This is a genomic window from Vibrio anguillarum, assembly GCF_003390515.1.
GTDB classification, from domain to species: Bacteria; Pseudomonadota; Gammaproteobacteria; order Enterobacterales; family Vibrionaceae; genus Vibrio; species Vibrio anguillarum.
The window spans coordinates 607,891-665,561 of record NZ_CP031479.1; the positions used below are offsets into that span (position 1 = coordinate 607,891).

General features: G+C 45.2%; 54 protein-coding genes and 5 tRNA genes (1 of these 59 running past the window's edge). 17 read left to right on the plus strand and 42 right to left on the minus strand.

From position 1 onward, the window contains the following. Window positions 1-25 precede the first annotated feature (25 nt). From DD616_RS06875 to DD616_RS06895, 5 genes are all read right to left on the minus strand, one after another. Window positions 26-102, minus strand: a tRNA-Pro gene (locus tag DD616_RS06875). A 56-nt stretch (window positions 103-158) separates the two neighbouring features. After that, window positions 159-234, minus strand: a tRNA-His gene (locus DD616_RS06880). A gap of 75 nt (window positions 235-309) precedes the next feature. Next, window positions 310-386, minus strand: a tRNA-Pro gene (locus DD616_RS06885). Between the two features lie 149 nt (window positions 387-535). After that, a tRNA-His gene (locus DD616_RS06890) sits at window positions 536-611 on the minus strand. A gap of 43 nt (window positions 612-654) precedes the next feature. Next, window positions 655-731, minus strand: a tRNA-Arg gene (locus DD616_RS06895). 298 nt (window positions 732-1,029) lie between these two features. Here DD616_RS06895 and DD616_RS06900 point away from each other — a divergent pair. Then, window positions 1,030-1,437, plus strand: coding sequence for a c-type cytochrome (locus tag DD616_RS06900; RefSeq protein ID WP_088718017.1), 408 nt, complete (start codon window positions 1,030-1,032; stop codon window positions 1,435-1,437). A 69-nt stretch (window positions 1,438-1,506) separates the two neighbouring features. Here DD616_RS06900 and rep read toward each other — a convergent pair whose 3' ends face one another. Continuing rightward, on the minus strand, window positions 1,507-3,525 hold the full coding sequence (gene rep, locus DD616_RS06905) for a DNA helicase Rep (RefSeq protein WP_017048508.1): 2,019 nt from the start codon (window positions 3,523-3,525) through the stop codon (window positions 1,507-1,509). Between the two features lie 139 nt (window positions 3,526-3,664). Here rep and DD616_RS06910 point away from each other — a divergent pair, with 139 nt between their 5' ends. From DD616_RS06910 to ubiK, 4 genes are all read left to right on the plus strand, one after another. Further along, window positions 3,665-4,276, plus strand: a complete 612-nt coding sequence (locus tag DD616_RS06910; RefSeq protein WP_013855653.1) for a TetR/AcrR family transcriptional regulator — start codon at window positions 3,665-3,667, stop codon at window positions 4,274-4,276. A gap of 18 nt (window positions 4,277-4,294) precedes the next feature. Continuing rightward, window positions 4,295-5,401: an efflux RND transporter periplasmic adaptor subunit gene (locus tag DD616_RS06915; RefSeq protein ID WP_013855652.1), complete on the plus strand. Its 1,107-nt coding sequence runs from the start codon at window positions 4,295-4,297 to the stop codon at window positions 5,399-5,401. Between the two features lie 11 nt (window positions 5,402-5,412). Further along, window positions 5,413-8,535, plus strand: a complete 3,123-nt coding sequence (locus tag DD616_RS06920) for a multidrug efflux RND transporter permease subunit (RefSeq protein WP_013855651.1) — start codon at window positions 5,413-5,415, stop codon at window positions 8,533-8,535. 122 nt (window positions 8,536-8,657) lie between these two features. After that, on the plus strand, window positions 8,658-8,909 hold the full coding sequence (gene ubiK / locus DD616_RS06925; protein WP_010319855.1) for a ubiquinone biosynthesis accessory factor UbiK: 252 nt from the start codon (window positions 8,658-8,660) through the stop codon (window positions 8,907-8,909). Window positions 8,910-9,101: 192 nt separating this feature from the next. Here the strand turns inward: ubiK and ilvC are convergent, their stop codons facing one another. Beyond that, on the minus strand, window positions 9,102-10,586 hold the full coding sequence (gene ilvC, locus DD616_RS06930; RefSeq protein WP_013855650.1) for a ketol-acid reductoisomerase: 1,485 nt from the start codon (window positions 10,584-10,586) through the stop codon (window positions 9,102-9,104). Window positions 10,587-10,729: 143 nt separating this feature from the next. Here ilvC and ilvY point away from each other — a divergent pair, with 143 nt between their 5' ends. Then, window positions 10,730-11,620: an HTH-type transcriptional activator IlvY gene (gene ilvY, locus DD616_RS06935; RefSeq protein WP_208872113.1), complete on the plus strand. Its 891-nt coding sequence runs from the start codon at window positions 10,730-10,732 to the stop codon at window positions 11,618-11,620. A 65-nt stretch (window positions 11,621-11,685) separates the two neighbouring features. Here ilvY and hemN read toward each other — a convergent pair whose 3' ends face one another. The 5 genes from hemN to DD616_RS06960 form a co-directional block, all read right to left on the minus strand. Further along, window positions 11,686-13,074: an oxygen-independent coproporphyrinogen III oxidase gene (gene hemN, locus DD616_RS06940; RefSeq protein ID WP_096036752.1), complete on the minus strand. Its 1,389-nt coding sequence runs from the start codon at window positions 13,072-13,074 to the stop codon at window positions 11,686-11,688. Between the two features lie 138 nt (window positions 13,075-13,212). Beyond that, window positions 13,213-13,701: a DUF2489 domain-containing protein gene (locus DD616_RS06945; RefSeq protein WP_017042451.1), complete on the minus strand. Its 489-nt coding sequence runs from the start codon at window positions 13,699-13,701 to the stop codon at window positions 13,213-13,215. An 8-nt stretch (window positions 13,702-13,709) separates the two neighbouring features. After that, window positions 13,710-14,264, minus strand: coding sequence for a Der GTPase-activating protein YihI (gene yihI / locus DD616_RS06950; protein WP_013855646.1), 555 nt, complete (start codon window positions 14,262-14,264; stop codon window positions 13,710-13,712). After that, window positions 14,264-14,902: a class I SAM-dependent methyltransferase gene (locus tag DD616_RS06955; protein WP_013855645.1), complete on the minus strand. Its 639-nt coding sequence runs from the start codon at window positions 14,900-14,902 to the stop codon at window positions 14,264-14,266. The genes yihI and DD616_RS06955 overlap by 1 nt, the downstream gene beginning before the upstream one ends. A 216-nt stretch (window positions 14,903-15,118) precedes the next feature. Beyond that, a complete protein-coding gene (locus DD616_RS06960; RefSeq protein ID WP_013855644.1) occupies window positions 15,119-15,736 on the minus strand; it encodes a c-type cytochrome in 618 nt (205 codons plus the stop codon). A 167-nt stretch (window positions 15,737-15,903) separates the two neighbouring features. Between DD616_RS06960 and yihA the strand changes: the two genes are divergently transcribed. After that, window positions 15,904-16,602 carry a ribosome biogenesis GTP-binding protein YihA/YsxC gene (gene yihA / locus DD616_RS06965; protein ID WP_088733007.1) on the plus strand — a complete coding sequence of 233 codons (699 nt, stop codon included), beginning with the start codon at window positions 15,904-15,906 and terminating at the stop codon, window positions 16,600-16,602. Window positions 16,603-17,112: 510 nt separating this feature from the next. Here the strand turns inward: yihA and spfP are convergent. The 3 genes from spfP to hemB form a co-directional block, all read right to left on the minus strand. Further along, window positions 17,113-17,160, minus strand: a complete 48-nt coding sequence (gene spfP, locus DD616_RS17545) for a small protein SpfP (protein ID WP_438356636.1) — start codon at window positions 17,158-17,160, stop codon at window positions 17,113-17,115. A gap of 194 nt (window positions 17,161-17,354) precedes the next feature. After that, window positions 17,355-20,147 (minus strand): DNA polymerase I, encoded by a 2,793-nt coding sequence (polA, locus tag DD616_RS06970; RefSeq protein ID WP_029189929.1) that lies wholly within the window; start codon window positions 20,145-20,147, stop codon window positions 17,355-17,357. 733 nt (window positions 20,148-20,880) lie between these two features. Next, window positions 20,881-21,927, minus strand: a complete 1,047-nt coding sequence (gene hemB / locus DD616_RS06975) for a porphobilinogen synthase (RefSeq protein WP_026028265.1) — start codon at window positions 21,925-21,927, stop codon at window positions 20,881-20,883. 186 nt (window positions 21,928-22,113) lie between these two features. Here hemB and DD616_RS06980 point away from each other — a divergent pair, with 186 nt between their 5' ends. After that, on the plus strand, window positions 22,114-22,875 hold the full coding sequence (locus DD616_RS06980) for a TatD family hydrolase (RefSeq protein WP_105977175.1): 762 nt from the start codon (window positions 22,114-22,116) through the stop codon (window positions 22,873-22,875). 280 nt (window positions 22,876-23,155) lie between these two features. Here DD616_RS06980 and tatC read toward each other — a convergent pair whose 3' ends face one another. The 7 genes from tatC to rmuC are packed head-to-tail and all read right to left on the minus strand — an operon-like array spanning window position 23,156 to window position 29,290. Beyond that, window positions 23,156-23,908, minus strand: a complete 753-nt coding sequence (gene tatC, locus DD616_RS06985) for a twin-arginine translocase subunit TatC (RefSeq protein ID WP_010319843.1) — start codon at window positions 23,906-23,908, stop codon at window positions 23,156-23,158. A 60-nt stretch (window positions 23,909-23,968) separates the two neighbouring features. Next, window positions 23,969-24,376 (minus strand): Sec-independent protein translocase protein TatB, encoded by a 408-nt coding sequence (tatB, locus tag DD616_RS06990; protein ID WP_013855639.1) that lies wholly within the window; start codon window positions 24,374-24,376, stop codon window positions 23,969-23,971. 3 nt (window positions 24,377-24,379) lie between these two features. Beyond that, complete coding sequence (gene tatA, locus DD616_RS06995) at window positions 24,380-24,616, minus strand: Sec-independent protein translocase subunit TatA (RefSeq protein ID WP_010319841.1); 237 nt, start codon at window positions 24,614-24,616, stop codon at window positions 24,380-24,382. A 51-nt stretch (window positions 24,617-24,667) separates the two neighbouring features. After that, the gene (gene ubiB / locus DD616_RS07000; RefSeq protein ID WP_013855638.1) at window positions 24,668-26,302 is read right to left on the minus strand and encodes a ubiquinone biosynthesis regulatory protein kinase UbiB; all 1,635 of its coding nucleotides are present in this window, start codon (window positions 26,300-26,302) and stop codon (window positions 24,668-24,670) included. After that, window positions 26,299-26,904 (minus strand): ubiquinone biosynthesis accessory factor UbiJ, encoded by a 606-nt coding sequence (locus DD616_RS07005; RefSeq protein WP_069212131.1) that lies wholly within the window; start codon window positions 26,902-26,904, stop codon window positions 26,299-26,301. The genes ubiB and DD616_RS07005 overlap by 4 nt, the downstream gene beginning before the upstream one ends. Before the next feature lie 9 nt (window positions 26,905-26,913). Next, window positions 26,914-27,696, minus strand: a complete 783-nt coding sequence (ubiE, locus tag DD616_RS07010) for a bifunctional demethylmenaquinone methyltransferase/2-methoxy-6-polyprenyl-1,4-benzoquinol methylase UbiE (RefSeq protein ID WP_010319838.1) — start codon at window positions 27,694-27,696, stop codon at window positions 26,914-26,916. Between the two features lie 49 nt (window positions 27,697-27,745). After that, entirely contained in the window at window positions 27,746-29,290 is a 1,545-nt protein-coding gene (gene rmuC, locus DD616_RS07015; protein WP_013855636.1) for a DNA recombination protein RmuC, read from the minus strand. Window positions 29,291-29,430: 140 nt separating this feature from the next. Here rmuC and DD616_RS07020 point away from each other — a divergent pair, with 140 nt between their 5' ends. After that, window positions 29,431-30,324, plus strand: coding sequence for a DMT family transporter (locus DD616_RS07020; RefSeq protein WP_208872114.1), 894 nt, complete (start codon window positions 29,431-29,433; stop codon window positions 30,322-30,324). A gap of 46 nt (window positions 30,325-30,370) precedes the next feature. On the opposite strand, the gene araC is transcribed toward DD616_RS07020, so the two are convergent. Genes araC through DD616_RS07045 form a run of 5 tightly spaced genes read right to left on the minus strand, consistent with a single transcriptional unit; the run spans window position 30,371 to window position 35,822 of the window. Continuing rightward, entirely contained in the window at window positions 30,371-31,210 is an 840-nt protein-coding gene (araC, locus tag DD616_RS07025; protein ID WP_029189931.1) for an arabinose operon transcriptional regulator AraC, read from the minus strand. 48 nt (window positions 31,211-31,258) lie between these two features. Beyond that, window positions 31,259-31,798: a hypothetical protein gene (locus DD616_RS07030; RefSeq protein ID WP_208872115.1), complete on the minus strand. Its 540-nt coding sequence runs from the start codon at window positions 31,796-31,798 to the stop codon at window positions 31,259-31,261. A gap of 54 nt (window positions 31,799-31,852) precedes the next feature. After that, window positions 31,853-33,355 carry an L-arabinose isomerase gene (araA, locus tag DD616_RS07035; RefSeq protein ID WP_208872116.1) on the minus strand — a complete coding sequence of 501 codons (1,503 nt, stop codon included), beginning with the start codon at window positions 33,353-33,355 and terminating at the stop codon, window positions 31,853-31,855. Between the two features lie 9 nt (window positions 33,356-33,364). Beyond that, the gene (locus DD616_RS07040) at window positions 33,365-34,126 is read right to left on the minus strand and encodes an L-ribulose-5-phosphate 4-epimerase (protein ID WP_269148126.1); all 762 of its coding nucleotides are present in this window, start codon (window positions 34,124-34,126) and stop codon (window positions 33,365-33,367) included. Continuing rightward, the gene (locus tag DD616_RS07045) at window positions 34,116-35,822 is read right to left on the minus strand and encodes a ribulokinase (RefSeq protein ID WP_208872117.1); all 1,707 of its coding nucleotides are present in this window, start codon (window positions 35,820-35,822) and stop codon (window positions 34,116-34,118) included. The genes DD616_RS07040 and DD616_RS07045 overlap by 11 nt, the downstream gene beginning before the upstream one ends. A 365-nt stretch (window positions 35,823-36,187) precedes the next feature. Between DD616_RS07045 and DD616_RS07050 the strand changes: the two genes are divergently transcribed. The 3 genes from DD616_RS07050 to araH all read left to right on the plus strand — a co-directional run bounded on the left by DD616_RS07050 (window position 36,188) and on the right by araH (window position 39,780). Next, window positions 36,188-37,189, plus strand: coding sequence for an arabinose ABC transporter substrate-binding protein (locus DD616_RS07050; RefSeq protein ID WP_047690318.1), 1,002 nt, complete (start codon window positions 36,188-36,190; stop codon window positions 37,187-37,189). Between the two features lie 75 nt (window positions 37,190-37,264). Continuing rightward, window positions 37,265-38,776, plus strand: coding sequence for an L-arabinose ABC transporter ATP-binding protein AraG (gene araG, locus DD616_RS07055; protein WP_013855628.1), 1,512 nt, complete (start codon window positions 37,265-37,267; stop codon window positions 38,774-38,776). A gap of 14 nt (window positions 38,777-38,790) precedes the next feature. Next, window positions 38,791-39,780 (plus strand): L-arabinose ABC transporter permease AraH, encoded by a 990-nt coding sequence (gene araH, locus DD616_RS07060; protein WP_013855627.1) that lies wholly within the window; start codon window positions 38,791-38,793, stop codon window positions 39,778-39,780. 227 nt (window positions 39,781-40,007) lie between these two features. Here the strand turns inward: araH and DD616_RS07065 are convergent, their stop codons facing one another. From DD616_RS07065 to ftnA, 5 genes are all read right to left on the minus strand, one after another. Then, window positions 40,008-40,970: a zeta toxin family protein gene (locus tag DD616_RS07065; protein ID WP_208872118.1), complete on the minus strand. Its 963-nt coding sequence runs from the start codon at window positions 40,968-40,970 to the stop codon at window positions 40,008-40,010. Window positions 40,971-41,622: 652 nt separating this feature from the next. Continuing rightward, window positions 41,623-42,810: a BaiN/RdsA family NAD(P)/FAD-dependent oxidoreductase gene (locus tag DD616_RS07070; RefSeq protein ID WP_208872119.1), complete on the minus strand. Its 1,188-nt coding sequence runs from the start codon at window positions 42,808-42,810 to the stop codon at window positions 41,623-41,625. Between the two features lie 142 nt (window positions 42,811-42,952). After that, a complete protein-coding gene (locus DD616_RS07075) occupies window positions 42,953-43,774 on the minus strand; it encodes an HDOD domain-containing protein (protein ID WP_019282127.1) in 822 nt (273 codons plus the stop codon). 145 nt (window positions 43,775-43,919) lie between these two features. After that, window positions 43,920-44,243 (minus strand): universal stress protein UspB, encoded by a 324-nt coding sequence (gene uspB / locus DD616_RS07080; protein WP_010319583.1) that lies wholly within the window; start codon window positions 44,241-44,243, stop codon window positions 43,920-43,922. Between the two features lie 70 nt (window positions 44,244-44,313). After that, the gene (ftnA, locus tag DD616_RS07085) at window positions 44,314-44,841 is read right to left on the minus strand and encodes a non-heme ferritin (protein ID WP_013855622.1); all 528 of its coding nucleotides are present in this window, start codon (window positions 44,839-44,841) and stop codon (window positions 44,314-44,316) included. Window positions 44,842-44,995: 154 nt separating this feature from the next. Here ftnA and DD616_RS07090 point away from each other — a divergent pair, with 154 nt between their 5' ends. Next, the gene (locus tag DD616_RS07090) at window positions 44,996-45,421 is read left to right on the plus strand and encodes a universal stress protein (protein ID WP_010319581.1); all 426 of its coding nucleotides are present in this window, start codon (window positions 44,996-44,998) and stop codon (window positions 45,419-45,421) included. 56 nt (window positions 45,422-45,477) lie between these two features. Next, a complete protein-coding gene (locus tag DD616_RS07095) occupies window positions 45,478-46,353 on the plus strand; it encodes a carboxylate/amino acid/amine transporter (RefSeq protein ID WP_088733018.1) in 876 nt (291 codons plus the stop codon). A 134-nt stretch (window positions 46,354-46,487) separates the two neighbouring features. Here the strand turns inward: DD616_RS07095 and DD616_RS07100 are convergent, their stop codons facing one another. After that, window positions 46,488-46,934, minus strand: a complete 447-nt coding sequence (locus tag DD616_RS07100) for a hypothetical protein (protein ID WP_013855620.1) — start codon at window positions 46,932-46,934, stop codon at window positions 46,488-46,490. A 117-nt stretch (window positions 46,935-47,051) separates the two neighbouring features. After that, a complete protein-coding gene (locus DD616_RS07105) occupies window positions 47,052-47,831 on the minus strand; it encodes a class I SAM-dependent methyltransferase (RefSeq protein ID WP_047690329.1) in 780 nt (259 codons plus the stop codon). Window positions 47,832-47,986: 155 nt separating this feature from the next. On the opposite strand from DD616_RS07105, the gene asnC reads away from it, so the two are divergent. Beyond that, complete coding sequence (gene asnC, locus DD616_RS07110; protein ID WP_010319577.1) at window positions 47,987-48,451, plus strand: transcriptional regulator AsnC; 465 nt, start codon at window positions 47,987-47,989, stop codon at window positions 48,449-48,451. Between the two features lie 77 nt (window positions 48,452-48,528). On the opposite strand, the gene tsrA is transcribed toward asnC, so the two are convergent. Beyond that, window positions 48,529-48,810 (minus strand): H-NS-like global regulator TsrA, encoded by a 282-nt coding sequence (gene tsrA, locus DD616_RS07115; protein ID WP_017044523.1) that lies wholly within the window; start codon window positions 48,808-48,810, stop codon window positions 48,529-48,531. Window positions 48,811-48,900: 90 nt separating this feature from the next. Next, on the minus strand, window positions 48,901-50,100 hold the full coding sequence (locus DD616_RS07120) for a multidrug effflux MFS transporter (protein WP_231140405.1): 1,200 nt from the start codon (window positions 50,098-50,100) through the stop codon (window positions 48,901-48,903). Between the two features lie 116 nt (window positions 50,101-50,216). Between DD616_RS07120 and DD616_RS07125 the strand changes: the two genes are divergently transcribed. Together DD616_RS07125 and DD616_RS07130 are read left to right on the plus strand one after the other, a co-directional pair. After that, entirely contained in the window at window positions 50,217-51,158 is a 942-nt protein-coding gene (locus tag DD616_RS07125; RefSeq protein WP_026027502.1) for a LysR family transcriptional regulator, read from the plus strand. Between the two features lie 158 nt (window positions 51,159-51,316). Then, window positions 51,317-53,107: an aminopeptidase P family protein gene (locus DD616_RS07130; RefSeq protein WP_208872120.1), complete on the plus strand. Its 1,791-nt coding sequence runs from the start codon at window positions 51,317-51,319 to the stop codon at window positions 53,105-53,107. A gap of 194 nt (window positions 53,108-53,301) precedes the next feature. Here DD616_RS07130 and thiH read toward each other — a convergent pair whose 3' ends face one another. The 6 genes in view from thiH to thiC are tightly spaced (at most 4 nt apart) and all read right to left on the minus strand, a layout consistent with a single transcriptional unit that may run on beyond the window. Next, window positions 53,302-54,414, minus strand: coding sequence for a 2-iminoacetate synthase ThiH (thiH, locus tag DD616_RS07135; RefSeq protein WP_017044527.1), 1,113 nt, complete (start codon window positions 54,412-54,414; stop codon window positions 53,302-53,304). A gap of 2 nt (window positions 54,415-54,416) precedes the next feature. Further along, window positions 54,417-55,181 carry a thiazole synthase gene (locus DD616_RS07140; RefSeq protein ID WP_064626096.1) on the minus strand — a complete coding sequence of 255 codons (765 nt, stop codon included), beginning with the start codon at window positions 55,179-55,181 and terminating at the stop codon, window positions 54,417-54,419. Beyond that, on the minus strand, window positions 55,182-55,391 hold the full coding sequence (gene thiS / locus DD616_RS07145) for a sulfur carrier protein ThiS (RefSeq protein ID WP_010319419.1): 210 nt from the start codon (window positions 55,389-55,391) through the stop codon (window positions 55,182-55,184). It abuts the gene before it with no gap. Further along, complete coding sequence (locus tag DD616_RS07150) at window positions 55,379-56,167, minus strand: HesA/MoeB/ThiF family protein (protein ID WP_013855609.1); 789 nt, start codon at window positions 56,165-56,167, stop codon at window positions 55,379-55,381. The genes thiS and DD616_RS07150 overlap by 13 nt, the downstream gene beginning before the upstream one ends. Next, on the minus strand, window positions 56,157-57,452 hold the full coding sequence (thiE, locus tag DD616_RS07155; RefSeq protein WP_208872121.1) for a thiamine phosphate synthase: 1,296 nt from the start codon (window positions 57,450-57,452) through the stop codon (window positions 56,157-56,159). The genes DD616_RS07150 and thiE overlap by 11 nt, the downstream gene beginning before the upstream one ends. A gap of 4 nt (window positions 57,453-57,456) precedes the next feature. Further along, window positions 57,457-57,671, minus strand: partial view of a phosphomethylpyrimidine synthase ThiC gene (thiC, locus tag DD616_RS07160; RefSeq protein WP_026028513.1) — the end only. The gene runs 1,735 nt beyond the window's last position; the window shows 215 of its 1,950 coding nt (coding positions 1,736-1,950); its start codon lies beyond the right edge, outside the window — the gene reads right to left on this strand; its stop codon occupies window positions 57,457-57,459.

Sequence of the window (57,671 nt, forward strand, 5' to 3'; positions counted from 1 at the left end):
GTCTTTCGACTGAGGCTTATTAAGGTGGTCGGTGAAGAGGGATTCGAACCCCCGACCCTCTGGTCCCAAACCAGATGCGCTACCAAGCTGCGCTATTCACCGATATATCTCTTTCTTCTCGATTTTCACCAAGAACGGAAACCGAAGTTACCGAATAATGGGGTGGCTAACGAGACTTGAACTCGCGACAACCGGAATCACAATCCGGGGCTCTACCAACTGAGCTATAGCCACCATCAAACTTTGCAATAACCGCTTGCTTGCCGTTATTTTTCTTTTCATTTTTAACCAATGAGAAGAAAAGAAGAGTGGTCGGTGAAGAGGGATTCGAACCCCCGACCCTCTGGTCCCAAACCAGATGCGCTACCAAGCTGCGCTATTCACCGATACAAATTCATTTTTTGGAATAAACGAGAGAGAACTCTCTGCTACGCTATTCCTAACATCATGATGCACTATCAAACTAGTTTATTCATCGATGTAAATCTTTTTTTCTCGACTTTCACCAAGAAAGGAAACCGAAGTTACCAAATAATGGGGTGGCTAACGAGACTTGAACTCGCGACAACCGGAATCACAATCCGGGGCTCTACCAACTGAGCTATAGCCACCACTGTTTTGCCAATTTGCTACTTATTTACATAAGTATCCGGATGGCGCGCCCGAAAGGATTCGAACCTTCGACCTTTGGCTCCGGAGGCCAACGCTCTATCCAGCTGAGCTACGGGCGCATGCCCTATCGGCGGAGTGGAATAATACGGAGTTCACACTAGGGCGTCTAGTACTTTTTCAACTTTTTTTATCGTTTGACGCCTTTTTCATCAGATAACCATTATTACCTCTATAATAAGGATGTGACTCACCCCTTGAAGATCGCAACTTGTTGTTTATTGCAACAACTTATCGGGATATAATCACCCAATATTTACATTGATTTAACAGCTTGAATGGCTTTTAAATCAGCCACACTCTAAATCTAAGTATAAATAGGTAAGCATGAACTTACCTTTGGAATATAAAGTGAGTTTAATGGATATGTCTCGACGAATCATAAGCGTGTTATTCGCTGCTTTAACCTTTTCTAGTGTTGCATTGGCAACCAGCCAAGCTGAATACGATGCCATTGCTGATCGCATTAAACCTGTAGGTGATGTTTACTTAGCGGGTAGTGAACCCGTTGCGGCAGAGCCGACAGGCCCTCGTGATGGCGCGCAAGTTTATGGTACATTTTGTATCGCTTGCCACTCTACAGGCATCAGTGGCGCACCTAAAATTGGCAATGCCGAAGAGTGGGCTCCACGTATCGCCCAAGGTAAAGATGTATTGAAAAATCATGCACTGCAAGGCTTTAATGCCATGCCAGCTAAAGGAACCTGTATGGATTGCTCTGACGACGAAATCGTTGCCGCCATTGAGCATATGATTGCAGGTCTTTAATACATTAAGTCCTATAAAACAAAGGGTTGGCTTTAATTCCAAACCTTTGTTTTTATTATTTTTTAAGCACTATTTCTTAAACATGGCAGCGCGCAAATTAGCAATATGACTTTGCCCTTTCGCCATGCGCTCTTCTTGACTTACTGGCTTTTTGCTCTGTTCCCACTCAACATCGTCAAAGGGTAATTCATCCAAAAAGCGACTTTGTGTGGGTTTAAGCAGTTCCCCGTATTGACGACGTTCTTTACACATAGTGAAAGTCAGTTCTCGCTGCGCGCGAGTTATCCCGACATACATCAAACGACGTTCTTCTTCGACGTTGTCCTCATCGATACTGGTTTGATGAGGAAGAATACCTTCTTCAGTGCCAATCAAATAAACGTAAGGAAATTCAAGACCTTTCGATGCATGTAGTGTCATCAACTGAACGGCATCACTCTCATCCTCTTCTTCACTTCGCTCCATCATGTCGCGTAGGGTTAAGCGCTGTACAACTTCTTTGAGTGATTTTTCTTGTTGGTCATAGTTGTCACCTTCAAGGTCGGCTACAATCCAAGAATAGAGATCAGAGACGTTTTTCATACGCATTTCGGCCGCTTTGGGGCTGGAAGAGGTTTCATACAGCCAATCTTCATAATGAATATCTCGGACTAACGATCGCACCGCTTCAACGGTATTGCCTCGTTCAGCTTGATCTGAGATAGCCACTAACCATTGCGTAAACTGACGCAAGTTGTCGAGCCCTCTTCCAGACAAATGATGCTCTAAGCCAAGTTCAAAACTAGCCGAAAACAAGCTTTTGCCACGCATATTGGCGTAACTGCCCAATTTCTCTAACGTGACTGGGCCAATTTCTCGTTTTGGCGTGTTCACTATGCGTAAAAAAGCATTGTCATCGTCAGGGTTCACCAACACTTTGAGGTAAGCCATGATGTCTTTAATTTCGGCTCTGGCAAAAAATGACGTTCCACCGGATAACTTATAAGGCACGCGGTTTTGCAGCAGCGATTTTTCAATTAAGCGTGACTGATGATTACCGCGGTACAATATCGCGTAATCACGATATTCGGTGCGATTAAGAAATTTATGCGCAATCAGTTCACCAGTGACCCGCTCCGCTTCATGATCTTCATTTTTCGCCAGCAGAACTTTGAGTTTTTCACCCTCAGGGATCTCAGAAAAAAGCGTTTTCTCATACACGTGTGGGTTGTTGGCAATCAGAATATTGGCCGCTCTCAAAATACGGCTGGTTGAACGGTAGTTCTGCTCAAGCTTAATCAGTTTAAGATTTGGGTAATCTTGCCCCAGCAACACGAGGTTTTGCGGTTTCGCCCCTCGCCAAGAATAGATGGATTGATCATCATCACCCACCACGGTTAAACGGCCACGTTCTCCAACCAACAATTTCACTAACTCGTATTGACTGGTATTGGTATCTTGATATTCATCCACCAGCAAGTAGCGAATGCGGTTTTGCCAACGCTGACGAACTTCGGCGTTGTTTTGCAATAACAGCACCGGCATTAAAATAAGATCATCAAAATCGAGCGCGTTATACGCTTTCATTTGCTTTTGATAAAGATCGAAGCAGTAAGCGAACAGCTGTTGTTGTTCACCTTGAGCAAAACCTTTCGCTTGCTCTGGCGTCAACATGTCGTTCTTCCAGTTGGAGATGGTGCTGAGTAATTGGCGCAGCAGATCTTTATCGCCCTCGAGCTGTTTCTCTGTCAACTCTTTGAGCAGCGCAAGCTGATCTTGGTCGTCAAACAGAGAGAACCCCGCTTTCAAGCCCAAAAATTTATATTCCCGACGGATAATATTGAGGCCTAAAGTATGAAATGTGGAAACGAGCAGCCCTTTTGACTCAGCTTTTCCAAGCGTTTGTGCTACCCGCGCCTTCATTTCTCGAGCGGCTTTGTTAGTAAATGTAACGGCAGCAATGTTGCGCGCTTTATAATCACACTGTTGAACCAAGTAAGCGATCTTGTTGGTAATTACGCGCGTTTTACCCGAGCCAGCCCCCGCCAATACTAGACATGGGCCCGATACATATTTGACGGCTTCGTCTTGTCTTGGATTCAGCTTCATGAGGTACTCGTATCACTTTTATTTGGGCCGTCTATGATAATGCCGCGCTTTACTGATTACTACGTCATTCACCATAAGATTTTTGTCATTTTACTACACTAGTGTATTGCATAAGGGGCTATAGTTTGGTCTATAATGAATGAACGTTCATTCACTGTGGGATGTCAGCATGTCTAACTGTATTCACGTGGATAAGTACCAGCAGATATTGGTGGCTGCTGAAAAGCTGATCGCTGAATCTGGATTTCAAGGCTTATCGATGCACAAATTAGCCAAAGAAGCCGGTGTCGCAACGGGAACAATTTACCGTTACTTTGATGACAAAGATCATCTTCTTGTGACAGTTCGCTTACACGTTTGTCAGCATATTGCTGACGCGGTGCAAGCCAATATTGATGATGAGATGCCTTTGAAAGAACGCTTTAAAATGATGTGGCTTAATATCTGGGAATTAGCACAATCAAGCAGTGCAACACTCAGCAACCGAGTTCAATATGAATCATTGCCAACAACAATCAGTTGCAATGTTAAGGAACTTGAGCGAAAAATGTTTGCCAAAGTGGATTTACTATTTGATCAAGGTAAAGAGCAGGGATTATTCAAGCCGTTGGATAACCAGATTTTGTCTGCTTTAAGCTTCGAAACAACGGTCGCCCTTGCCCGTAAAAAAGCGATGGAATGTTATCAACTGGATGACAGCGCACTCAGTGCCGTGATTGACGCCAGTTGGGATGCAATTACTCAACACTAACTTGGAGTTCTGACTAGAATGAAAAAGTGGACATTCTTTATGTTACTTATCGCCTTCCTACTGTTTGGTAGCGTGATAGGTTTTAATCTGTTTAAACAACAAAAAATTGCCGAATTCATGGCCAACCGTCCTGAACCTGAATTTCCAGTGACAGTGACTGATGTAACTCCTGTTGATTGGATCCCAGTGATTGAAGCGATTGGTTTTATTGAACCCAATCAAGGCGTGACACTGACATCTGAAACAAGTGGCGTGATCGATAAGATTTCATTTGAATCAGGGACACAAGTTGAGGAAGACCAACCTTTAGTTTTGCTTGATTCTGCGGTTGAGAAAGCGAATTTAAAAAGCTCACAAGCTCGCCTACCTGCTGCAAAAGCGAAATACGAACGCTATAAAGGTCTATTCGCTAAAGGGTCGATTTCAAAAGAAGCTTATGATGACGCCGAAGCAAACTACTACTCTTTGTCTGCAGATATTGAAAGTTTAAAAGCTTCCATTGATCGTCGTGAAATCAAAGCTCCCTTTGCTGGTGTGGTGGGTATCCGTAATGTGTATTTAGGCCAATACCTACAGCCAGGCACCGATATTGTTCGCTTGGAAGATACCAGTGTAATGCGTCTGCGCTTTACCGTTCCACAAACGGATATTTCACGTATTTCATTAGGCCAGCAAGTAGATATTTTTATCGATGCTTATCCTAATGCAGCGTTTACAGGCTCCATTACTGCGATTGAGCCTGCCGTTAGCGTTCAAAGTGGTTTAATCCAAGTGCAAGCCGATATTCCAAATAGTGACGGTAAACTACGCAGCGGTATGTTTGCTCGTGCCAACATCATCCTGCCGAAATTAGAAAACCAAGTCACGCTTCCTCAAACCGCCATTACCTTCACCCTGTATGGTGATAATGTTTACGTGTTGAAAGAAGAAGATGGCGTTAAACGAGTAGAGCAGCGCGTTGTAAAAGTAGGTGAACGCAAAGGTGCTGTGGCGCATATTTTAGAGGGTGTACAAGATGGAGACATCGTGGTCACTTCAGGTCAAGTGCGCTTAAGTAACCATTCGAAAGTTCGGGTAGTCGAAAGTAATGCGACTACACCACCTGCTGAAACACCGATGCTGTAATTGGAGGAATCATGCGTTTTACTGATGTTTTTATAAAACGTCCAGTGCTCGCGGTATCGATCAGCTTTTTGATAGCTCTGCTTGGTTTTCAAGCTATTTTCAAAATGCAGGTTCGTGAATACCCTGAAATGACGAATACCGTTGTTACAGTGAGTACAGGCTATTACGGTGCAAGTGCCGACTTAATCCAAGGTTTTATCACTCAACCTTTGGAACAAGCAGTCGCACAAGCCGACAACATTGATTATATGACTTCTTCTTCGGTATTGGGTAAATCAACGATTACCGTAACGATGAAGCTCAATACCGATCCCAACGCTGCACTTTCAGATGTGTTAGCAAAAACGAACTCGGTACGCTCACAGCTTCCTAAAGAGGCCGAAGATCCGACGGTAACTATGTCTACCGGCTCAACCACCGCGGTGCTGTATATTGGTTTCACTAGTGATGAACTTAGTTCAAGCCAAATTACTGACTATCTTGAGCGTGTATTTAACCCTCAAATATTCACCGTCAACGGCGTCTCTAAGATTGACTTGTATGGTGGCATGAAATATGCCCTTCGTATTTGGCTTGATCCAGCAAAAATGGCAGGACTACAGCTCACTGCGGGCGATGTGATGAACGTGCTGAATGCCAACAACTATCAATCAGCAACAGGACAAGCCACTGGCGAATTCGTGCTGTATAACGGTAGTGCCGATACGCAAGTGTCAAATGTCGATGAGCTGAAAAACCTGGTGGTTAAAACGGGCGACGGCAATGTTATTCGCCTAGGTGATATTGCAAACGTCACGCTAGAAAAAAGCCATGATGTTTACCGCGCAAGTGCAAACGGCCGAGAAGCGGTTGTAGCAGCCATCAACGCAGCACCTAGCGCAAACCCAATCAACATTGCTCAAGATGTGCTGGATCTGTTACCGCAGTTAAAGCGTAATCTACCAAGTAACATCGAAATGAACGTGATGTATGACTCCACGGTAGCGATCAATGAATCGATCCACGAGGTCATAAAAACCATCGCTGAAGCCGCCTTGATCGTACTTGTCGTCATTACTCTATTCCTAGGCTCCTTACGTGCCGTTATCATCCCGATTGTTACCATTCCACTATCCTTAGTTGGTGTTGCTATGGTAATGCAGGGAATGGGCTTCTCATGGAACTTGATGACACTGCTAGCGATGGTATTGGCTATCGGCCTTGTGGTGGATGATGCAATCGTTGTACTAGAAAACGTTGACCGCCACATTAAGCTGGGTGAATCACCATTTCGTGCCGCGATTATTGGTACTCGTGAAATCGCCGTTCCGGTAATTGCGATGACGCTGACACTGGGCGCCGTTTATGCACCGATAGCGATGATGGGTGGCATAACAGGCTCACTCTTTAAAGAGTTTGCACTCACGCTGGCTGGTGCTGTATTTGTTTCAGGTATTGTTGCACTGACACTTTCACCCATGATGTGTTCTAAAATGCTTAAAGCGCACGAAGAGCCCAACAAGTTTGAACAAAAAGTGCATGGATTACTTGATTCAATGAGTAACCGCTACGCGAAATTACTCGAGAAAGTAATGCAGCGCCGTCCTGTCGTGATTGCCTTTGCGGTGATCGTGTTTGCCAGCCTGCCTATGCTGTTCAAATTCATTCCAAGTGAGCTTGCCCCTTCTGAAGATAAAGGCGTGGTCATGTTAATTGGTACGGGTTCTTCGAATGCGAACTTGGACTATTTACAAAACACCATGAATGACGTGAATACGATTCTGTCTGAACAGCCAGAAGTCCAGTTTGCTCAAGTCTTTACCGGTGTTCCAAGCTCCAACCAAGCGTTTGGTATTGCCTCAATGGTACCTTGGAGTGAACGCCAGGCAAGCCAAGCTGAGGTTGCCACTCGAGTCGGCACCTTAGTGCAAGATATTCCAGGCATGGCCGTGACGGCCTTCCAAATGCCTGAACTTCCCGGCGCAGGCTCTGGATTGCCAATTCAATTTGTCATCACTACACCCAATAGCTTTGAAAGTTTGTTTGCTATTGCCACTGAAGTGCTAACAGAAGTGAAAGCAAGCCCGATGTTTGTGTACTCCGATTTAGACCTCAATTACGATTCTGCGACGATGAAAATCAATATCGACAAAGATAAAGCTGGGGTTTATGGCATCACGATGAAGGATATTGGCACGACATTAGGGACCATGATGGCGGATGGCTATGTCAACCGCATCGATCTCAATGGCCGCTCTTATGAAGTGATCCCACAGGTTGAACGTAAATATCGCCTCAACCCTGAATCGATGAATCACTACTTTGTGCGTGCCGTTGACGGAAAAATGATCCCATTAGGAAGCCTAATTACCATTGATGTGATTGCAGAGCCGCGCTCACTGCCGCACTTTAACCAGCTAAACTCGGCAACCGTCGGAAGTGTACCGGGCCCAGGAGTTGCAATGGGTGATGCGATTACGTGGTTTGAGGATGTTGCCGCGACTAAACTGCCCGCTGGCTACAACCACGATTATATGGGTGAAGCGCGTCAATACGTGACTGAGGGAAGCGCACTCTACGCGACCTTTGGTTTGGCACTCGCCATCATCTTCTTGGTACTGGCGATTCAATTTGAGTCGTTAAAAGATCCATTGGTTATCATGGTATCTGTTCCTCTCGCCATTTGCGGAGCATTAATTGCACTGGCTTGGGGCGCAGCAACCATGAACATCTACTCGCAAGTAGGGTTGATTACACTGGTTGGTCTTATCACCAAGCACGGTATTCTTATTTGTGAAGTGGCGAAAGAAGAGCAGCTACACCATAACAAGTCTCGCATCGAAGCGGTGATGGAGGCAGCCAAAGTGCGTCTTCGCCCAATTCTAATGACGACAGCAGCGATGATTGCAGGTTTGATCCCGTTGATGTACGCAACGGGTGCAGGTGCAGCTCAGCGCTTTAGTATTGGTATTGTGATTGTGGCAGGTCTTGCGATTGGTACACTATTTACGCTATTCGTACTGCCTGTAATTTACAGCTATCTAGCCGAAAAACATAAGCCACTGCCTGTGTTTGTTGAGGATAAAGACCTCGAAAAGCTAGCCAGAGTTGACGAGGCCAAAGCAGCACAACGCCGACTCGCTGAAAATAAATAACACCATATAATTAAGACTGCTTCAAAAAAGGCCACCTCAGTGGCCTTTTTCTTACCTTGAATAACGACATTCTCAGCTCAATTGCTTAGAATGGAGACAAACTGACAGGAGTGTAAGCCGCTATGTTTGACCCTAAAAAACTTGAGCAAATTGCCAAACAAATTCACGATTCAATGCCTCAACCCGTAAAAGATTTGGGTGCCGACGTTGATCAAAAAATTCGCCAAGTGATCCAAGGCCAATTAAATAAATTGGACGTGGTGAGCCGTGAAGAATTTGATGTACAGACTCAAGTATTGATGCGTACTCGCCAAAAGCTCACTGAAATGGAGCAAAAATTGGCCGAGCTAGAAGCGAAAATCACCGCCAAATAATATTGCCCGGTTGAGATAAAAATTTCCCAGTAAAAAAGGCTTGGTCAACGGCGACCAAGCCTTTTGTTTTATATTGTGTTTGCTTTTGTATTTATTCTCTCCAGTTAGTCTGGAGCTTTACGTCATCATTCTCGTCATTCAAAAGGGGCGAACTCTCGGCCCCTTCTTAACCACCGGAAGGTGAATTAGCCTTTAGCCACCGACGGCAATGCGTTTCATATCTGTCATGTAACCGCGCAACTCTTCACCGATGTACTCAACCGGATGGTTGCGAAGAATTTCGTTAACTTCAATCAAGGTCGCGTTATCAACGAAATTCGAGCTTTCACCAAGGCCTTTACCAATCACATCAGTAGATACTTTTGGCATGAACTTTTCGCGCAGTAACGGTGTTGCGACATTGGCAAACAGGTAATTACCATACTCTGCCGTATCAGAAATAACCACGTTCATTTCATACAAACGCTTACGTGCTACTGTGTTGGCAATCAGTGGCAGCTCATGCAGGGATTCATAGTAAGCTGACTCTTCAACAATACCGGAAGCCGTCATAGCTTCAAATGCCAGCTCAACCCCAGCGCGAACCATGGCAATCATCAAAATACCTTTGTCGAAGTACTCTTGCTCAGTGATCTGTACATCAGACTGTGGGTAGTTTTCAAACGCAGTTTCACCGGTTTCAGCACGCCAACCCAGTAAATCAGCATCATCGTTAGCCCAGTCAGCCATCATAGTGCTAGAGAAATGACCAGAAATAATGTCATCCATATGTTTGTTGTACAGTGGGCGCATCAAGTCTTTAAGCTCTTCAGACAGCTCAAACGCTTTGATTTTTGCTGGGTTTGATAGGCGATCCATCATGTGAGTGATGCCACCAAATTTCAGCGCTTCGGTTACCGTTTCCCAACCGTATTGCAGCAGTTTACCTGCGTAACCTGGGTCAATACCTTCTGCTACCATCTTCTCATAGCACACAATCGAACCCGCTTGTAGCATGCCACACAAGATGGTTTGCTCGCCCATAAGGTCCGATTTTACTTCGGCAACGAAAGAGGATTCCAAACAGCCAGCACGATGACCGCCCGTTCCCGCCGCCCAAGCTTTTGCGATATCCCAACCTTCACCTTGAGGGTCATTTTCTGGGTGAACAGCAAGCAAAGTCGGCACGCCGAAACCACGCTTATACTCTTCACGCACTTCGGTTCCCGGGCACTTAGGCGCCACCATCACAACCGTGATGTCTTTACGGATCTGCATCCCCTCTTCAACCACGTTGAAGCCGTGAGAATACCCCAATGCTGCACCTTTTTTCATCAGCGGCATGATGGTTTCGACAACATTGCTGTGCTGTTTATCTGGCGTTAGGTTAATGACCAAGTCTGCTTGAGGGATGAGCGTTTCATAGCTACCCACTTCAAAACCGTTCTCTTTAGCATTTTTATAGGACTGACGCTGTTCGTCGATCGCCGCTTGACGCAATGCATAAGAGACATCAAGGCCAGAGTCTCGTAAATTTAGACCTTGGTTTAAACCTTGTGCACCACAACCGACAATCACCACTTTCTTACCTTTGAGGTACTCGGCTTCGCTTTCAAACTCAGAGCGATCCATAAAGCGGCAACGACCAAGTTGGTCAAGTTGTTGGCGTAGATTTAGGGTATTGAAATAGTTAGCCATGTTAGCGCTCTCCTTTAAAGATTCTTTCCATCAGGTCGGTTTCTAGAACCGAATAAACTGATACTAAAGCAGACATCAAGTTGCTTAAAGTGATATATTCACAATTAGTTATTGCAATTTATGCAACGTGATGTGATTAACTTATGAACATTAAAAACCTGCAGATGTTTATCCATCTGTGTGAGAGTAAAAACTTCAGTAAGACCGCCGCCGCGATGCACATCAGCCCATCCGCGCTCAGCCGGCAGATCCAGAAGCTGGAAGAAGAAACTAGCCAAAGCTTATTTGTGCGTGATAATCGTAGCGTTGAGCTAACGCCAGCAGGCAGTAAACTGGTTCCTGTTGCACTCAAAATCATTACAGAGTGGCAGCAATATAACGTACAAATGAAAAACCAAAACAGCGTATTACAAGGGGAAATTCGCTTGTTTTGCTCAGTCACCGCCAGCTACAGCCACCTGCCTCAGTTACTGTCCGATTTTCGAGTTCGCCATCCGTATATTGAGTTCAAACTCTTGACTGGCGATCCTGCTCAAGCGATTGATAAGATTTTGAATGATGAAGCGGATATTGCCATTTCAGCCATGCCCGAACAGCTACCAGCTCGCGTTGAATTTGAAACGATTGGTGAAATACCCTTATCGGTGATCGCGCCGCTCGGGATCAGTAGCTTTATCGAACAACTGCAAAATGACACACCCGATTGGTCAGTTGTCCCTTTTATTGTTCCTGAAGCGGGAACGGCAAGAGATAGAGCCAATGCATGGTTTAAAAAAATGAAGATCAAACCCAATATTTACGCGCAGAGCTCAGGGCATGAAGCGATTGTCAGCATGGTCGCGCTCGGTTGTGGTATCGGCATTGCGCCAGATGTGGTGATCAACAATAGCCCGGTGAGAGATAAGATCCAGCGCCTTAAATTAGCCCCCGTAAAACCATTTCAGCTCGGTGTGTGCTGCAAACGCTCACAGCTTGATAACCCATTAATCAAAGCATTGTGGGATGTTGCAGCGCATAAATACCTGACACCATAGCTCATCCCTCTTTTCAAAGAAAAAGCCACTGACGAGCAGTGGCTTTTTGATTCATGGTAAGGGCGTTAAATTACCCGCGAAAATTGTTGCTGACGAGCACGAACACGCAAGTATTTATCAAAGCACATGCAGATGTTGCGGATCAACAACCGCCCGCGCAAAGTCACGCGGATCTCTTTTTCATCGACTTCCACTAACTCATCATCAATAAAAGTTTGTAGTAACTCAAGATCTTGCTTGAAGTAGTGATTAAACGTCACGTTAAACTGTGCTTCAATTTGGCTTTTATCCAATTTGAAATTGCAGATAAGCTGCTTGATCACTTCGCGACGAAGTAAGTCATCACTATCCAGTGCCACCCCTTTCCAGAGTGCATGACGTAACTCATTGACTTGCTCATAGTATTTTTTCAGCTCTTTTTGGTTCTGCGCATACGCATCCCCAATCATTGAAATGGCTGAGACACCAAAGCCAACTAAGTCGCAGTTACCTTGCGTGGTATAACCTTGAAAGTTGCGATGTAAAATGCCTTCACGCTGCGCGACGGCCAACTCATCATTGGGCAGAGCAAAATGGTCCATGCCAATGAACTGATAACCAGCACCCGTTAAGGTCGCGATCGTGTCTTGTAATATGGCCAGTTTTTCTTCCGCCGTAGGTAGATCTTCATCTTTAATCTTACGCTGCGCAGCGAACAGCTGCGGCATGTGCGCGTAGTTAAATACCGACAATCGACCCGGCTTCATCTCCAACACTTGCGCTAATGTTTTAGCAAAAGAGCCTTTAGTCTGCTTAGGCAAGCCGTATATGAGATCAAGGTTGGTTGAGCGAAAACCCAGTTGTTTAGCTCGTTCCGCCATAGCAAAAATAAAGGTTTCATCTTGCTCGCGGTTCACCAGCTTTTGCACTTCTTTGTTGAAATCTTGTACGCCGATGCTCAGGCGGTTAAATCCTTCGCTGCGCAGGTGATCAAGCATCTCTAACTCAATTTCACGCGGATCAACTTCAATACTGATTTCTGCGTCATTTTCAAAGCGGAACTCACCACGCAAAATGGCCATTAAACGGCTAATTTGCAATTGAGTTAAAAAGGTTGGTGTGCCGCCACCGAAATGCAGTTGTGTGACTCTACGGCCATGCAGCAAAGAGGCTCGTTGGCGAATCTCATGTTCGAGCACATCCAAATAGTCGTCGGCTTTATGCGAATGACGGGTAATCACCTTATTACAACCACAGTAGTAACAAAGTTTGTGACAAAACGGGATATGAATATAAAGCGAAAGTGGCCTGTCAGAGTATTGGGCACACGCCATATCATAATCGGCAATAGTAAATGCTTCATGGAATTCAAGTGCTGTAGGATAAGAGGTATAACGCGGGCCTGAATAGTTATACTTATCTAAAACAGCTTGATCCCATACGATCTGTTGGCTGGGTACGACTTGCGAAGACATGCTGTGCTTTCCGTTCGAAACTTTGACGGGCTATTTTGCCACATGACAATGATGGACGTCGGGTGACAAAACGAAATTTGTGTATAAATGTTCTAAACTGCTAACGCGATCACTCACTCGAAAGAGGCAGTCGAGCCATTACATCATTTGAATCGGAATTTGACTATTCAAAGGGGCAATGCGTTTTTGCAGAACTTTTAACTCTTCAACAATCGCATCCATTAAACGGGCCTCCGCCTTTTGGCGCACTAAGTTATGCTTCATTCGCTCTTGTTTAGCGAGTTGGCTGCGCTCTTCGCCACGCGGCATATCCTTCACTATAGAATAAAGTTCGGAAATAGCGGGATACGAACTATCAAAGTCGATTCTCTGTTCGCCTTGAACATAATCCATAATGCAGTAGACACGGATGCTGATCTCGGAGAGATCACATTGGCCTTGAATCCCAGCCATGCAAAGCGTATTTACGCTATCAAAAATATTTGCATTGCGTTTTTCAATGGCCAATGTTTGATGTTGAAGCTGCAAATCCTTTTGCTTTTTCAGTTGCAGCAGAAGGTAACCAGCGTAAGACGCTAAGCCGAGAATAATGATTCCACCAGCAATGGCTAACAAGGTTACATTCATGGCACTTTCTATCCTTTTAAATCATTTAGGTCGAAGCCTTCAAAATCTGATAATAAATCATCATCTGAACGTGATTTTTTGGCACTACCGCCAGTCACGATTGGTTCGAAAACATCTTCTTGCTCTTCAGCATACAGACCAAGTTGCTTCATCAGTGCTTCAATACGATCGAGTTTCTCATCAACGTATTTTTGTAAGCCGGCACCTAAGTTTTCGCCATTATCAATACGATCGAGCAACACGTTCAATTGCGCATCATTTTCCAGCATTTCGAGCTCTTGCTCAGCCGACAAACGACGCTCTTGCTTGGTCATTTTCTTCGCTGGCTCAACCACCAGAGGAATTTTTTTCTTGCTGCCTAAACGTGGATCGCGCGCTTTAGCGGCTTCTCGCTGCTGCTGATCTGAACCATCGGAATGGCGGCTACCCGCTTTCAGACCTTTCTGTTTTTTAACTCGCTTACGCAAACGGCCTTCAACATCTGCCTCACTGCGATTACGCGTGACAATCACGTCGCCTTCACCGGCTGAACCCGGCTTTCTCGATTTTTTACTACGGCTCATTACTGGGGTTTCCTCAGTAAAATTACATCATTACCAATAAATTCAAGTTCAAGCTCATCCCGCTTGGCCAAGTACTGGAAGGTTTCACGACTAAAAAAGATCACATGTGTGAGATCATTTTTGTAGTGCCACCCAGCAAACGCCTCCACGTCTTTGACTAGTTTGGTCATTAACCCAATCCAGCCTCCTGGCTTAACTAAATTTAACCATTGCTGCCAAACTTGGTGCGGCTTATGTAAATGCTCAATCACTTCAGTGGCAGTCATAAAATCATAGGTCGCCTGCAACACCTTTTCATCTGGATGAAAAAAGATATCGTATAACGACATTGTGTGCCCAGCCTCTTCCAACATAATGGATAAGGTTGGCCCCGGCCCACAACCAAAATCTAACCCGTTAGATGCCGGAGAAAGCCTCTCCAACATCGGTGCACAAACGCGTGACAAAAACTGGCGATAACCCCTATCCTGCGGGTTATTTTCATGCAAATCATAAAATGCTTTTTCCGCTTTTTCATCAAGACGATGTTCAGGGCTAACAAACACAAGTGCACAGTGTTGGCACTGCAGATAAGGGCGAACTTTATCGGCAAAATAAGGAACTATTTGTTCACTAAAACATAATGGGCAAATGTGCATGTAACATCCTCAAACAGGGATGCGCAACATACCAGAAAGTGGCATTAGAGTGGAGAGTCAGCGCGTATTTTTTCACCAGCTAGGCAAAAAAAGATAAAAAAAGCGATAGGTAAGCCGATCATTGAGCAAAAAATTACGTTTTCTTCGGCACAAAAGAAAACGCCCTAGCTCAGTGCTAAGGCGTTTTCAAACAACAGTGCTCGAACGGTGTAGGGTTTAGTGAAGGCCGCCAACGTATTTAGAAAGTATTTCGATGTCAGTGTCGCTGAGCTTTTTCGCGACATCACGCATCATGGCATTCATATCATTATTACGAGCGTCATCGCGGAATTTTTGCAGTTGAGCTTTGATGTAGTCAGCATGCTGACCAGAAATTTTAGGGAAACCTGAAAGCTCAGTACCATTACCACGTGGACCATGACACGCAATACAAGCGGTTAAACCACGCTCTGCATCACCTGCGCTATAAAGTGCTTTTCCTTTCACTGCAACGTCTTCAGGCGTTGAGTTCGCTGAAATAGTTTGTGATGCAAAATACGCTGCAAGATCAGCTATATCTTCGTCGCTAAGAGGCATCGCCATGGCACTCATTACGGGATCGTAACGACCTTGTTTGCCACCGCTTGTCATTCCCAGCTTGAGATCATGCAATTGCTTCTCTATGTATTTCTCATGCTGACCAGCAATTTTAGGATAGATTGTAAGTAGACTATTGCCATCAGCACTGTGACAGGCAACACACGTTTGGGATTTTGCTTTACCAGCTTCAATGCTGCCTTGGGCCCACACTGAGCAGCTGGCTAAAAGACTCAAGATTAGCGCTAATTTCTTCATGACATTCCATTTATAATTATCAAGCTTCCAGTACCACTTTGCAGTTGCTACTCACTCTCAGTGGCGACTCATGGTACAATAGGCGACCTTATGCCGAGCACGGTTATTTTACACAATTTCACAAAAAAGTAATCAATCGACTACACAAAGTCGAGATGGAGTTAACAGTGAGCGTAAAAATTCATTATCAAAACACGCATTTCATTACCAGTGCGCCTGACATTCGTCATCTACCTGATGATGAAGGGATCGAAATTGCGTTTGCAGGACGCTCCAATGCAGGTAAGTCGAGTTCGTTGAATCGCTTAACGAATCAGAAGAGCTTGGCTAAAACCAGTAAAACTCCGGGTCGAACCCAACTGATCAACCTATTTAAAGTCACTGAAGGTTGTCATATTGTGGATTTACCGGGCTATGGTTTTGCTCAAGTTCCTTTGGAACTAAAGAAAAAATGGCAAAAATCATTAGGTGAATACCTACAAAAGCGTAAGAGCTTAAAAGGGCTGGTTGTGCTAATGGACATTCGCCATCCGATGAAAGATCTCGACCAACAATTGATTTCTTGGGCTGTCGATTGCTACATCCCAGTACTAGTACTACTGACTAAAGCGGACAAGCTAAAAAGTGGCGCACGTAAAGCTCAAGTGTTAAAAATTCGTGAAGAGGCACGCTCTTTTGGCGGCGATGTCACTGTCGATGCTTTTTCATCATTGAAAGGCTTAGGCGTCGATGTGCTGCGTAACAAATTAGATACGTGGTTTGCACCCGCACTCGCACATTTAGCCGAGCAAGAAACAGTGGAAGAGATGGATGAGTGTGACTCAACTCACTTAGAAGAGAATTCAGACCATTCTGCACAGCACTAATTCAGAAGAACACTAAAAATCGTGACTCCAACAGAGCCCTACCTAATCGTGGGGCTTTTTTATAGGCTTTAAATCCAAATGCGAACGGCAAAGAGAAAAATCCCCACCATCCTGGTGGGGCAACGGGAGAGAAGTAGGAGGTAATTTATTATTGTTTTGCTAAGCATTCCTTAATCCCTCCAACTTTTCAATAGGTCAAAGAGTCATCAATTCACTCACCCACAGAACACTCCTCTGGCTCACCCCAATAAAATCAACATAACATAATGAATATTAATAATATTTAAACATATTCTTTGTGTTTGAGGCGAACTTGATTTCTCATTAGAAATAATCAAAGTGTGACTGTTAGCCAGTTACAGAATTGGGTGTTTATAAAAGAAACAAAGTAACTACTCAGCAATAGAATAGTGTGTTTGTATCACCTAAATTCTCGTAAAAAACAGTGATGAATATTTTCTTTAGCCCAATAAAAAACGCCCCAGTCAAATACTGACTGGGGCGGCTGAATCAGCCTAATCCAATAACGTGAAACAAAAGGTCTGAAAGATAGAACATCTTACCTCTGTACCCTACGAGAGTTAATGTATAACAAATGGTCAGAAATGAAAACTATTTTTGTAGTTTTTTTTCATGAAAATTTTATTAAACAACACAAAGTTTAAAATCAAGAACACTTGTTTCTAGGCCATAAAAAAGCCGACATTTGTGCGTCGGCTCATGTAAATTAGCTAATTCTGCTTAAAAAACAACTAATGCGCCTGATCCCAGTTGTCTCCATGACCAGTATCCGCGACCAATGGCACCGCTAGCGTTGCCGCTGATTCCATCAATTGTTGTACTTTAATTTCAATTTCGGCTAAAGCCGTCTCTTGCACCTCAAACACCAGTTCATCGTGCACTTGCATCAAGAGTTTAACGCGTCCCTGTCCATGCTCCTCAATCCAAGCATCGACTAATAGCATCGCTTTTTTGATGATATCCGCCGCCGTACCTTGCATTGGAGCATTGATCGCGGCACGTTCAGCGGCTTTGCGGCGCATCCCATTACGCGATTTAATTTCAGGCAGATGCAAACGGCGACCAAATAAAGTTTCAACATAGCCAAGTTCACTAGCCGTAGAGCGTGTATCTTCCATGTATTGCATCACACCAGGATAACGCTCAAAGTATTTATCCATATATTCTTGGGCTTCATAACGAGGAATGCCGAGCTGCTTAGCTAAACCAAAGGCGCTCATCCCGTAAATCAAACCAAAGTTAACCGCTTTCGCACGGCGACGCTGCTCACTGCTGACTTGCTCAATACTCACTCCAAGAATTTCAGCCGCGGTCGCTGCATGGATATCTTTCCCTTGCTGGAATGCTTCAAGCAGCGCTTTATCGCCGGACAAATGCGCCATAATCCGCAGCTCAATTTGCGAGTAATCGATGGCCAGAATTTTCCAGCCATGAGGAGCGATAAAGGCTTGACGGATCCGGCGTCCTTCTTCGTTACGGATCGGAATGTTTTGCAAATTTGGATCGGTTGAAGACAAACGACCAGTGGCGGTTACAGCTTGGTGATACGAGGTATGCACTCGCCCTGTGGTTGGGTTGATCATTTTAGGCAGTTTATCGGTATAGGTTGATTTCAACTTAGCTAAACCACGATGTTCAATGATCACTTTAGGCAGAGGGTAACCGTCGAGTGCCAACTCTTGCAGTACTTCTTCATTGGTGGAAGGTGTACCTGTTGGCGTTTTCTTAATCACCGGTAGCCCCATCTGTTCAAACAAAATGGTTTGCAGCTGTTTTGGTGAGCTTAGGTTGAAAGGTTGACCCGCGATATCAAACGCTTGTTGTTCTAGTTGCTCTAAACGAGCAGCGATTTCATGCGATTGCGCGCCAAGCAACATATCATCAATCATCACGCCTGTACGTTCCATACGTGACAACACGGGAACAAGAGGTACTTCTATCTGTTGGTAGATGCGATTGAGCTTCTCATCTTGCTCAATATGACTCATCAAACGGTGATGAAGTCGCAAAGTCACATCAGCATCTTCCGCAGCGTACGGTGCCGCTTGCTCAAGTTCGATTTGGTTGAAGGTCAGCTGGTTTTTACCTTTGCCCGCCACCTGTTCAAATGAAATACAGCTGTGTTGCAAGAATCGTAGCGCCAAACTGTCCATATCATGTTTGCCACCGACGCTGTTGTACACATAAGATGCGAGCATCGTATCGTGCTTGATGCCTTTCATATTGATACCGTAACGCGCAACAATGCTGGCATCGTATTTTAGGTTCTGCCCCACTTTGGCTTGGCTTTCATCTTCTAAAATGGGTTTAAGTTGGGCGAGTACCCAATCACGGTCCAGTTGCTTTGGTGCGTCAAGATAGTCATGCGCAACAGGAACATACGCTGCAACGCCCTCTTCGGTCGCAAAAGAGAGGCCAACTAAATTCGCTACCATATAATCGAGGCTGTCGGTTTCCGTATCAAACGCAAACACTTCTGCCGCTTTCAGTTTTTCTAACCAAGTATTAAATGTCTCTTCATCTAAAATGGTTTGATATTGGCTGCGATCAATCGTGGCGGCGGTTGTATCCATCTCCCTTGCTTGTGAAGAAGAAGTGTTTACCGCACCCACTTTTTCATCAGCGTCAATCACCCCATTACCACCATCTAGCAATTCTGTTAGCCAAGATTTAAACGTGAGCTGACCATAAAGTTTAATCAACTCATCAATATTGGGCTGGGTTTTGCACAAGGTTTCTGGTTTCTCTTCCAAAGCGACATCCAGCTTGATGGTGGCTAATTGGTAAGAGAGAAAAGCGTTTTCACGGTTATCCGCCAGTTTTTGCGCCATGGTTTTAGAGCCGCGAAAACCCAATTGCGCAATTTTATCGAGGTTATCGTAAATTTGCTCTAGGCTGCCAATGCCTTGTAGTAACGCAATCGCTGTTTTCTCACCGACACCCGGTACACCAGGAATGTTATCAACTTTATCGCCCATCAAGGCCAGATAATCGATGATAAGCTCAGGAGGGATACCGAATTTTTCAATCACCCCTTCACGGTCAAGTACCACATTCGTCATGGTATTGATCAAGGTGACATTCTCGTCCACTAGCTGTGCCATGTCTTTATCACCAGTGCTGATCAGCACTGGCATGCCAGCTTGTGATGCTTGAGAGGCTAGCGTACCAATCACGTCATCGGCTTCGACACCTTCAATCGATATCAGCGGTAGCCCCATCGCACGGATAACATTGTGCAACGGCTCAATCTGACAACGTAGATCATCAGGCATTGGTGGACGGTTAGCTTTGTATTGTGGGTACATATCATCGCGGAAGGTTTTTCCTTTCGCGTCAAAAATAACCACCATACGCTCAGCGGAAAACTGGCGCATCATGCTACGGAGCATATTGACCACGCCATAGACAGCATTAGTTGGAATTTCGCCATTACTCATGGTGCCTGGGTAGGCATGAAATGCACGGTAAAGGTAAGAAGAGCCATCAATCAGAATGAACGGGTTGTCAGGTATGCGAGCCATAGTCTTTGCAATCCAAAGCGAGTACGAAATGTAATGACTAAGGATGCCATGACTGTCTTGAGGATTCCACGCCAATGCACCTTGAACAACGAAACATTTTGCTGATTTGTCCACCACCGCAAATGACATTCTGTGGATAACTCTGTTCATAGTTTTTATCCACTGGTTATTAAACAGTGATTGACGAGGAAAACAATGGTGTTAACTCATTGTTTATAAATGAATAAAACAAAGATCGAACATTCCTATCATGATCTTTTTACGATCATTGATTGTGGAAAAGACTATCGATGGCCTTTTATTCACAACAAAAGCATCCTCTTGAAAATGAGCGATAAAAAAAGCGACACCCGAGGATGTCGCCTAGCAAAAACAGGTAAAACTAAGTGAAGTGATTCATTCAGCCTTACGATAAAGCTATAAATTACACTGGAAGCAATGTGAGCAATGTCGTGTCAAAAAGAACTTGCGCAAGTTCGTCGCCAATTTGTCTTGTTACTTTTAACACCTAGCAATTCGTTAATCGTAAACTCGACGTCCTTGTGAACTTCGCCATTCCCTAAGACATGGTTAATAATAATGATTCTCATTTAATTATCAACCCCTAAATGAGAAAATATCTCATTTATTTTCTAATCATGCTAAAAACACCTACCCATCTATTTCATGAAATCTTTTTTTAATTGATTTTCAAATAGATAGGAAAATTCGCTCCCCTGCCTAAATTCACAACTTAGTTGTCTTGATGTAAATATTGTGCCGTTTTGGCGTTATCTTCTGCCAGCCACTGCGCAACGTCTTTAGCAAAATAGGTTAAAATGCCGTCTGCCCCTGCGCGTTTAAAGCACAATAATGACTCCATTACGGTTTCACGTTCTTTAAGCCAACCATTTAAAATGGCTGCTTTATGCATCGCATATTCACCAGACACTTGATACGCAAACGTAGGAACTTGTAATTCAGATTTCACGCGGCGCACCACATCAAGGTATGGCATGCCGGGCTTCACCATCACCATGTCAGCCCCTTCATTGATATCCATCGCCACTTCGTGAATGGCTTCATCGCTGTTGGCCGGATCCATCTGATAGTTTTTCTTGTCTCCCCCTTTCAGGTTCGAAGAGGAACCAACCGCATCGCGGAATGGGCCGTAATAACATGACGCGTATTTCGCAGAGTAAGCCATGATCTGTGTGTGAATAAAACCCGCCTCTTCAAGCGCTTCGCGGATCTTACCAATTCGTCCATCCATCATATCGGAAGGGGCAACCACATCGGCACCGGCTGCAGCGTGAGACAGCGCTTGTTTGATCAACACCTCGGTGGTCTCATCATTCATCACATAGCCACTTTCATCGATGATGCCATCTTGGCCATGGGTCGTGAAAGGATCCAGCGCGACGTCGGTAATGACACCCATTTGTGGTATATGCTCTTTTAATAATTTCACCGCACGTTGCACTAAGCCGTCAGGATTATGTGCTTCAGCAGCACACAAGCTTTTAGCATCTTGATTAACCACTGGAAAAAGTGCGATGGCTGGCACGCCGAGATTAGCCAAATACAGCGCTTCTTCGAGCATTAAGTCGATAGAGAGACGCTCAATACCGGGCATAGACTCCACTGGCTCGCGGCGATCTTTACCCATCAAAATAAACATGGGATAAATTAAATCATTAACCGATAACTGATTCTCAGCCATCAAACGGCGGCTAAAATCATGCTTGCGTAAGCGACGCATGCGACGCCCTGGGAACTGACCTTGAATGGATACTGACACTCTCTTCTCCTTGTTTATACGCGGTGTGAGAAAGCATTCTTTCTTCACTACCGCTATCGCTCAAGTGTGGCGAAATCATATCACTCTCGCTTTTTGACGCTAGCGCCAATCGACAAAAATCAGAAAAATGACCTCAGGCTCACACTTCCGTATACTGTTCTCCCATTCTCTGTTTATCGAGACACCATGATTGACACTCACGCTCACATTTATGCCACTGAATTTGATCACGATCGAGATGAGGTCGTGCAACGCGCTAAGGCGCAAGGCATTGAGGCTATTTTGTTGCCCAATATCGATCTTGCCTCCATTGAGCCTATGCTTAAAACAGAAGCGGCTTACCCTGAACTTTGCCGATCGATGATGGGGCTGCACCCATGCTATGTGGATGGAAATGTGAAGCAAACGCTAGCGGTTATCGAATCTTGGCTAGATAAACACCCCTTTATCGCCATTGGTGAAATTGGCATTGATCTATATTGGGACAAAACCTTTCAGGCCGAACAAGAGATGGCTTTCGTCACTCAACTTAATTGGGCCAAAGAGCGCGATTTGCCTGTTGTCATCCACACCCGTGATTCCATCACTCAAACTCTACAACTGCTGGAAAAAGAGCAAGATGGCTCACTTAGCGGTGTATTCCACTGTTTTGGCGGCACGCTTGAAGAAGCTAAAGCCATTAATGAGCTAGGGTTTCATCTTGGGATTGGTGGTGTATCAACGTTTAAAAATGGCGGTATGGATAAAGTATTACCGCATCTCGATATGAACTTTGTTCTGCTAGAAACAGATTGTCCCTATTTAGCCCCTGTCCCTCACAGAGGTAAGCGCAACGAACCAGCTTACACAACGCTAGTTGCCAAACGCATCGCAGAACTCACCGAACTCTCGTTGGTTGAAGTGAATAACATTACAAACACTAATGCTAACTCACTGTTTAAATTATAATTTATAGAACTATAGATAGAATGATATACACATTAACGTGATATATATCACAAAAATAGTTATGCAAACACTATAGTATGCGGCAAAATTTTAATACATAAACGTGGCTAATATGTGTGAACATGGTAATCACTTACAACGTCAACATCGAACCTTCTGGCAAAAACTTCTGGGCATCAAGGAAGTCTATCGATGCTCTCAGTGCGGTTATCTTTTGAAGATTAAATAGTCCACTATCATAGGTACAAAAAAAGCGGCTATTCGCCGCTTTTTTCATGTATTAATGACTTTCATCTTCCGGCTCTTCCTCATCTTTGCGCACATAAAAACGAGCAAAGAAAAGTCCAACCTCAAACAATAAACACATCGGAATGGCGAGCAAGGTTTGCGACACCATATCAGGCGGCGTCAGTAACATACCCACCACAAATGCCCCAACCACGATATAAGGCCTTTTCTCACTCAAGGTTTTCGGCGTCGTCGCCCCCGTCCAACACAGTAAAATGATGGCGACGGGAACCTCAAAGGCGATACCAAAAGCGAAAAAGAGCGCAAGCACAAAATCGAGATAACTGGCAATGTCCGTTGCAAACTCAACACCGCCTAAAGAGATAGCCGTAAAAAAGCCAAACACCAGCGGAAATACCACAAAGTACGCAAACGCCACACCGCAATAGAACAACAACGAGCTTGAAAACATCAATGGCATGACTAAACGGCGTTCATGCTTATACAAACCTGGAGCGACAAAGGCCCAAATTTGATAAAGGATGAAAGGCACCGCGAGAAAAGCGGACGCGATCAAAGTAAGTTTGAGTGGCGTGAAAAAGGGCGAGGCAACATCGGTCGCGATCATCGTCGCCCCTTCAGGCAAACGCTCAACCAATGGTTTGGAGACAAAATCGTAGATGTCGCTAGAGAAATAGACTAAGCCGATAAAAATCACGATCACCGCAGCTATTGAACGCAATAAACGATCGCGTAGCTCTAGCAAGTGACTGATTAAAGGCTGTGTCTGCTCAACGGAAGACATATCGAACCTCGTATAAATAGAGCATAAGAGGAGGAGTTACAGTGGTAGCAGTAACTCCTCCTACAGAGATGAGTCGGCTTTCTTATCGGCCGTTTCAGGCGACGAAATCGTTGTAGCGGGAATCACTTCAACGCTTTGTTCATCGTGCTCTGTTTTTGTTTCAGAGGGCGATGAGTTCGCATAAGGGCGTTGTACATCTTGCGCAGCCTGCTTGAGCTGATCCACAGAAGATTTCAGCTCTGGAGATAAATTTTCCATTCCCATTTGCTCTGCTTTACGCAAGTTTTCTTGCAGCTCTTGAATTTTGAGCTCATGTGCTAATTCATCTTTAACACTGTTCGCCATGTTCTTTGCTGTGCTAACAAATTTTGCCACACTGCGAATAGCATGAGGTAAACGCTCAGGGCCAAGAACGACCAACGCGACAACCGATATTAATACCAGCTCCCAAAAACCGATATCAAACACGTGTTAGGCCTGCTCTTTATCTTTTTTAGTCTCAGCAGTCGCTTCTGTCTTCTGCTGCTCTATATTTTTAGGTTCAAAATCTGCGTCTTTCTTGGCTGGCTCTTCATCGCTCATCGCCTTTTTGAACCCCTTAACCGCACCACCGAGATCGCTACCGATACCACGCAGTTTCTTGGTTCCAAATAGTAATACAACAATCACGGCAATAATTAGAAGTTGCCAAATACTGATACCACCCATTCTCTACACCTCAGGAATTTCTCAACAAATTGATTTCAAATAAAAGACCGCTTAACGACGGTAAGCACTCCAACTGAGTAGCCAAAATACAACACCTGCAATTGCACTGGTTATTGCAAACGGCTGATAAGCACTGGTCACTAATATCGCCGAGCATACGACCAAAGTGGCGCCAATACCAAATAAAAACTTTCCTGTTGCCTGTTGACGCTTACTGGCTCGATAACCTTGGTACAACTGATCCAACCTTTGGTTCATTGCTTTACCTTGTTTGAGGCTATCGTAAAGCAGCTCTGGCAATTCAGGTAATTTTTCAGCCCAAAGCGGAGCTCGCTCTTTCACTGCGCGGATAAACGCTTGCGGCCCAACTTGGTTCATCATCCATTTTTCTAAAAATGGTTTAGCGGTTTGCCACAAATCCAATTGAGGATAAAGCTGACGCCCTAACCCTTCGACATACAATAACGTTTTTTGCAGCAAGACCAATTGCGGCTGCACTTCCATATTGAAGCGACGAGCCGTGTTAAACAAGTTTAGCAACACGTGACCAAATGAGATTTCGCACAATGGCTTGGCAAAAATTGGCTCACAGACCACGCGAATAGCAAACTCAAATTCATCGATGTTGGTTTCACGTGGAACCCAACCAGAATCAACGTGCAATTGTGCCACTCGGCGGTAATCTCGGTTGAAAAAAGCTAAGAAGTTTTCGGCTAAATAACGTTTATCTTCACTGTTTAAGGTACCGACAATACCACAATCTAAGCCAATCCATTGTGGATTGTCAGGATGCGCGGGATTAACAAAGACATTACCCGGGTGCATATCGGCATGGAAAAAACTGTCGCGGAACACTTGGGTAAAGAATACGCTCACTCCGCGTTCAGCAAGCAACTTCATATTAGTGCCGTTGGCCGCTAAACCTTCAATATCAGAAACTTGAATGCCATATATTCGCTCAGAAACCATGACAGTTTCATTACTAAAGTCAGGAATTATCTCTGGAATGTATAACTCTTCACTATTTTCAAAGTTACGACGCAGTTGAATGGCGTTGGCTGCTTCTCGGCGTAGGTCGAGTTCAGCAAGCAGAGTTTTTTCGTATTCACGTACCACTTCAACGGGCTTCAGTCGCCTTGCTTCAGGTAATGCTTTGGCAACAATTTTCGCCATGCGATACATGAGTTTGATATCGGCATCAATCACTGGCCGAATATCTGGCCGAATCACCTTGAGTACGATTTCCCGGCCAGATGATTTGAGTTTGGCGGTATGGACTTGAGCAATCGACGCAGAAGCAAGTGGTTCAATATCAAATTCATCAAACCAAGTTTCTAAAGCGCCGCCCAACGCTTTTTCCATCTGAGTTTTAGCAAGTACACCATCAAACGGAGCGACTTTATCTTGCAGTAACGCAAGTTGGTCTGCGATGTGCGGTGGAAACAGGTCACGCCGCGTTGACATCATCTGACCAAACTTAATCCACACTGGACCAAGCTCTTGCAAGGCTAAGCGCAAGCGCTCACCTAATGGTTTGTCCGCATGCTGATTTTTAATCCAGAACAATCCTTTGCGCGCTAATATTGGCGCTTTGGTGAGTTGATGTTCTGGCAACAGTTCATCTAGACCATATTCCAATTGTACCTTGATAATTCGGTACAACCGCTTGAGTTCAGTTGGCGTCATGCTTGCTCCAACAAGTGTTGAATTTTGGCTTCGATACGCGCCGCTTGGCTATTGAGATCATCCACTTGGTCACAAAAATAAGCCACCTCGAGCGAGCTGGGCAATAAACACCACTCTTCCGTTAACACTTGGCTGAGATGGTTTTGATGCTTGCTTCGTTGTGATTGCAGCGCTTGGCCTATGTCTTTCACACCCTGCACTAAAGCGTGAGCCAGCACATCGCCCGTCAGGCGTGACAACCACTCTTCAACATCCGGCTTGCAATCGGTGATCAACTGGGCAAATTTTTGCGCCAGTTGAATATCGCCCTCCAACACCAACTTATCTTGTTTGATCAGTTGGGTGATGTTCGCTTGCTCGCGTAGCTCGGGCAAAATGGAAACATTGAGCGACAGGTAGCAATTCGACTCGCCTTCGTAAGCCGCTAACACATCAATTTGCTGGCTAAAAATGAAGGTCAGCGTTTTATTGAACTCTTTGAGATGCACTTGGATGACTTGCCCTTTCAGGCGTGATAATCGGCGCACCAACTCAGGATCGTCTTGAATTAAGGTGTTGAGTGTGGTCTCAATCGCGGCGGTAACTAAAGGCTCAAACGGCATGCCCAATCCTTAGAATTTGTAACCACGGTGCAGCGCAACAATACCGCCCGTTAAGTTGTAGTAACTCGTTTGCTCAAAACCAACCTGATCCATCATCCCTTTTAAGGTTTCTTGATCGGGATGCATGCGGATAGATTCCGCAAGATAGCGGTAGCTGTCGGCATCATTGGCAATGATTTGGCCCATTTTCGGCAATAGATGGAACGAATACGCATCGTATACTTTGGATAATGGCTCAAGCACTGGCTTGGAGAACTCAAGTACCAACAAACGGCCACCCGGTTTTAAAACGCGGAACATCGAGCTCAGCGCTTTATCTTTATCGGTTACATTACGCAGGCAAAAACTGATGGTAATGCAGTCGAAATAGTTATCAGGAAAAGGCAGTTCTTCGGCATTGGCTTGCACGTAATGTACGTTGCCCACGACACCTTTATCACGCAATTTATCGCGTCCGACATTGAGCATCGAGTTGTTGATATCAGCCAGAATAACATGACCTTTTTCGCCCACAATGCGTGAAAATTTGGCGGTTAGATCGCCCGTACCACCACCAAGATCCAAAATACGTTGGCCCGGGCGAGCGCCACTGCAATCAATGGTAAAACGCTTCCATAAGCGATGAATGCCACCAGACATCAGGTCATTCATCATGTCGTATTTGGCCGCAACCGAGTGAAAAACTTGCGCGACTTTGGCGACTTTTTCTTCTTTCGCTACGGTTTCAAAACCAAAGTGAGTGGTATTTTGTGTCTCTAATGCTGTTTTTGATTGCACGCTGGTATCCGTCATGAAGGTTCCTCTTGGGCAGCACTGTTTTGTTAAAGGCGACTGCGAGCGATCAGTTTACTTTATCCTCAGCGTGATGTCTTTCTACTAAAGGTGCATTTTCCACCGCACTGTCTGCCCATGCCTCATTTTGTGCTTGTTCGACCCATTCACTGTTTATGGAACGTTTTATCTCGACGCCAAGTTGTTTAAAACTTTCGGCTTGACGCAGTGCGTTGCCACGCCCTGTCGCGAGCTTATTCATCGCCCCTTGATAGTTTTGGTTTGCACGGTCTAACGCGCCACCAAGCCCTTCCATGTCCTCCATAAACAAGCGTAATTTATCGTACAATTTGCTGGCCCGCTCAGCGATCAACTTCGCGTTCTGGTTTTGTCGATCATTGCGCCATAAATTATCGATCGTACGCAGCGCAACCAACAAGGTGGTTGGGCTAACCAGCAAAATATTTTGCTCCATCGCCTCTTTTACCAAGCTGGGATCAGCTTGAATCGCCACTTGGAATGCAGGTTCGACGGGAATAAACATCAGCACGTAATCCAGGCTTTGTAGCCCTTTGAGCTGATGATAATCTTTCTGACCGAGTCCTTTTATATGGGCACGCAGCGCAAGTAAATGCTCACTTAATGCGCGAGCACGTTCACTTTCAGTTTGAGCATGGAAATAACGCTCATAAGCCACCAGCGCCATTTTCGAGTCAATCACCACCTGTTTGTCGTGTGGCAAATTGACGATCACATCCGGTTGATAGCGCTTACCAGCCTCGTTTTGCAAACTGACTTGAGTGTGATATTCGTGCCCTTCACGCAGGCCTGATTCGGTCAGCACCCGCGCGAGAACCACTTCGCCCCAATTGCCTTGCTGTTTATTGTCGCCTTTCAGTGCTTGGGTCAAATTGAGTGCCTCTTGCGCCATCTGTTCATTGAGGCGTTGTAAGTTTTTCAATTCATGAACCAACGTATGGCGCTCTTTCGCTTCATGATTGAAGCTGTCATTGACCTGCTTTTTAAACCCTTCGAGCTGCTCTTTCAGTGGAGAAAGTAGCCCTTCCAAACTTTGACGGTTCTGCTGATCCACTTTCGCAGTTTTGACTTCAAATAACTGATTGGCTAGCTGCTCAAACTGCTGCTTTAGACGTTCCTCAGCGTGTTCAAGTAACTGTAGTTTTTCTTGGCTCGATTGAATTTGCTGTTCATGCCGCGCTTCTTGCTCACGCAGTTGAGCCTCAAGTTGCGATTTCTGCTCACGCAGAGCGTGTGCATCTTCCATGCTCTGTTGCCGCTCTTGCTTAACCACTTCGAAATAGCGCAACTTTTCCATCGCGGCCATGAATTTCCCGTGCGATTGCTTAAGCTCAAATGCGGCTTTATCTCGTTCTTCATCCAGCTCATCCAACTCTTGTCGCGCCTGCTGCAAAGCTTGTTTGAGTTCGATTATCTGCTGCTGATGATGGGCTTGATGAGTCTCTAACTGCTGTTGTAATAGCTCACTTTTCAAATTGAGCTTCTGCTTAACCCACCAGCCAGCCACTGAGCCGCTCAGCACGGCGCTGCCTAACGTTGAAAGCACTAACGCTTGATTTTCGATAATCCATTGCATGATAACGGGTTAACTCATTTTATCAGTCATGGACAAATGGTATTTCGATACTGGATAAATGTCCAGTTTGTACAAGTTAACAGCAAACTATAGACTTGCGCCGCTGAACACTATTTCAACAATTATTCTAACGAGGATTCATGGACGAACGACGCGCACTCGGCTTTGGCTTATCTGCCGTATTATTGTGGTCAACGGTTGCCACGGCTTTCAAACTTACGCTGGCTGAATTTACGCCGATCCAGATGCTGACGGTTGCGAGTGCTGTCTCTGGGTGCGTACTGCTGGGCATTTGCGCGCTGCAAGGCAAGCTCAACGAAGTGGTGAGTACCTTTCTCGCTAACCCTTGGTATTACTTATTGTTGGGCTTAATTAACCCTCTCGCATACTACCTCATTCTGTTTAAGGCCTACTCACTGCTGCCCGCCTCTCAAGCGCAAGCGATCAACTACAGTTGGGCCATCACCCTGACACTGATGGCCGCTGTATTTTTAGGACAAACCATTCGTAAACAAGATTGGATAGCGTGTGCACTGAGCTATTTTGGTGTGGTGGTTATCGCGACTAAGGGTGATATTTTAGCCATGCAGTTTGATAGCCCGCTGGGTGTTGGGCTGGCACTATTATCAACGCTTCTTTGGGCTGGCTACTGGATTCTTAATACCAAAAACACCGCCGACCCCGTGATTGGCGTTTTACTGGGGTTTTTGATCGCCATCTCTTTTGCGATTGGTTTAAGTTGTTATGAAGGTGCAAGCTGGCATCAGATTACGATTAAAGGGTGGAGTGCGGTAACTTATGTCGGCTTGTTTGAAATGGGGATCACCTTCGTGCTGTGGTTGAGTGCGTTAAAACTCACGGCCAACACCGCAAGGATCAGCAATCTCATTTTTGCTTCACCTTTCATCTCACTGCTGTTGCTGGCTACTATTATTGGCGAAACTATTCACCCCACCACTCTGATTGGTTTAGTGCTGATCATCACAGGGCTTGTCGTACAGCAGTTTAAAACGACTAAAACGATCACTCAATGACAGCGACCCAAATTGACGAAAGCCCAAACGGACAGATTGCATAGGTTTACAAAGTAATTTGATCGCGGTAAATCTTAGGGCTCACACCGGCCTTACGTTTAAAAACACGAGAAAAATAGAGTGGGTCTGAATAGCCCACAATTCGACCAATGTGATTGACCGAGTAGTTAGACGTGACCAGTAATTGTTTGGCTCGGCTGATCCTTTGGTCGTCGCGCCATTGGGTTATGGTCATCTCCATTTCAGAACGAAATAAATGGCCTAAACGCGATGGTGATAAACAGATATGGGCCGAAACATCCTCGATAGTGAAGTCTTGATTGAGGTTTTGCGTCATATAATTCATCGCTTCCACCACCCTAGGGTCAAGCGGTTTGCTGACGACATCCGGTTGCAGTGTCTTACATCTAATCAATAATTGTTCGAGCAAGTTAATCGATAAATCATTTCGATAAGGGACATCTTGTTTTGAAGTGTATTCAATATCGATAAACAGGTTTTCAATATAGCGAATGGTATTCTCATCCAACCCTTGCGTTAAGTAGACGCCATTTTTTTGCTGTTGCCATGTTAGCCAGTCATGCCAAAAGGCTCGTGGCCGAAAATAAACCCAACGGTGAAACCAAGAAGCACAATCTTTTTTTCGATGATAATAGTGAGCCGCTGTTGGAGGAAAAAGAAGTAAGTCTCCAGGTTTCACGTGAAACTCATCTTCGCCATAAAAAATGGTTCCCTCGCCTTTGCTCGTAAAATTGACAATAAAACCTTTCATGCCATTAGGTCGATCAATCGTAAAATCCAGTTCATCTCCCTCAATAATTGGCGTTAGTCCAGCCACTAAATGAGCATTAAAGTTATATCCAGGTTTTAGAGGGTTATTCTGCATGGGGGCAATATTCACTGTAATTTACGTGTAGTGTAAGCAACCTCTTCGTTAAGTACGATTTTTCAGTTCACACTTTTCATCTAAGACTATCCATTGTGTCGCAGAAAAAGCCTCACAGAAGCCATGCCCTACGGGTTCGATTAAGTATTCACTGGGTTGGTCATTACGTTTTCTTTGCCAACCTTTAATCGAAGAGATGATGTCTTCAGGTTGCGTGGCCAGTTGGTGGCTAACGTCTGTTTGAGTAATGTGATGTCGAATATCAAGCCGAGTTGGGATGCTGTTTCGCGCAAGATAATCAATCACCAATGCACCTTGAAAAAAGGTGTAAGTCATACTCAATGAGAGTGTTTCGTTAAGCTGAATGTTGCACCACTGCTCTAAATGGTTTTGCTTAGATCTGAAATGCCAAACCACAGAGCGCATATCAATGATAAGCCCATTGTTGATCAGCTCAAGCTGCCCAACGAATACAGGTTTATCCTCACAACGCAGCTGAAATTGATCGGGTGTATCGGCTTTTAATTCCAAATACCACTCTTTATAACGCAGTAATGGTAAGCCAGTGGATAAAGGAAGAGCATTCATGTTCACACCATAGCTTAATGAACACTCCCTCAGATGAGGGAGTGTTCCGCGGGTTTAAATACCTGAAGATAAACGGTAATAAACGCTGTTTGTTTTGAGTGCGGACTTGAATGGATACAAGGAGGTTTGGTTATCGATTAATACCATTTCGATCCCCGCCATTTCGGCATAATCCGCTAACATCTCAACGCTCACCGCTTGGCTGTATACGGTATGATGCGCGCCACCCGCATGGATCCATGCTGCGGCTGCCGTCTCAAGGTTGGGTTGCGGCGTCCATAACGCATGCGCCACGGGTAATTTAGGTAGCGATTGTGGTGGAGCTTGAGTATCGACCGTATTGACTATCATGCGAAAGCGATTTCCAAGATCAATCAAAGATACGTTTACCGCAGGCCCCGCTTTTCCGCTGAACATCATACGAGCAATATCGCATTTGCAGCCAATAGTGTGACGATGAATTTCAATCTTTGGCTTGTCTTGAGCAATGGAAGGGCAAACTTCCAGCATATGAGCGCCGAGCACTTGGCTTTGCTGACCAAAGTTGTAGGTGTAGTCTTCCATGAACGATGTTCCGCCCACTCGGCCTTGCCCCATCACTTTCATGATGCGAGTCATCGCTGCGGTCTTCCAATCCCCCTCACCACCGTACCCGAAGCCTTTTTCCATCAAGCGTTGTGTGGCCAAGCCCGGCAAGTTCGAAATACCCGATAAATTTTCAAAGGTGTTGGTGAATGCCTTCGCGCCCACGGAATCCAAGAAACGCAGCATACCCAATTCCAACTTCGCTTCTTGGGTTAGAATATTGATACTTGTGCTGTCTTTAAAAAGTTCAGGGTTCATGGTGTAGCAAGAAGCGTATTCATCCATTAAAGCCTTAGCATCACTGTCTGAAACTTGATTGACGCTCTCGCTCAGCTCACCCAAACCATAGCCATGAACTTCATAACCAAATTGAATTTGCGCAGAGACTTTGTTTCCTTCCGTCACCGCGACTTGACGCATGTTGTCGCCAAAACGCGCTACTTTAAGCGACTTCCCTTCATGAATAGCAATCGCTGCACGGCACCAATCATCCACCTGTTGGTGAACAATCGGGCTCTCCCAATGCCCCACGACTACTTTTCGATCAATCCCCAGTCGCGTGCCAATAAAACCAAACTCACGACAACCATGGGCACTTTGATTTAGGTTCATAAAACCCATATCAATTTCATCCCAAGGTAGGGCCGCATTGAATTGAGTATGAAGATGCAAGAACGGCTTGTTGAGCTGACTTAACCCTGCAATCCACATTTTTGCAGGCGAAAAAGTGTGCATCCAAAGCACGAGACCAATACATGAATCATCATTATTGGCTTGGCGACAAACCTCTAATATCTCATCTGGCGTCTTCACTGTACCTTTGTTCACCAAAGGAACCGAAATGGCTGGAGAGTGATTTAAACCATGGATAATTTCTTGGCTATTTTGCGCGACATTTTGTAATACTTGAGGTCCGTAAAGGTGCTGCGACCCAGTGACAAACCACACTTGTTGATTGGTAAACGTGTTCATTGTTATCCCTTATTTATTTTTTACATTACTTTGACCGTAATAAGCATTAGCTCCGTGTTTACGTAAGTAATGTTTATCCAGTAGGGCTTGATTGATGAATGTCACTTGAGGGTTGATCTGCAAAGTTTGCAGCGCCATTTTGGCGACAACCTCCATGACAACTGAGTTATGAACGGCGTGATCAGCATCCTTACCCCAGCTGAATGGGCCGTGTTCATTAACAATAACCCCAGGAATGGCCAACACTTCACCACCACTGATCGTTTCAATGATGACCTTGCCTGTATGGTGTTCGTAGTCGGTTGCGATTTCGGCATTGGTCAAGGGGCGAGTACAGGGAATGCTGCCGTAGAAATAGTCAGCATGAGTAGTACCCAATGCTGGAATGGCTTTACCTGCTTGAGCCCAAGAGGTGGCATGAGGAGAATGCGTGTGCACAATGCCGCCAAGTTCTGGGTAAGCGCGATATAAGGCCAAATGGGTAGCCGTGTCAGAAGAGGGTTTAAGATCGCCCTCGACAACCAAGCCATTCAGATCAACCACCACCATATTGTCGGCATTGAGTGCTTCGTATTCGACACCACTTGGCTTAATCACAACTAACCCTGTTAAGCGGTCAATGCCTGATACATTGCCCCAAGTAAAGGTAACTAAACCGTGGGTCTGTAGCGCCATATTGGCTTGCCATACTTGCTGCCGAAGCTCACTCAGACGTTGCTTTGCTTGTGGGTCGCTGGCTAAATTGAAGCCTAGAGAAGTCTTAACACTCATCAGTACGCTCCTGTGCCAACAAGAATTCAGAAAATTGTTCGATCTGCTGCCCTAACTGGCGATAAGCATGATAACGCCATTCGCTGGTTCCTTTGGTATCAGCATCTGGGTAGTAAACATCGCAGATTGGGCTCGCCATTTGAGTTTGAGCTTGATCGGCATCGCTATAAACCCCGGCCGCAACAGCTGCAAAAATGGCCGCACCTAATGCACAACACTGCTCTGAAGCGACAACGGCGATTTCTCGCCCAATGACATTGGCACAGGTTTGCATCACAAATGGTGACTTTTGAGAAATTCCGCCAATGGCGATGACACGTTTCACTTCGACACCTTGCTCAACGAAACAATCGACGATTGATTTCGCGCCATGAGCCGTTGATTCCACCAGTGATGCAAAGATATCTGGTGCACTAGAGCCTAAATTCAGCCCCGTGATTGCGCCCTTGAGACGTTGATTGGCATAAGGCGTTCGCCGCCCGTTATGCCAATCTAAGGCAAGAGGCGTTTCCAGTTGCAGACGTTTTGACTGTGCTTTCGCCGTAAGTTGAGGAATTAACAAGGCCTCAGCGGCGTCCAGATCAATTCCTAATTGTGGGTTTTGCTTAGCCAGTTGCGCGATTGGCCACAACATCACACGTTTGTACCAAGCATAAATATCACCAAATGCTGATTGCCCAGCCTCCAGTGCCATTAAGTCTGGCATCGCACTACCCGCGACTTGGCCACATATTCCATGAATGGTTCGATCACCGATACTTTGTGCATCCACCATCAAAATATCGCATGTTGACGTACCAATAACTTTCACTAAGTCATGTTCGCCAGCGCCAGCGCCTACCGCGCCCATATGGCAATCAAAAGCACCAATGGCAATGGCAATTCCCTCTGGTAAGCCTAGCCGCTGCGCCCACTCTGCACTCAGATGCCCAGCTAATTGGTCTGAGGTGTATACCTCAGTAAACATTCGATCTCGCATGTCATCGAGCGTGGGAGAAATGGCCGATAAAAAATCTTGCGAAGGTAAACCGCCCCAGCTTTCATGCCACATCGCTTTATGCCCTGCAGCACAAATACCACGGCGTAAATTTGTAGGATGCTGACACCCTGCAAGGAGAGCTGGAACCCAATCACACAACTCAACCCAGCTATGGATATAAGGAACAAGCCCTGCATCTTGTTCCGCTACCCACGCGGCTTTCGCCCAAAACCACTCCGATGAATACAATCCCCCGATGTATTTGGTGTAGTCTGGAAATGTGTGTGAATGGGCCAGCTCATTAATGCGTTCCGCTTTGGTCACGGAAGTATGATCTTTCCATAAGATAAACATGGCGTTGGGGTTATGCTCAAACTCAGGAAGCAACGCCAACACATTGCCCTCTTTATCGATAGGGGCTGGAGTCGAACCCGTACTGTCCACGCCAATGCCAACAACAGATTGTGCGATCTCCGTGGAAACCTGCGCCAACGTTTCTCGGACAGCAATGGTCAGAGACTCAATATAATCAAGAGGATGATGACGAAATTGAGATTGGTTCGAGTCGCTGTATTGTCCTTTTACCCACCTTGGGTAGTTAGCCACGCCAGACGCAACCTCTTCACCATTGCGAGCATTCACCAATAAAGCTCGTACAGAATCAGAGCCAAAATCTAAGCCGATCACGTAAGGTGAATCTATATTCAAATTATTCATGGTCACTCCACATCAGACCGATTAACTGCCTATTTTTATAACGGTCTTACGTCAATATCACCATGAACCCAATAGCTAAAAATATGGATAAATTAGTCGACACACTCATTCTGTGCTAATGGTTTTAAAATCATCACTTCAGCTTTTTTCCAGAAAAAAAAGCGCATAAAAACACTAAATAGCCGATGTTCATATAAAATTAAACACATAAAACTATAAAAAGTGAGAGGTACTTCATGCCCTACCTCGCTACATAAATGGACAAAAACGCTACATTTTTCTGCTGTGATTTTCATCACTTCAAAGCTCGTCAACTTCCTTAAGTATGGAGATGAAACAACCCTACCAGTGGACGGACAAATAAGATGAAAAGCATAAAAACCACACTCGCTGCCGCAATACTCACCGGAACCGCATTATTCAGTATTTCTGCTAATGCCTTTTTCGGTAGCAACGATGAACTCAAATTAGGTTATTTGGTAAAACAACCTGAAGAGCCTTGGTTCCAAACAGAATGGAATTTTGCTGAGCAAGCCGGTAAGCAATATAACTTTGAAGTGATCAAAATGGCGGTGCCTGATGGAGAAAAAACACTGAACGCTATCGATACGCTAGCGGCAAGTGGCGCCAAAGGCTTTGTCATCTGCACACCTGACCCTAAGCTTGGGCCTGCAATTATGGCTAAAGCAAAAAGCTACGATTTGAAAGTCATCACGGTTGATGACCAGTTCCTTAATGCGAAAGGCGAACCAATGACAAACGTGCCTTTGGTCATGATGGCTGCCAGTGAAATTGGTTATCGCCAAGGTTCTGAACTGTACAAAGAGATGACAAAACGTAACTGGGATACCGCAACAACGGGCGTTATGGCCATAACCGCAGACGAGCTGGATACCGCGCGTCGTCGTGTCGATGGTTCGATTAAGGCACTGAAAGAAGCGGGTTTCCCATCCAACCAAATTTACCGCGTGCCAACCAAAGCAAATGACATCCCTGGCGCTCTGGATGCAGCAAACTCGCTACTGGTGCAATACCCAATGGTCAAGCAGTGGCTTATCGTCGGTATGAACGACAATACCGTTCTCGGCGGCGTTCGTGCGACAGAAGGACAAGGGTTTAACGCAAGTAATGTGATTGGTGTTGGCATTAATGGCGTCGATGCTGTCAGTGAATTAGCTAAATCGAAACCAACAGGGTTCTATGGTTCTCTTTTACCGAGCCCAGATGTACACGGCTTCAAAAGCATCGAATCACTTTATAAATGGGTGAAAGACGGTGTTGAACCACAAAAATTCGTTGAAGTGACGGACGTTGTCTTAATTACTCGCGACAACTACGAAGCAGAACTGGCGAAGAAAGGCCTGTAAGGCGTTCGTCGTCAATGGCTAAAAGCGGTACAGCTTCTTCGTACCGCTTTCGCGAAGTAAACAGGAGTACAGACTATGGCAGCTTCACACTCTTGCTTAGAGTTTTGCCAAATATCAAAACACTTTACGGGTGTTAAGGCACTGACCGACATTAGCTTTCGCGTTAACAGCGGTAGTGTTCATGCCTTAATGGGAGAGAATGGGGCCGGGAAATCGACTCTATTGAAAACGCTAAGCGGGCTGCATCAACCCACTCACGGCAAGCTGCTCATTGATGGGCATCCAGTAACATTTCAATCGACGGTTGACGCATTAGAGCAAGGTATCGCCATTATTTATCAAGAGCTTAATTTGGTTCCTGAACTCAGCGTGGCAGAAAACATTTTCTTAGGACAACTTCCCACTAAACATGGCCGGGTCGATACCGAAACCCTCAATCGCAACGCACGTAAACAGTTATTGCGCTTGGGGGAAAATTTTGACCCCTCTCGCCCATTAAAAGAATTTTCTATTGGTCAGTGGCAAATGGTTGAAATTGCCAAAGCGCTAAGTCGCAATGCACACATCATCGCTTTTGACGAACCAACCAGCAGCTTGTCTCAACGTGAAATTGAAAACCTATTTAAAGTGATCCGCGAATTGCGCGACGACGGCAAAATCATTCTTTACGTTTCTCATCGTATGGAAGAAATATTCGCTCTGTGTGATGCAATCACCATCTTCAAAGATGGTACTCATGTGCAAACCTGTTATGACCTTTCGACTCTCACTCATGACCGTTTGGTTGAGTTAATGGTTGGCCGGGAAATCAATGACATTTACAACTACCGCTCTCGTCCTCTTGGTCAAAGTGGATTAGCGATTAAAAACCTGATGGGCAGAGGGCTCACCGCTCCTCTCTCGCTAGAAATAAAGCAAGGCGAAATATTAGGTTTGTTTGGTCTGGTCGGTGCGGGCAGAACGGAACTTACCCGTTTGATTTTCGGAGCAGAAAAAGCCACCGCGGGCGATGTTTATCTTCACGGACAAAAAATACGGATTACTAAACCTGAAGATGCCATTCGGGCGGGCATTACCTTATGCCCTGAAGATCGCAAAGCAGACGGTATCGTGCCTATTTTATCGGTGCAAGAAAACACCAACATCAGCGCTCGTCCATGGCATCTAAAGCTTGGCGGGTTAATCAACTTCCAGTGGGAGTCGAGCAATGCCCTCAAACAAAACCAGTCATTAAACGTCAAAACCGCTTCGTTAGATCAACCCATTGGCGAGCTCTCCGGTGGCAATCAACAAAAAGTGATCCTTGGTCGTTGGTTATCTACCGATATGAGCGTCATTTTGCTAGATGAGCCGACGCGCGGCATTGATGTTGGCGCTAAGTCGGAGATATACGAGTTGATCTTCAAATTGGCAGAAAATGGCGTGACTGTCTTAGTTGTCTCTAGTGACATGCCGGAAGTGCTTGGTATCGCTGACCGATTACTGGTTATGAAAGATGGCAAAGTAACTGGTGAATTAACACGAACTGAATTTAACGAACAATCTGCGTTACGTCTTGCCATGATTGGCAACGACGTCGCTGCGTAAAAAGGAATATCCTAATGGCTGTAACGAGTTCAACCAAAATAGACAATACCGAGAGCCCGACTCGCTCTTTTAAGTTCTCTTCCATCTGGGATAAGTTCGGCATGCTGATGGTCTTTGCTGGGCTATTTTTGCTTTGCAGTTTATTTGTCCCTTATTTTGCTACATTCATTAATATGAAAGGGCTCGGTCTGGCTATTTCCATGAGCGGCATGGTTGCGTGCGCCATGCTCTTTTGCCTAGCCTGCGGGGATTTAGATCTCTCGATTGCTTCGGTTATTGCCTGCTCTGGCGTAGTCACGGCGGTGGCGATTAACGCAACCAGCAGTGTGGTATTGGGTATCGGCGCAGGCTTACTTTCAGGTGTACTCTTTGGTTTGCTAAATGGCTTCGTTATTGCCAAATTGCAGATCAATGCGCTGATAACGACTCTCGCAACGATGCAAATAGCTCGTGGTCTTGGTTATATCATCTCTGACGGTAAGGCGGTTGGGATCACTGAAGAACATTTCTTCACCCTAGGTAACTCCTCTTTACTTGGTATCCCAACGCCAATTTGGTTAACCATAGTCACCTTCGCTATTTTTGCCTTTTTACTAAATCGTACGGTTTATGGGCGCAATACATTAGCGATTGGCGGTAATGAAGAAGCCGCACGATTAGCGGGTGTCAACGTCGTAAAAACTAAAATCATCATTTTCACTATCTCTGGCTTTATCTCTGCGCTCGCTGGGGTTATTTTAGCCGCGCGTATGACCAGCGGTCAGCCGATGACTTCCGTCGGTTTTGAGTTAGTGGTCATCTCTGCTTGTGTGCTCGGTGGGGTATCGCTCAAAGGCGGGATAGGTAAAGTATCTTACGTTATTGCGGGTGTGCTCATCCTCGGTACGGTAGAGAATGCAATGAATCTACTGAATATGTCACCTTTTTCTCAATACGTAGTGCGAGGAACTATTTTGCTCGCGGCGGTTATCTTTGACCGCTATAAACAAAATAAATCCAGCTAGAAGCAACTCATTGCCACACAACAAAAAGAAGGGCTAACCTGTGCAGCTCTTCTTTTTTCTAAAAAACTATCCATTGGTTTGACAGTGCTTTTTAGTGACATTTATCGCTAAGGATGGCTTCTATCGCAAAACTTATTCTTGACGTACAGGTAACGGCCTCTAGATACACTGACCTATCAGAGGGTATCTAGACTTAAAACGTCAAAGGTTTCGACAGAATCGACCACTTAGTTATAGTCGTAATTGGGGAATTGGACGTTATACCACACTAGCCCGATTAGAGTGTTAAATGCCTCCATCTGTAAATGTTTATCGTTTTTACTAGCCGTTCGACCATCTTGTAAAGCTTTGACAATTTCGTCAGGATTTCTTCCTGTATAGAGCTCTATTCCCGCTCTTGAGGTCACAGTGATCGTATCTAATAATGGAAGAAGCTCTTGAAACTTCTCGACACTTTCCATATCGCTATAAGCTTCATCATGTTTGTTCAATGGCGTTCTTCTAGCACCATCAGGGACTAACTTTCCTTCTCTAATACTTTTAAGTGCTGACTCATACCTTGTGAAAACCCCCATCATACTTAACGACTTATCAACGGCCAGCACCGTCAAATGAGTCTTAAAGCCATGTTTTTTACAGTCATCCAGAACGTGTAATATTGAGTGTTGCTGATCTAACATGGAGCGTTGTATCACCATGTTGAATTTTTTTTCAAGTCCGTACTTTATTAAACCTTCGCAGAGAAACAACGCCGTTTGTTGGCAGTTTGACACCGTGCTTGGGTGCCCATTGCTTGATAACTCCGAATAACCTGGAATGTATTTTTTCAGTTCATCATAATCAACCACCACACAGTTATTCTTGAGCTGTGACGAACATGCTTTTATCGCGGTCGATTTCCCAGCGCCCATTTGCCCTGTAACAACAAAGGCGCTTGGTTGTTCTTGAGGCGTAACCCCTTGGCATAGCTTCTCTTGCACATGTTTTAATAAGTTAATTTTATCACTCGGTTCAGAGAGGAACCGATTATCATCCATATCTTTTACCCGGCGCTGGCGAAGCTCCAAAGCGCTTTGCGTTGCACTGACTGGTACATTCTTTACCTGTTTAACAAAGAATGGTTCTTGTAGTGATGTTGCCCGTTCGAGGGAATAGCTTTGAGGCTCCGTAAATGTAAAAGATGTTTTCATTTCAAATCCTTATAAAATTAGGCTTTGTTCAAACGATATCTAAGCGAACCATAGTCAGCACAGTGGAAGGCGCTATATTATCACCGCGGTATGATGTATAGAGATGCATCTTATTGGACGTGAGGATGAGTAAAAGGTCATGTCTTTATTTGTGAGTAAATGTAGAAGATTGATTTCATCCAGATGAGTTTACATCCGTTGTGAATATGATTTTTAGCCGTTTACTGGTTCAATAAAATGCACATTTATTCATACTTTTACAGCATATCGAATCACATGCTTTGAGCTAAAAGTGATAAGCATGAAAAAGCCGTTGCTATGTTCAATCTTCGAGTAAACAAAAAGCAGAAGGATAGCGCGAACTTTTTATGATTTTTGGATATCAAAGGGTAAGTACAAAGAACCAAGCATTTGATATGCAGACGCATTCGCTTGAGTAATATAGGAGCAAGAAGATTTTCCTGATATTGCGTCTGGTGCAAAAATCAGCCGACCTTCTTTGAACAACGCCTTGCCCCGTTGCGGGCAAGTGAGGCTATCAACGCCTACAAATGAGACAGGCTAGTCCGTTCGTGAAAGCACGGTGTAGAGATAATAAAGTTTGTATCCTTGGGGTGATCCTCGTCACCCCTTTTGGGTCTTCTCTACACACTTACACCCACTGTCCAGCGACATAGCCGCTTGACCAACACCATTGGAAATTATAGCCGCCAAGCCAGCCCGTCACATCCATTACCTCACCAATAAAATAGAGGCCAGAAACCGATTTGCATTCCATGGTTTTCGATGAGAGGCAATCGGTGTCTACGCCACCTAATGTGACTTCGGCTGTGCGATAACCTTCAGTACCATTGGGAAGAATCGGCCAATGTTGTAAGTCGTGTGCGATAACGGTTATTTCGTGTGGGTTTAACTGTTTGAGCGGTTTATCGACAAAAGCTTTACGCTCAATCAGCACTTCAACCAAACGCTTAGGCAGTACTTTCGCGAGTGTGTTTTTTAAGCTTTGATTTGGGTGTGCTTCACGTGATTCATTCAATAGCCGCTCGATATCTACTTCCGGCACTAAGTTGATACTGACCTTCTGCCCCGCTTTCCAGTAAGAAGAAATTTGCAACACCGCTGGCCCAGATAAACCACGATGAGTAAACAGCAGTGCTTCTTTAAACACAGTGCCATCTTCAGTAGTGATTTCAGTTGGAATGGCAATGCCGGCCAGTTCGGCGAAATCTTCTTTATCTTGTTTATGCAGTGTAAAAGGCACGAGCCCGGCCGTGGTTGGGATCACCGCCAGTCCAAACTGCTCTGCAATTTTGTAACCAAAAGGAGTCGCACCAAGCTTGGGCATCGACAAGCCGCCCGTTGCGACTACCAATGACTGGCACTCGATCGGCCCGTCATTGGTGGTGAGCTGAAAGCCGTTTGGCACCTTATCTATCGATTGAATCTCGACTTGATAACGCTGCTTGACCGTCGGTAAATCGCACTCTTTTAGCAACATATTGACGATGTCCTTCGCCGAATCAAGGCAAAAGAGCTGGCCATGATCGCGCTCTTCAAACGCAATATTGTATTTACTGACCAGCGAGATAAAGTCCCACTGGCTGTACTGCGATAACGCTGATTTAACGAAATGGGGATTGCGGCATAAGTAGTTGGCGGCCGATAGTTCATAATTGGTGAAATTACAGCGACCGCCACCTGAGATCAAAATTTTACGGCCAGGCTTTTTGGCATGATCGAGAACGCATACGCTGCGCCCGCGCAGGCCAGCTTGCGCGGCGCACATTAGCCCGGCGGCGCCAGCACCAATAACGACAACATCAAACGACTGACTCATGCTTTCACCTTCATTTAACTAGACGCATACGCACCTAATGACAAACAAAAAGGATGCAGCGCTGGTGGCGTACATCCTTATCAATGGGGGACATTTTAACGACTAATTGAGTGAAGACAAGGTTAATCCACCAGCGACGGTATTAGACGAGCTGCTCGGCAAGCTCGCGCCCTTTTCCGCGAACGGCGTCAATTGTTTCAGCAAATGTGGCAGATATTGCCAGCACACGAGCATCTGGGTGCTCAGCCAGAAATAAGCGTTTTTCTTTTTCGGTCAGGATATCCCATTGATGGTGGATATCACGGGCAAAATGCAATACACGGGCAAGTTTTGGTGAAAGCTGCGCTTTTTCTGGCTGCGCAGAGTAGGCGATCGCATCGACCATCTCATCAGGAAACTTCCAAGCTTTGGCTAGCTTCGCCCCCAGTACATTCGCATCGGTATGGATGATTTGCTGTTGTGCTTCTAGTTCAACTTCACCAGCATCAACACAAAGGCGAATTTTCAACGCTTCTTGCGGCGCTAATGTGTGGATCATCAATTGGCCAATGTTGTGCAATATTCCGGTAGTAAAAACGCTATTGGCATCGAGTTTACAAGCGGCCCCCAGTTTGCTGGCGATAATGGCAATTTCAAAGGTATCGGACCAATATTGCTGCAGATCCAAGGTGTCAATTTTAGGAAAAGCACTGGATAATACCGATGCCACCACCATAGTTCTCACCGAGCCACTTCCGACACGAATCACCGCATCATTGATAGAGGCCACTGTGCGGCTTCCGCCAAAATGTGCCGAATTTGCAAGGCGAAGCAGCCGCGCACTCAACACTTGTTCCATGGCAATTTTTTTTGTGAGCGCACCAAAATCGACCTCTTCCTTATTAACCATTTCGAGTAGTTCTTGTAATACTTGTTGAATACGAGGTAACTCATTCAAACGTGCGAGCAGTGCTTTTTCATCCATTATTTTTCTCCTTTCGATTGCTCTTGCTAATAATAGTCGCCGCACAATGAAGATGCATAATAGTGAAGAAATAAGTCGATGACTTTATACAGACGATAAAAAAGGAGCACGATAGCTCCTTTAATCAATACAATGACTGGCTCAGTTATACGATACAAGCCGCGAAGGTTGTCACCGCCAGCAATGACATCGACAAGATAAACAGCGCTCTAACGCGATCACACTTGCCCGTAAATAGGGGATCGTGGTGATGGTGATACTCTTTACCTTTCAAATAGTGGAAAAGACGAACCTGCTTGGTGACATTACCGTGAGTGGTAAAAAAGCCACCGCCATCCACTTGTTGATAAAGCAATGGATGAGCTTCACGCATGATGTAAATAAGTGAGCGTAGCGCCGTAAGATACCTGACTAGGTTAACCCCAGTGACCAGCATTAGCGCAAATAAAATTGTATCCCCAGTGATCATCTTTTCCTCCCTACACCTTTGCATAGAACCCAAAGAAAAAGACGATCGCTTCATACTCTTTCTGCTGCGATTACACAGCTTGGGTATCCATTACAGAAGATGAGCCGGCTTTTGCCATTGCGGCTAGGTCTTTGTCGATGAAGAACAGCGCCTTACCATCATCACCCACAAGCTCTAGCTTATCTAAAATCCCTTTAAACAACTTCTCTTCTTCATGTTGCTCCGCAACGTACCACTGAAGGAAGTTAAACGTTGAGTAGTCTTGAGATGTGAACGCCGCATGAGCGAGTTTATTAATCTGCTGAGTAATCATCTGCTCATGTTGATAAGTTTCGCGAAACACTTCACCAAGGCTCGTAAACTTATGTTTTGGCGCTGCGATCGCACCAAGGATAGGCAGTGCACCCGTTTCACTCACGTAGGTGAATAAACGCTGCATGTGCTGCATTTCTTCTACGGCATGAGCGCGTAAAAACTCGGCAGCACCTTCAAATCCTTTATCTTCACACCAAGCACTCATTTGTAAGTATAGATTGGATGAAAAAAATTCCAGATTAATTTGTTCATTCAGTTTTTCAACCATAGCTTGTGACAACATGTCGACTCCTAGTTTATGTAACGATTTGAATTGACTATACCATGAACCTCACCATAACACTTTGAGTCAGGTATGCGGATATGAGATCACGACGACAAAAAACTCTCGGCCTCAGTGCTAATCTTTAATCAGTACCCCATCAGGAGATAATACAATGAGTTATCAACATATTTTGGTTGCCATTGATCTTTCAGAAGACAGTAAACTCTTAGTCGACAAAGCTGTTGCACTGGCAAAACCACTCGATGCTGACGTTTCTTTCATTCATATTGATGTCAACTATGCCGAGCTGTATACCGGACTCATTGATATCAATTTAGCAGAAACTCAACATCACGCGATGGAAGCGTCACAAAAGCAGCTGCAAGCCTTAGCGGAACACGCGCAATACCCTATCCGCCATACACTAGTAGGCAGCGGCGACCTTAGTAATGAGCTCTGCGAAACCATCGCCGAATTCAGTGTTGATTTGGTGGTCTGCGGTCATCATCAAGATTTTTGGAGCAAGTTACTCTCATCCACTCGGCAACTGATTAACTGTTCGCCAGTCGACATGCTTGTAATACCACTTCACGACTGACGACAAGCCAAAACTCGGTTAGACTGCGGGTTATTTACTGTTCAGCGTTGTTTGTTATGGCCTATCTCTCTGCAGTCACCCTACTTTGGGCATTTTCATTTAGCTTGATCGGCGTTTATCTCGCCGGTCAAGTTGATTCTTGGTTCGCGGTTTGGATGCGCGTTGCATTAGCGAGCTTAGTATTTCTACCTTTGATCAGGTTTAAAACCGTTCCCGCTCCGTTGATCGCTAAGTTGATGACCATTGGTGGAATTCAACTGGGCCTGATGTACTGTTTCTACTATCAATCATTTTTACTGCTATCGGTTCCTGAAGTTTTGCTGTTTACGGTGTTTACACCAATCTACGTCACGCTGATCTACGATCTACTGAAAGGCCGCTTTTCTCCGTGGTACTTAGTGACGGCGGCCATTGCCGTAATCGGTGCCGTTTTTATTAAATTTGCGGCAATAAACGAGCACTTTTTGCTGGGCTTTTTGGTGGTGCAAGGGGCTAACCTCTGTTTTGCTATCGGCCAAGTGGCTTATAAATACCTCATGGAAAAAGAGACCATTACTTTAGCGCAACACAGCGTATTCGGTTATTTCTACTTAGGTGCATTGGTGGTAGCAAGCGTGGCATTTTTACTGTTTGGTAATAGTGAAAAACTGCCCACTACCTCTTTGCAATGGGGTATTTTGATCTACTTAGGGGTAATTGCTTCTGGGCTTGGTTACTTCGTGTGGAACAAAGGAGCCTGTTTAGTCAACGCAGGCGCATTAGCGATTATGAATAATGCGCTGGTTCCCGCCGGATTAGTGGTGAACATTCTGATTTGGAATCGCGACGTAGATTTAATCCGCCTTGCAATTGGCGGCGTGATCATTTTGTTCTCACTGTGGGTCAATGAAACTTGGGTAAAGCGCAAAGTCGCTGCCAGCCGTACTCACTGAATCAGGTTGAGCGTTAAAAACAACAAAGCCCGCAATCATCGCGGGCTTTGTTGTTGAAAAAGGGGCTATCGTGGCTCGGTTTAACTCACCATCTGTTTTCAGTAAACCATCTATTTTTAGTAAACTATCTGTTTTTAGTGAATCTGCCGTTGTAGTGAACGTTCACTAACCGAAGAAATTCGTTGATTCACATCGGCAAACTTTACTTGTAATGCAGGGTGTTTCTTTAACAGTTTTTGCTGCTGTTTCAGCACTTTTTCTAACTTCTTCAGTACTTTTTTTTGTTTTTTTAACGCTTTCTTGTTCTGTTTTTCCGATCGCTTGGCGGCCTTTTTACCTTTGTCCGTCATGCCATTTGACGTACCAGAGCGCAGTTGTTTCTTCCCTTCCGAAACAAGCTTTGTCGATGCACTCGGAATAGCAGCAGGCTTACACAGCGTGTTTTTATCCGATGATGAACGAGCACATGAGCGACAAAGAAATTTTGGCGCAGCCACAATCTGATGGATATCCCCAAGCTGGCTAGTAATATCGTGTCGGTTCAATTTGCATAAACGCTTATTCATGTACGCCTCGATCACGAATAGGAATAGGAATAATTATTAGTTAGATATACAATTCCAAACACGATTAAGCAAGCACTAAATTACATCTATGGGCCACGAGATTTTCTCGCCAAAGCTAACGTATTGAATGCGTTAGATCATCGCCGCTTTCACATACACATCAAAACGATTTTTCTTGGTTTCAATCGCCATACTCGGCTTCTGTTTGTCTAACCAATCGGCATAGTCAGGACGCTTCACCACCACGCGTTTGGTCGCCAAACTTAAGGCTGGGTTTAATAATGCATCAGCATCCAAGTCAGCGCCCACCAGCGATTGAAAGACGCGCATCTCCTTTTTTACCAAAGCCGTTTGTTTTTTACTTTCCGGGTGCGGGTACATGGGGTCAAGATACACCACATCTGGCTTTACAAAATTTTCATCTTGCGCCAGTTTTTCGAGCGCATCATGACTCGAAGCGTGAAGTAACGACATCCGCTCGCTTACCCAGCCGCCAATCTCCGCATCTTGCTTGGCACGCTCTAAACCATCATCGAGCAGCGCGGCCACAACGGGATGCCGCTCGACCATTTGCACTTTACAGCCGAGCGAGGCCAACACAAAAGCATCACGACCTAACCCAGCCGTTGCATCTAACACGGTCGGTGTCGCTCCTTTGTTTAGTCCAGCAGCTTTGGCTATCGACTGACCTTTACCGCCACCAAATTTACGTCGGTGAGCAACCGCCCCCGTGACTAAATCGACATAAATAGCGCCGAGTTTAGGCTCATCCAGTTTACGCAACTCAAGACGATACTGAGTTAATACCAAGGCAAATGGGCTCTCAGCGCATGGTTTTAATCCCCAACGCGCGGCTAATGTATCCAAATGTGCTTGCTGAGCAGGAACTTCGCAAATCAGTTGTAGCTGCAAGTTAACTCCGAAACAAAAGAAATAATGAGGAGGCTTGAGTTTACCCAATTTTCACTGACGTGACTAAAGCTTATCGCTTTTCTTAAACGGCGGCTTACGAGAAACAACGACCAGTGATAAACTGAGCGAACCATTTCAATGATAAGGATGCTGTGATGCAAGCCACTACCGCTAAACTGGACGAACTCGACCGCGCCATTTTAAAAATTTTAATGGACGATGCACGCACGCCCTACGCAGAAATGGCCAAGCAGTTCAACGTTAGCCCTGCCACTATCCATGTTCGCATTGAAAAGATGAAATCGGCCGATATCATTCAGGGTACGGAAGTGATCGTCAATACCAAAAAATTGGGTTATGACGTGTGTTGTTTTATCGGTATCAATCTCAATGCCGCGCGAGACTACCATTCGGCGCTCGCCAAACTCAATGCGCTGGACGAAGTGGTGGAAGCCTATTACACCACAGGAGCCTATAATATTTTTGTGAAGTTAATGTGCCGCTCGATTGAAGAATTACAATTTGTGCTGATCGACAAATTACAGGCTATTGATGAAGTGCAATCCACAGAGACGCTTATTTCCTTACAGAACCCGATTAACCGAAATGTGAATCCTTAATCACCGAAGCCGCAAACACCACGCAATAAAAAGCCCGAAACTAAATTCCGGGCTATGGCATCGGTACTGATAATAAATTATTTGTTCAGATAAGTTAAAAGCTCTTCAGCCGAAATACCCTGCTTTGCCAATTCCTTCGCCATGATTTCGACTTGCTCGCCTTTACGCGCTTCAATCACTTGTTGAAACTGAAAGACTAAATCACGCAGAACTGGTAATGGTACTTGTTTGGCGGCACTGCGAATACGCTCACTACTTTGGTTGCCTAATTCATTCAGCAATTTTCCGAACATGACCTTTTCTGGAGACTCGTCGAGTTGTTCCCAAATTCGAGCCATTTCATAGGTTGTCATTGACATTGTTGTTTCGTTTCCAAAGTGCAATTGAAATAATTAAGTGACTAAATATACACCCGTTAAAAAGAATATAAAACAGCAGGTGACAATTTATTAATTCACCACTAATTGATGCCAATAACGCCCTGCTTTAGAAAACAGGATAAACAACGCTGGCGCAATCAGCCACATTTGCAGTGCAATTAATATCTGAGGCTCTAACCCAACACGCTGCATGGTGCCAACTAACAGGCCTGCACCACTCATCTGAAACAAACCAAGCAGTGCTGCGGCGGTTCCCGCACGGTCACCAAATGGCGCCAGTGCTTTTCCTGCGGCCGCTCCCAGAATCCAAGCAAAACCGATTGATGACATAAAAATGGGCAGCATAAAGGCAATCGCCGTTTTCTGTTGTGCCAGCGCGACCATGGTAGTCCCCGCAACCAATAATGTGGCGATTCCAACCACCAGCGCCATATGGGTACCAAACCTATCCATAAATTTCGGCGCACTCAGGCAAGCAACGATATTAATGATGGCATTGAGTCCAAACCAGAAAGTAAATTCATTCATAGTCAATCCATAACCTTCCATTAATACCACTGGGGCAGAAGTGACATAGGCTAAAATAACCGCCATCGCTAACATACATAATGAAGCATGGAAGAGAAAAGATGGTGTTTTCAATACGGACCAGTAACGCGATAACTTAAAGAACGCTTGCTGTTCGGTGGCTTGTGGGTTGGTTTCTTTCATACCAATCACCATCATTAAACCCGCGACCACGGCAAAACTAGCCATAAAGCTGAAGTTACTGCGCCAGCCAAATTGCTGAGTTAACCAACTACCAAGGATTGGCGCTAATGCAGGAATAAAACAGATTGCACCATTTAAGTAGCTGATCATTTTGCCGCTACGTTGTGGACCAAAAATATCGCGAACTGTTGCAAAAGCCGCTACCGATGTCGCGCACGCACCGAAGCCTTGTAGTAGCCGAGCCATCAGCATCCATTCAATACTTTGAGCGGCCCACGCCAAGCAAGCACTCAATGCATAAATACTGATCCCTCCTAATGCAACAGTTCGACGACCGAGTTTGTCCGCTAGCGGGCCAGCAAAGAGTTGACCGACTCCCATAGCAAACAGAAACCAAGTAATCGTATCTTGTGCATAAGCGTGTTCCACGTGAAACGTTTGAGAAATTTGCGGTAAAGCTGGTAGATAAATATCAATCGCTAACGGGCTAAACAGAACCAACAAAATCAGTAATGCCAATTGACGCTTGCTATGCGCGTCAGAGGTTATTTGCTTCACGAAACACTCCAGTAATGAGAAAGAACACACTTTTACAACTCGGCTATAATAGAGCAATGATGATATGAATAGAAATGGCTTATACTCATCACAATTATTCCCAAATGGAAATACAGATGAATATAGAAAAATTAGCCAGAATCGATCTTAATTTGCTTGTTTGTCTGTCCGTACTGCTAGAAGAACTGAACGTAACGCGCGCCGCCCATCGCCTCTGTTTGAGTCAATCTGCCGTCAGTAAATCGCTTGCCAAGCTTCGTCAGCAGTTTAATGACCCGTTGTTTATTCGTAATTCACATGGCTTAAAGGCAACGCCGCAAGCGCTCTATCTCAAACCCAAACTCGACACTCTCATCAATCAGCTCGAGCTACTCACTCAACCACAACAATTTTCACCACAAAGCAGTGAATACCGTTTTCATATTGCGGCAGTAGAAAGCGTCTACCCATTAATTCTCCCTCATTTTTTGCCCGCTATTTTCAGCCAAGGTCCAAATCTCAACATCAATACTCACTCTTGGAATGACCAAACCTTTAAGAAATTGCAGCTTGGTGAGTTGGATTTAGGCATTACCGGCAAGGACATTGATATCAATGATGCCAAATTAACGATGCTGCCACCCAGTGATATCTGTGAGCAAGAGATCTATCGAGATAGCCAAATGTGCGTGGTACGTAAAGACCACCCAGCATTACGAGACAATTGGACGTTAGAGCGCTATTTATCGCTACGTCACGTACAAGTACGCTGCGATGGTAATGATCGCTGGCTACTCGACTATCGCTTGGCGGATATCGGCCGAGAAAGGGACATCGCAATTACAGTACCGGATTTTAATAGTGCCGCCAGCCTTTGTACCTATACTGATTTTATCTTTACCGCGCCGAGCCACTTCACCCACCTAGTAGCTAAGCAGATGGATCTCGTCGTGTTGCCATTACCGATGGAATTTCCACCTATGGCTTATACGTTATTTTGGCACAGAGACAGAGAAAGTGACCCCGCATTGAGCTGGTTAAGGCAGATGATCCAAACCAAAACACTGCATCTCAGGTGAAGCTGCGGTTTGCGCCAGTTCGATAAAAAGAGTAGCTTATTGAAGCTCGTCCCCATCGCCACAACCCCATAGACACAATAATAAAGTCAGGGTTTGCTATGGATTTGCACAGCCCCCTACACCTACAACGGACGGTTATGAGAAAGGATATAACACAGATGCATGATTCAATCGCACAACGCGTATCAGCCTTACGTGGCTGGCTCACACAACAAGGGCTTGATGCCATCATCATTCCACACGAAGATGAATATCTCGGGGAATATGTACCGCAACACAACGAACGCCTGCATTGGTTAACTGGTTTTACTGGCTCGGCAGGCGCGGCTGTGGTCACCCACGATAACGCGGCTATTTTTGTGGATGGCCGCTATACCGTGCAAGTTCGTAAACAAGTGCCAGAGGCAACCTTTGAGTACCGTCACTTGATTGAAGAGCCCGTTCTTGATTGGCTCCAAAGCGCATTGGTCTCAGGTAGTAAAGTGGGATTTGATCCGCGCATGCATCGAGCAAGCTGGCTTAAAGCAGCACAGGCAAAATTATCTGATGAGTTACAGCTTATTGCCGTCGGCAGTAACCCAATCGATGAGTTATGGAAGGACCGTCCTAGCGCTGCAATTTCAGCAGTGCGCCTAATGGGTAATGAACTCGTCGGTATCAGTAGCCATGATAAGCGTGAGCAAATAGCCCATCAGCTGAGTAAGAAAAAGATTGATGCGGCGGTACTGACAGAACTTGATTCCATCTGCTGGCTGCTAAATATCCGTGGCCTTGATGTTTCCCGATTACCAGTCTTACTTTCCCATGCCATTATTTATGCTGACTCCAACGTCGATTTCTTCCTTGACCCTGCTCGTCTTCCTGCGGAATTTGACAAGCATGTCGGTGGCGGCGTTCGCGTTCACCATCCAGATCAACTAGAAAAGCAGCTTAATTTACTCGCAGGTAAAAAAGTGATAATCGACCCTGCTACCAGTAATGCATGGTTTACGCTGACTTTACAAAATTCCGCTGCTGAAATCATTAATGACGCCGATCCGTGCTTACTGCTAAAGGCGGCAAAAAATGCAACCGAAGTCTCTGGAATGAAAGCGTGCCACGTGCGTGATGGTGTGGCGATGACCAAATTTCTTGCTTGGTTGGATAATGAAGTGGCTAGCCAAAGACTGCACGACGAAGGCTATTTATCTGACCGCTTACAAGCATTTAGAGAGGAAGACCCAACTCTAGCCGATCTTAGTTTTGATACTATTTCAGCGGCAGGCAGTAATGCAGCTATGTGCCATTACAACCACATCAACCAAGTAAAACCAGGACAATTAGCCCAAGACTCACTTTATCTTGTCGATTCTGGCGGCCAATACTGTGATGGTACGACTGACATTACGCGTACCATTGCCATTGGTAACCCCAGTGAAGAGATGAAAAAACAGTTCACTTTAGTGCTTAAAGGTCATATTGCACTAGCCAGAGCACGCTTTCCAAAAGGCACTTGTGGTCATCAGCTTGATGTACTTGCCCGTCAGCACCTATGGGCTAATGGCTTCGATTATGATCATGGCACTGGTCATGGAGTCGGCCACTTTTTGAGTGTCCATGAAGGGCCACAACGCATCAGCAAAGTTTTCAACAACGTTGCACTGCTTCCGGGTATGGTGCTGTCGAACGAGCCCGGTTATTACCGTGCCGATGCGTTTGGCATTCGTATTGAAAACTTAGAACTGGTGGTCGAAGTTGAAACACAAGGTGATTTCTCTGTGTTGGGGTTTGAGTCACTCACACGTTGCCCGATTGATAAGCGCGCGATCAACATCAATATGTTAACTCGACCAGAGCTCACATGGCTAAATGACTACCATCAAAAAGTATGGGATCAAGTTGGTCCACTCGTTGAGGGTGATAACAAAGCGTGGTTGCACCAAGCGACGCTGCCTATTGAGCATGATTAAACTGCAGTATGATCAAACAAATGCGCTGTAAGTAGTCTCTGTGTAGTAACTTAACCTAGAAAGATGAAAGGCGACCTCGGGTCGCCTTTACTTTAACTTATGATTCTCTTAACTCGAATTCACCTTATTAGTCAAATCACCATACTTTAATGAATGCATCCATATGTTTCACGTGAAACGTGCAAGCCATAACCTCATCCAGAATAGGCAGCATGCCAATCTCGCCACACGACTTCAAAGCCTTGCCCTTTAACAGCGGCGGCAACTTGTGCGGCTGTACGTTCATCGCTAATCACAAATTGCTCAAGCTCGGCCTCTTGCATTGCATAACCTCCAGGCTGTGTTTTTGATCCCGCCGATATGCTAGTAATCCCCAGAGGGATGAGCTTATCCCTAAAGTGCGCCGATTCGCGGGTAGAAAGCGAGAGTTCCACTTCTGAATTGAGCAAGCGAAATGCACAGATGAGCTGAACCAGTTGCTTGTCAGACATAACCGATTTAGGTTGCAGACCACCTTCACAAGGTCGCAAGCGAGGAAACGAAATCGAATAGCGCGTCTTCCAATATCTCTTTTCAAGATAATCCAGGTGAGCGGCCACGTAAAAACAATCGGCCCGCCAATCTTCCAAGCCAATCAAAGCGCCAAGACCAATCTTATCAATCCCCGCCCGGGCAAGTCGGTCCGGTGTTTCAAGGCGAAAGTTAAAATCCATTTTGTTGCCTCGCAAATGATGTAAAGCGTAAGTCGATGGATGATAAGTCTCTTGATATACCATTACCGCATCTAAACCTAAGCTCTTTAGCTCCGCATAGTGCGCTTGCTGAAGCGGTTGAACCTCCATAGCAACATAGCTGACTTCACGCTTTATCAACGGCAGTATCTGCCGGAAATAGTTCATGCCTACTTTGGTTTCATGCTCACCAGTGACCAGCAAGACATTATCAAACTGCATCTGCTTGATAACTGCCAATTCACGTTCAACTTCATGCAAACTTAATGTACGCCGCTTGATGCGATTCTCCATCGAAAATCCACAATAAGTGCACGCATTGGCACACAAATTTGAAAGATAAAGCGGGATATAAAAAGAAAGAGTATTGCCAAAGCGTTGCCTCGTCAGTGCGTAAGAAAGTTGCGCTAACTGCTCGATATAAGGCTCAGCAGCAGGAGAGATTAATGCCTTGAAATCCTCCAAATCGCGCTTCTCTTTATGCAATGCTCGCTCGACATCTGACGCTGTTTTGGAACGGATTGATAACGCAATATCGTCCCAATCGAGTTGTTTGAAACGTTCTAAAAAGCTCATCGCTATTGATCCAAAAATGCAGTTAGAGGGCTGGATGCGATAGCATGATGAACCTGAGTTGCAAGCCCAGCCTCATAAGCCATTCGACCCGACTCCACCGCCAACTTAAATGCCAACGCCATTTGTATCGGATCGCGCGCGGCCGCAATTGCGGTGTTAACTAAGACAGCATCCGCGCCCAATTCCATCGCAAAAGCCGCATGCGATGGCGCGCCAATACCGGCATCAATAATCACGGGTACACGAGCTTGGTTAATGATGATTTCTAAAAAATCTCGTGAGACCAGTCCCTTATTCGATCCAATTGGCGCACCTAATGGCATTACGGCCGCGCACCCCACCTCCTCTAAACGCTTACAGAGTACAGGGTCAGCATGACAATAAGGCAATACGGTAAATCCATCTTTCACCAATTGTTCCGCTGCTTTTAACGTTTCGATAGGGTCAGGCATCAGATACTTAGGATCGGGATGAATTTCTAGCTTCAGCCACGATGTCGATAACGCTTCACGCGCTAAATGGGCAGCAAAAATCGCATCCTTCGCATTTTTCGCACCCGATGTGTTGGGTAAAAGATGGACGCCTGACTCGATAAGTGGCGCTAAAATATCATCATTTAATTGATTAAGATCGACTCGCTTTAATGCCATTGTCGCCATTTGTGAACCAGATATGGCAATAGCTTTTGTCATTAACTCTCGGTTGGCAAATTTCCCCGTTCCAGTGAACAGGCGAGATTCAAACTGTTTATTCGCTATCGTTAACATTTAGCCTCCTGCAATGGCTTGAAACAGCGATATTTGGTCGCCTTCACTTAATAGGGTCGTTGACCACGCACTACGCGGCACTACGCTCTGATTCAGGGCAAACACGCAACCGGTAATCGTGATCGAAAGCAGTTTGGTGAGATCCGCAATACTGGTTCCCGCTGAAACTTGATGAAACTGCTGATTAATCTTGATGGTTATATCTGACATGTGGCTTCTCCCTTCATCTGATCAGTCTGTGGGTACCCACACACCTCGCACTGAGGATCTTTAACAACATTTAAGGTTTGGAATTGAAACAAATGAGCATCAAACAGTGTCAGTTGGTTAGCATTACGCATCGTCTGTCGAGTCAATATCATGATGGCTTGTAAAGCTTGCAGGGTTCCGATGATTCCGACGACAGGCCCCAGAATACCGAATTCATTACAACGCTGCGCGGCAGGCAGTTCGCTATCAGGCACTAAACAGTGATAACAAGGTGACAACGGCAGTTGATCAAAAGCAATGACTTGCCCCTTCCATCCAATAGCCGAACCTGAAATCAATGGCTTAATTAGTTTACGGCACAACTGGTTAATTTGCTGACGACTGTGGATGTTATCCGTGCAGTCAAGAACGACATCAGCATTCAGCACTTCCAGTTCGAGCTGAGTACCAATAAGGCGTTTAGATATCGCTCTTACTCTGCAATCAGGGTTGATGGCTTTAATTTGCTCTGCCATCGCATCGACTTTGGTTTGACCAATTTGCCTCTCTCGGTAGATCACCTGCCGAGGTAAGTTGCTGCTTTCAACTCGGTCATCATCCACTATTACCAGTTGTCCAATACCAGCACTCGCCAAATACAAAACGGCCGCAGACCCTAAACCACCACAACCAATAACCAGCACTCGGCTATCAAGTAAAGATTGCTGTCCATTCTCACCTATTTCAGGGAGCGCAAGTTGCCTTTGATAACGGATAAATTGCGCATCAGAAAGCATAATCACATACCTCCTCAGCACTACTTGGTAATCGGTTTTGTATGATTCGATTGAAACTATCAATGACCAACTGAGGTGATTTTGCTTCTGTCACTGCACGTACAACGGCCAAGCCTGATACATCGCACTGCCAAACTTGCAATGCGTTTTCTAGGTTAATTCCGCCAATTGCAACTGTGGGTATTTTTGCACTTACAACTTCATCTGAGTTGGCGGCACAACTTAAACTCTCAATTAGCTGCTGGTAAAGTTTCAACCTAACAAGCCCCTGTGGCTTAGAGGGCATAATTTTGGTGGTGGTTGGGAATATGTGACCCAAAGCGATATAGCTGGGATTTAGTGAAGCGATGTTCAGAATCTCATAATAGCCGTGAGTTGAAATGCCTAAACAGATCCCAGCTTGAGCAATTTGTGCTAAATCTGCATTGGTGAGATCTTCTTGTCCAAGATGAACGCCAAAAGCACCATGCTTTATCGCAAGCTGCCAATGATCATTAATGAAAACCTGTGCTTGATAGGCTTGTCCAAGCTCAATAGCGGCGATAATTTGTGATTCGAGATCAGGATGTGTTGAATCTTTTATTCGCAATTGGATTGTCTTTACATCAAACTTCAATAACCGCTCGACCCACTCAACGCTATCCACAACAGGATAAAGGCCAATATTTTTGTCTATCTTTGGAAAACAGATGTGATTTTGTTTATCGTCAGCAAAGATGCCAACTGCTGAATGTTGTAGCTGAGGAAAATATCGGCTATCCGTTGGCCATATTTCACGTGAAACACTCATTGCCGCGCGAGCAACCACTAAAGCATCCTCTAGTGGAAAGTCGAGACACAACAATGATAGAACCCAAGCAAAGTGCTCACTCTTTGCATCAGCAGCATGAGCATTCGTAGAATATCTTATACGACGCAGCTCTTCTCCGTGATACCACTCATCGACATAGTCGTGTGAGTCAGCAGCTGTCAGCCCTACCTTGACCAAACCAGTTTCTCGTTTCTGGGAGTGATCGAATGGCATTTGAGCACAAAAATTGACTTGGTACTGCAAGAATAAATTGGGCTTATCAGTTAAAACACTTAGCGCATCTTCGCACGAGGCTAAGTAATCGCTGCCAATCAAAGATGAGTATGAAGGCGTTACTAATTGACAATATAAAGTTGGGCTGGCACCCAAAAAAATATCATCGATATCAAAACCATGATGCTTGGCCAATAGCAAAACCTGTTGTACTTGAGCAGTCAACGCAATGTCATCACGGGGGATAAGTAATTGAATCATCTAATTACTCCTCGCTAACGACTGACTGTTGACTAACAGCAGGATGATAAAGCTCTGATCCTGAGGCTTTAAACTCTTGCGATTTCTGTCTCATGCCTTGTAACGGGTCATCTAGCAGCGTAACGGAAATGAGCGCATCAGCAGCAACTTGCTTGGTATCTAGCGCATACTCTCGAACCTCTTGAGAGATTTTCATCGAGCAGAATTTCGGCCCGCACA

What these genes read in the sequence shown, in the direction of transcription:
- DD616_RS06900 (WP_088718017.1), top strand. Translation starts at nt 1,030, where the DNA reads ATGGATATGTCTCGACGAATCATAAGCGTGTTATTCGCTGCTTTAACC.
- rep (WP_017048508.1), bottom strand. Translation starts at nt 3,525, where the DNA reads ATGAAGCTGAATCCAAGACAAGACGAAGCCGTCAAATATGTATCGGGC.
- DD616_RS06910 (WP_013855653.1), top strand. Translation starts at nt 3,665, where the DNA reads ATGAACGTTCATTCACTGTGGGATGTCAGCATGTCTAACTGTATTCAC.
- DD616_RS06915 (WP_013855652.1), top strand. Translation starts at nt 4,295, where the DNA reads ATGAAAAAGTGGACATTCTTTATGTTACTTATCGCCTTCCTACTGTTT.
- DD616_RS06920 (WP_013855651.1), top strand. Translation starts at nt 5,413, where the DNA reads ATGCGTTTTACTGATGTTTTTATAAAACGTCCAGTGCTCGCGGTATCG.
- ubiK (WP_010319855.1), top strand. Translation starts at nt 8,658, where the DNA reads ATGTTTGACCCTAAAAAACTTGAGCAAATTGCCAAACAAATTCACGAT.
- ilvC (WP_013855650.1), bottom strand. Translation starts at nt 10,586, where the DNA reads ATGGCTAACTATTTCAATACCCTAAATCTACGCCAACAACTTGACCAA.
- ilvY (WP_208872113.1), top strand. Translation starts at nt 10,730, where the DNA reads ATGAACATTAAAAACCTGCAGATGTTTATCCATCTGTGTGAGAGTAAA.
- hemN (WP_096036752.1), bottom strand. Translation starts at nt 13,074, where the DNA reads ATGTCTTCGCAAGTCGTACCCAGCCAACAGATCGTATGGGATCAAGCT.
- DD616_RS06945 (WP_017042451.1), bottom strand. Translation starts at nt 13,701, where the DNA reads ATGAATGTAACCTTGTTAGCCATTGCTGGTGGAATCATTATTCTCGGC.
- yihI (WP_013855646.1), bottom strand. Translation starts at nt 14,264, where the DNA reads ATGAGCCGTAGTAAAAAATCGAGAAAGCCGGGTTCAGCCGGTGAAGGC.
- DD616_RS06955 (WP_013855645.1), bottom strand. Translation starts at nt 14,902, where the DNA reads ATGCACATTTGCCCATTATGTTTTAGTGAACAAATAGTTCCTTATTTT.
- DD616_RS06960 (WP_013855644.1), bottom strand. Translation starts at nt 15,736, where the DNA reads ATGAAGAAATTAGCGCTAATCTTGAGTCTTTTAGCCAGCTGCTCAGTG.
- polA (WP_029189929.1), bottom strand. Translation starts at nt 20,147, where the DNA reads ATGGCTCGCATACCTGACAACCCGTTCATTCTGATTGATGGCTCTTCT.
- DD616_RS06980 (WP_105977175.1), top strand. Translation starts at nt 22,114, where the DNA reads ATGATTGACACTCACGCTCACATTTATGCCACTGAATTTGATCACGAT.
- tatC (WP_010319843.1), bottom strand. Translation starts at nt 23,908, where the DNA reads ATGTCTTCCGTTGAGCAGACACAGCCTTTAATCAGTCACTTGCTAGAG.
- tatA (WP_010319841.1), bottom strand. Translation starts at nt 24,616, where the DNA reads ATGGGTGGTATCAGTATTTGGCAACTTCTAATTATTGCCGTGATTGTT.
- ubiB (WP_013855638.1), bottom strand. Translation starts at nt 26,302, where the DNA reads ATGACGCCAACTGAACTCAAGCGGTTGTACCGAATTATCAAGGTACAA.
- DD616_RS07005 (WP_069212131.1), bottom strand. Translation starts at nt 26,904, where the DNA reads ATGCCGTTTGAGCCTTTAGTTACCGCCGCGATTGAGACCACACTCAAC.
- ubiE (WP_010319838.1), bottom strand. Translation starts at nt 27,696, where the DNA reads ATGACGGATACCAGCGTGCAATCAAAAACAGCATTAGAGACACAAAAT.
- rmuC (WP_013855636.1), bottom strand. Translation starts at nt 29,290, where the DNA reads ATGCAATGGATTATCGAAAATCAAGCGTTAGTGCTTTCAACGTTAGGC.
- DD616_RS07020 (WP_208872114.1), top strand. Translation starts at nt 29,431, where the DNA reads ATGGACGAACGACGCGCACTCGGCTTTGGCTTATCTGCCGTATTATTG.
- araC (WP_029189931.1), bottom strand. Translation starts at nt 31,210, where the DNA reads ATGCAGAATAACCCTCTAAAACCTGGATATAACTTTAATGCTCATTTA.
- DD616_RS07030 (WP_208872115.1), bottom strand. Translation starts at nt 31,798, where the DNA reads ATGAATGCTCTTCCTTTATCCACTGGCTTACCATTACTGCGTTATAAA.
- araA (WP_208872116.1), bottom strand. Translation starts at nt 33,355, where the DNA reads ATGAACACGTTTACCAATCAACAAGTGTGGTTTGTCACTGGGTCGCAG.
- DD616_RS07040 (WP_269148126.1), bottom strand. Translation starts at nt 34,126, where the DNA reads ATGAGTGTTAAGACTTCTCTAGGCTTCAATTTAGCCAGCGACCCACAA.
- DD616_RS07045 (WP_208872117.1), bottom strand. Translation starts at nt 35,822, where the DNA reads ATGAATAATTTGAATATAGATTCACCTTACGTGATCGGCTTAGATTTT.
- DD616_RS07050 (WP_047690318.1), top strand. Translation starts at nt 36,188, where the DNA reads ATGAAAAGCATAAAAACCACACTCGCTGCCGCAATACTCACCGGAACC.
- araG (WP_013855628.1), top strand. Translation starts at nt 37,265, where the DNA reads ATGGCAGCTTCACACTCTTGCTTAGAGTTTTGCCAAATATCAAAACAC.
- araH (WP_013855627.1), top strand. Translation starts at nt 38,791, where the DNA reads ATGGCTGTAACGAGTTCAACCAAAATAGACAATACCGAGAGCCCGACT.
- DD616_RS07065 (WP_208872118.1), bottom strand. Translation starts at nt 40,970, where the DNA reads ATGAAAACATCTTTTACATTTACGGAGCCTCAAAGCTATTCCCTCGAA.
- DD616_RS07070 (WP_208872119.1), bottom strand. Translation starts at nt 42,810, where the DNA reads ATGAGTCAGTCGTTTGATGTTGTCGTTATTGGTGCTGGCGCCGCCGGG.
- DD616_RS07075 (WP_019282127.1), bottom strand. Translation starts at nt 43,774, where the DNA reads ATGGATGAAAAAGCACTGCTCGCACGTTTGAATGAGTTACCTCGTATT.
- uspB (WP_010319583.1), bottom strand. Translation starts at nt 44,243, where the DNA reads ATGATCACTGGGGATACAATTTTATTTGCGCTAATGCTGGTCACTGGG.
- ftnA (WP_013855622.1), bottom strand. Translation starts at nt 44,841, where the DNA reads ATGTTGTCACAAGCTATGGTTGAAAAACTGAATGAACAAATTAATCTG.
- DD616_RS07090 (WP_010319581.1), top strand. Translation starts at nt 44,996, where the DNA reads ATGAGTTATCAACATATTTTGGTTGCCATTGATCTTTCAGAAGACAGT.
- DD616_RS07095 (WP_088733018.1), top strand. Translation starts at nt 45,478, where the DNA reads ATGGCCTATCTCTCTGCAGTCACCCTACTTTGGGCATTTTCATTTAGC.
- asnC (WP_010319577.1), top strand. Translation starts at nt 47,987, where the DNA reads ATGCAAGCCACTACCGCTAAACTGGACGAACTCGACCGCGCCATTTTA.
- tsrA (WP_017044523.1), bottom strand. Translation starts at nt 48,810, where the DNA reads ATGTCAATGACAACCTATGAAATGGCTCGAATTTGGGAACAACTCGAC.
- DD616_RS07125 (WP_026027502.1), top strand. Translation starts at nt 50,217, where the DNA reads ATGAATATAGAAAAATTAGCCAGAATCGATCTTAATTTGCTTGTTTGT.
- DD616_RS07130 (WP_208872120.1), top strand. Translation starts at nt 51,317, where the DNA reads ATGCATGATTCAATCGCACAACGCGTATCAGCCTTACGTGGCTGGCTC.
- thiH (WP_017044527.1), bottom strand. Translation starts at nt 54,414, where the DNA reads ATGAGCTTTTTAGAACGTTTCAAACAACTCGATTGGGACGATATTGCG.
- DD616_RS07140 (WP_064626096.1), bottom strand. Translation starts at nt 55,181, where the DNA reads ATGTTAACGATAGCGAATAAACAGTTTGAATCTCGCCTGTTCACTGGA.
- thiS (WP_010319419.1), bottom strand. Translation starts at nt 55,391, where the DNA reads ATGTCAGATATAACCATCAAGATTAATCAGCAGTTTCATCAAGTTTCA.
- DD616_RS07150 (WP_013855609.1), bottom strand. Translation starts at nt 56,167, where the DNA reads ATGCTTTCTGATGCGCAATTTATCCGTTATCAAAGGCAACTTGCGCTC.
- thiE (WP_208872121.1), bottom strand. Translation starts at nt 57,452, where the DNA reads ATGATTCAATTACTTATCCCCCGTGATGACATTGCGTTGACTGCTCAA.